The organism is Kaistia terrae (assembly GCF_026344005.1).
GTDB classification, from domain to species: Bacteria; Pseudomonadota; Alphaproteobacteria; order Rhizobiales; family Kaistiaceae; genus Kaistia; species Kaistia terrae.
Map to the genome: position 1 here is coordinate 342,361 of NZ_JAPKNH010000004.1, position 53,700 is coordinate 396,060.

Genomic DNA, 53,700 nt, shown 5'->3' on the forward strand with positions numbered 1-53,700 from the left:
GCTTCGGTATCTCCGCCAACGTGCCGCGCATCTTCCTGGAGGAAGGACGGCATGGCGACATTACCTGGGTGATCGAGCAGGGCGCGGTCGGCGGTATTCCTCTGCTTGATTTCAAGTTCGGCTGCTCGTCCAACGCCGAGGCCTTCGTCGCCTCGCCGCACCAGTTCGCCTATTTCCAGGGCGGGGGCTTCGATGCGTCGCTGCTGTCCTTCCTGCAGATAGACCGGCATGGCTCGGTCAATGTCTCGCAGCTTTCGGCCAGGCCGCATGTGACGGCGGGCGCCGGCGGCTTTGTCGACATCACCTCTCGGGCGCGAAAGATCGTCTTTTCCGGCTACTTCAACGCCGGGGCCAAATTCTCCATCCACGACGGCAAGCTGGCGATCGACAAGGAGGGCAAGGTGGCGAAGATCGTCGACGCGGTCGAGCACATCTCCTTCTCCGGCCAGCGCGCCGTGGCGCAGGGGCAGGACGTCACCTATGTCACCGAGCGCTGCGTCATGACGCTGACGCCGGAAGGGCTGATGGTGACGGAAGTGGCGCCGGGCATCGACCTCCGCAGGGACGTGTTGGAGCGCGCCGAGACGCCGCTCAAGATTGCGCCGAATCTCAAGCTGATGGATGTCGCGCTCTTCCATCCGGAGAAGGTCGGGTTGCATCCGGTCCGGGACGCCGCATGACCGGCGCGGCGGAACCTCCGGTGCGGTTCGCGCAGGATGGCGCCGTCGCCATCCTGACGCTGGCGAGGCCCGAAAGGCTGAACGCGCTCGACGAGGGGGTGATCGAAGAACTCGGCGTGCTCTGCCGGCGCATCGATCGCGACGAGACCATCCGCGTCGTCATCCTTACAGGGGAGGGGGGCAAGGCCTTTTCCGCGGGCGGCGATATCGGCGGCTGGAGCGAGAAATCGGCGCTCGAGTTCGGCCGGTTCTGGCTGCGCGAGGGTCACGTTGTGTTCGATGCGCTGGCGCGGTTGCGCCAGCCGGTCATCGCCGTGCTCAACGGCCATGCCCTTGGCGGCGGGCTGGAACTCGCAGCTTTGGCGGATCTGCGCATTGCCGAAAGCCATGCGAAGCTCGGCCTGCCGGAGACCGGGCTCGGTATCATTCCCGGCTGGTCCGGCACGCAGCGCGCGGTGCGCCGTTTTGGTGCCTCGGTCATTCGCCGGATGGCGCTGTTCGGCGAGGTCTTTCCCGCTGAAGCGGCCAGGCAGATGGGTCTGGTCGACATTGTGGTGCCGACCGGCGAAGGCATGGCGGAAGCGCGGCGTTTGGCGGGACAGGTGTGCGAGCGCGCGCCGATCGCGACCGAACTGACCAAAATGCTGATTAATGCCGCCGAGGGCGAGGAGCGCGAGCGGGTGCTCGAAGCGCTGGCCGGTATGTTCGCCGCCTCGACCGAGGATCTCGCCGAGGGTGTCGCCGCCTTCCGCGCCAAGCGCAGGCCGGACTTTTCTGGACGCTGACACTCGGTCTTAGTTCAGGTCAAAGACCCGCGCCGGAAAACGGCGCGGGTCTTTCTTTTGCGTCAGGCCGGTGTCGGCGCGTCTTCGCGCAGCAGGCCCTGCTTCTTCAGTTCCGCCCAGAACGCGGCCGGAATCTCGTGGCTGAACCAGTCTAGGTTCTTCTGCAATTGCTCGACCGTGCGGGTGCCGGCGATGAAGGACGGTATCGCCGGATGAGCGGTGACGAACTGCATCGCGGCCGCCGGCAGCGGCACGTTGTACTCGTGGCAGACCAACTCGATTTTTCGAACGCGGTCGAGGATTTCGGCCGGGGCGGCGGCATAGTTGTAGCGGGCGCCCTCGATCGCCCCGGTCGCGAGAATCCCCGAATTGAAGCCGCCGCCGATGACGACCGCCGCATTCCGCTCGACGCAGAGCGGCAGGAATTTGTCGAGCGATTCCTGCTCCAGCAGCGTGTAGCGGCCGGCGAGCAGGAAGCAGTCGAAATCGCGCTGCTGCAAGGCCTCGTAGCAGACCTCCCACTCATTGACGCCGATGCCGATCGCCTTGACGACGCCCTCGTCGCGCAGCCGGGAAAGCGCCTTCCATGCGCCGTCCATCGCCATGCGGAAAACCTCGGGCTGCTCGGCGCCGCGGGTAAACACATCGATGTCGTGGATGAAGCAGATGTCGATGCGTTCGAGCGACAGGCGCTGCAGCGAGTCTTCGAACGAGCGCATCGTGCCGTCATAGGAATAGTCGAACACCAACTCGTTGGCGGCGGCGTTGCTCCAGGGCGAAAAATCGATTTCGGAGCGCTTCTTCGGCTTCAAGAGCCGCCCGACCTTCGTCGAAAGCACGAAATCGTCGCGTTCCTTCCAGCGCAGCGAGTGGCCACAGCGCAATTCAGACAGGCCGTGGCCGTACATCGGCGCGGTGTCGTAGTAGCGGACGCCGGCATCCCAGGCGGTCTGGATCATACCGTCGGACGTCGCTTCGTCGATGGGTCGCGCAAAATTGCCGATCGGCGCCGTGCCGAAGGCGAACGGCGTCACTTCCAGATCGCTTCGGCCGAACTTGACCCGCTTGGATGGCTGCATGGACTTCCTCCCTCAAGAAAAGTAACTATTTAGTTATTTAATTCATCGGGCAATGGCAAGGCCCCGGCCGGCACTTCTCGTCGTCTTTGCGACTGTCCGGACGCTCTCGCCCGGCGGCGTCGGACAATCCGGTACGCCGGGCCGCTTGACCGGATGCAGGACCGATGATAGCCAGTAACTAGATAGTTACATTAGAGGCCAGTTCAGATGTATGTGACGGAGACGCACGAGCAGGTTCGCGACATGGCTCGCCAGTTCGCTGATGAGGTCATCCGGCCGGTCGCCGTCGATCTCGATCGCGACGAGCGCTTTCCTGGCGAGATTTTTGAGCAGATGGGCGATCTCGGCCTGTTTGGCATCGGTGTTCCCGAAGCGCTAGGCGGGCCAGGCTTCGACACGCTGGCCTACGCGCTCGTCATGGAAGAGCTTTCGCGAGGCTATGCCTCGGTCGCCGACCAGTGCGGCCTCGTCGAGTTGATCTCGACGCTTCTGGTGCGCCACGGCACGGCCGAGCAGCAGGCGCAGTGGCTGAAGCCGGTGATGTCGGCCAAAACCAAGGTCGCCTATTGCCTGACCGAGGCCGAGGCCGGCAGTGATCTTTCCGGCCTGCGCACCACGGCAGATCGTGATGGCGCCGGCTGGAAGCTCAATGGCGGCAAGATCTGGATCCACAACGCGCCGGTCGCCGATATCGGCTTCGTGCTGGCGCGCACCGACAAGAATGCCGGCCATCGCGGCATGAGCATCTTCATCGTCGATTTGAACGCCAAGGGCGTCGAGCGTGGCCCGAAGGAACACAAGATGGGCCAGCGAGCGAGCCAGGTCGGCGCGCTCAATTTCAGCGATGTGATGCTGCCGCCCGAAGCGCTGCTCGGCGAGGAGGGGCGCGGCTTCCACATGATGATGAGCGTGCTCGACAAAGGGCGCGTCGGCATCGGTTCGCTCGCCGTCGGCATCGGCCAGGCCGGGCTTGAGGCGGCGCTCGACTATGCCCAGCAGCGCAAGCAGTTCAACGCCAAGATCGCGGATTTCCAGGGCGTGCAATGGCTGCTGGCCGACATGGCCAAGGATATCGAGGCGGCGCGGCTTCTGGTCCAGAGCGCGGCGGTGAAGATCGATCGCGGCGAGAACGCCACCAAGGCCTGCTCGATGGCGAAGTGCTTTGCTGGCGACATGGCGGTGGCGCGTACCGCCGACGCCGTGCAGATCTTCGGCGGCAGCGGGTACATTCGCGGCTTCGAGGTCGAGCGGCTCTACCGCGACGCGAAGATCACGCAGATCTATGAGGGCACCAACCAGATCCAGCGCATGATCATTGCGCGCGAACTGGTCAAGCATGGAGCGCGCGGATGACCGGGGCACGACAGGCTGCGCTTGTCACCGGCGCGAGCCGTGGCATCGGCCTCGGCATCGCCAAGGCGCTCGCCGCGAGCGGGTTCGATATCGCCCTGAACGGGCTGACGGACAGCGAGGAACTAGGGAAGGCCGCGGACCTTATCGCGAAAGCCGGCGTTCGCGTCGTCAGGCTGCCGGGCGATGTCAGTGACCTTGCCGGTCACGCGGCGCTGCTGGATCGGGCCGAAACCGCCCTCGGGCCGCTCAGCACGCTGGTCAACAATGCCGGTGTCGGCGTGATCTCGCGGGGCGACCTTCTGGAGGTCACCGAGGAAAGCTATGACCGCTGCATGGCGATCAACGCCAAGGCGCATTTCTTCCTGACGCAGGCGTTTGCACGCCGGCTGCTGTCGCGCAACCGCGACGATGGCCGCTTCTACAGCATCGTCAACGTCACGTCGTCGAATGCGACGGCTGTCGCCGTCCAGCGCGGCGAATATTGCGCCTCCAAGGCCGCCGCCGCGATGATTTCAAAGGTCTTCGCCGTGCGCCTCGGCGCCGAGAACATCGCGGTCTACGACGTTCAGCCCGGCCTGATCGAGACCGACATGACGCGCGCCGTGACCGAGACCTATCAGCGTCGCATCCTGGAGGAAGGGTTGACGCTTTTGCCGCGCATGGGCCAGCCGGAGGATCTCGGTCGGGTCGTCGCAACGCTGGCGGAGGGCTCGCTGCCCTACACCACCGGCCAGGTCATTTCCGCCGATGCCGGCATGCTCGTTTCCCGCTTCTGAGGATCTTCGATGGACATCCAGCTTCCCGATCCAAACGGTCGTCTCACGGGCTACACGCTCGTCGGCAAGCCGATCGAGACCGCGTCCTTCTCGCGCGATTTCAACCGCACGGTATTTTCGGCAGCCCACGTCGTCGCCGATCCCTTTACGGCGCGAGATCCCTCTGGTCCGGCCTCGATTGACTGGGACGCGACGATGGCGTTTCGCCGTCATCTCGCCGATCTCGGGCTTGGCATTGCCGAGGCCATGGACACGGCGCAGCGCGGCATGGGGCTCGACTGGGGCGGCGCGCTCGAACTGATCCAGCGCACCAAGCGGGAAATCCCCGACGCGTTGGTTTTCAACGGCGCCGGCACCGATCATCTCGACCCGAAGGATGCGCGGAACTTGGACGATGTCCGCCGCGCCTATGCCGAGCAGATCGAGGCGATCCAGAAGGTCGATGGCCGCATCATACTGATGGCAAGCCGCGCCCTGGCCAAGGTCGCCAAGGGTCCGCAGGACTATCTCGATATCTATCGCGACACACTGGCGCTCTGCGACAAGCCGGTGATCCTGCACTGGCTCGGAGACATGTTCGATCCGGCACTCGCGGGCTATTGGGGCGCGGATTCGTTCGAGGCCGCGATGGAAACCGCGCTCGCCGTGATCGCGGAAAGCCCGGCCAAGGTGGACGGCATCAAGATCTCGCTGCTCGACAAGCAGAAGGAGATCGACATGCGTCGCCGCCTGCCAGCAGGCGTCAAGATGTATACCGGCGATGATTTCAACTATCCGGAACTGATCGAGGGCGACGCGCAAGGCTATTCGCACGCACTGCTCGGCATCTTCGATCCGCTCGGACCGGCCGCCGCCTATGCGATGTCGCGGCTGAGCGCCGGCGACACGGCCGGATTTCGCGAAGTCCTCGATCCGACGGTGCCGTTGGCTCGGCTGATTTTTCGCGCACCGACGCAATACTACAAGACCGGCGTCGTCTTCCTTGCCTGGCTGAATGGCTTTCAGAAGCATTTCGTCATGTTGAACGGCGCACAGGCAATGCGGCCCTTGCCCTATTTCACCGAGATATTCCGGCTTGCCGATCAATGCGGGCTGCTGCGCGACCCAAACCTTGCCGTAGCGCGGATGCGCTCGTTGCTTACTGTTTACGGCGTCTGAGGGCAGGATCGTGCGCGACTTCTCGCAGGACCACTCGGCATTGGCGCTGAACACGGCAACCCTTGGCCATAATGTCGAGGGGCAAGGCGCGGGCTGGTCGCCGGAGCGGACGATCGATGCCTGCGCCGAGCGCGGGTATGGCGGCATCGTATTCTGGCGGCGCGAGATCGGTTCGCGCGCCGTTGAAATCGGCGAGCGGGCGCGGGCGGCCGGACTGGCCGTTCCGGGGTTGTGCCGGACGCCCTTCCTCGTCGGCCCTCTGGCGCCAAAGCCGGAAACGGCGATGTTCGATGATCTCCATGCCTCGATCGACATGGCGGCCGATCTCGGTGCGGCGTCCTTGACCATCTGCGTCGGCGGCGTTGTCGAGGGCACGCATTCGATTAGCGAAAGCCTCAAGCGCGTCACCGAAATCGTCGCCAAAGCCGCGCCGCGCGCCGACATGGCGGGGGTGAAATTGGCGCTGGAGCCATTGCATCCGGTCTATGGCGGTAATCGGTCTTGTCTGGTGACGGTGCGCGATGCCGTCGACATGGTTGAAGCAATCGACCATCCGGCGATCGCGGTCGCCATCGACGTCTATCACGTCTGGTGGGACCTCTCGCTGGCGGCCGAGCTTCGACGGCTAGGCGGCGAACGGATCGCCGGCTTCCACCTTTGCGACTGGCTCGCCGATACCAGCGACGTCCTGCTCGATCGCGGCATGATGGGCGACGGTGTCGCCGATCTGAAGGGGCTGCGCCGCGCCGTCGAGGATGCCGGCTATGCCGGGCTTTGCGAGGTGGAGGTGTTCTCCGCCGGCAATTGGTGGAAACGCGACCCGGCCGAGGTGCTGGATGTTTGCGTGGAACGGTTCCGGACGCTCTGCTGAGCGGAGGACGAGGCGCGGGCCTTTTCGGCCCAGATCCCGAGAGGCGGTTGGCCGAAGCGGCTGCTGTCGATGAAGAGGTAACCCGATGAAAATCCTGGTCCCCGTCAAGCGGGTGGTCGACTTCAACGTCAAGATTCGCGTCAAGCCGGACGGCTCGGGCGTCGACCTTCAAAATGTGAAGATGTCGATGAACCCTTTCGACGAGATCGCCGTCGAGGAAGCCTTGCGGCTGAAGGAGGCCGGCAAGGCGGAGGAGGTCGTTGTCGTCTCGATCGGTCCGGCCAAGGCCGAGGAGACTCTGCGCACCGCGCTCGCCATGGGCGCCGATCGCGCCATTCTCGTCGAGACCGACGACGCTGTCGAACCACTCGCCATCGCCAAGATCTTGAAGGGAATCGTCGAGGCAGAAAGTCCGGGCCTCGTCATCCTCGGCAAGCAGGCGATCGACGACGATTCCAATCAGACCGGCCAAATGCTCGCCGCTCTCCTCGGCTGGGGGCAGGGCACCTTCGCCTCGAAGGTTGAACTGGCCGATGGCCAAGTCGCTGTGACACGCGAGATTGACGGCGGATTGCAGACCGTCTCGGTCCGCCTGCCGGCCGTCATCACCACGGATCTGCGCCTCAACGAACCGCGCTACGCCTCGCTGCCCAATATCATGAAGGCAAAGAAGAAGCCGCTCGAGAAGACGACGCCGGCGGATTTCGGGGTCGCCATCGCGGCGCGTCTGCGGATCCTCAAGACCGAAGAACCAGTCCGCCGCATCGCCGGCGTCAAGGTCGGCTCGGTCGCCGAACTCGTCGATAAGCTCAAGACAGAAGCCGGCGTTCTCTAGGTCTGGCGCGAAGGGATAAACTCATGGCCATTCTTCTTCTCGCAGATCACGACCATGCCGGTCTATCCGGCCAGACCGCCAAGACGCTGACGGCAGCGCTGCAGATCGGCGGTGATGTGCATATTCTGGTTGCCGGCCCGAACGCGCGTCCCGCTGCCGAGGCTGCGGCAAGGCTGGCCGGTGTCGCCAAGGTGCTCCTGACGGACAGCGGCACTTTCGAGCACGTGCTTGCCGAGCCCTTGGCCGACCTGATCGTCTCGCTGGCGCCCGGTTATGACACCATCCTTGCAGCCGCCACCTCGACGGGCAAGAACGTGATGCCGCGCGTCGCCGCGTTGCTCGATGTCGCGCAGGTCTCCGACATCATCGAGGTGCTCGCGCCCGACATTTTCAAGCGCCCGATCTATGCCGGAAATGCCATCCAGACGGTGCAGACGACGGACGCCATTCGGGTGATCACGGTGCGTACGGCCGCCTTTGCCGCCACAGCCGGGGGCGCCGCGGTGCCGATCGAGCCGGTCGCCGCCGTAGCCGAGCGCGGCCTCGCAAGCTTTGTCGACGAGACAGCGTCGATTTCGGACCGGCCGGAGCTAGCCTCTGCCCGGGTGATCATTTCCGGCGGGCGCGCGCTTGGCTCGCTGGAGAAGTTCAACGAGGTGATCCTGCCCGTCGCCGACAAGCTCGGGGCTGCCGTCGGCGCGTCGCGCGCGGCTGTCGATGCCGGCTACGCGCCGAACGACTGGCAAGTCGGCCAGACCGGCAAGATCGTCGCGCCGCAGCTCTATATCGCCGTCGGTATTTCCGGCGCGATCCAGCATCTCGCCGGTATGAAGGATTCCAAGGTCATCGTCGCCATCAACAAGGATGTGGACGCGCCAATCTTTCAGATCGCCGATTATGGCCTGGTTGCCGACCTCTTCGAGGCACTTCCGGAACTGGAAAAAGCGCTTTGACGGCGTTCCTATCTGGCGGGTCCACCGAAGAGACGCAGGAACTGGAGGTATTGGACGACCGCCTTTAGCTCAGCTGCAAAACCAAAACTCGATCTCTCACGTATCAGCATTAGCGGCTGCATCAGGCGAGAGAGATCACGGGCGTGGATAAGCAATTGAACAGGGCTTTAGGGGACAGCACGAATAGAAGTCCCTTGGCGTGGGTTACAGGTGGAGGCTCCGGGATTGGCCGCGCTCTGGCTCTCCGTCTTGCTAGCGATGGCTGGGTCGTCGCCGTGAGTGCCCGGACAGTTCGGGATCTGGAAACACTGGCTGCCGAGGCCCCCGATCGCATTCATCCATTTCCACTCGACGTGACGGATGCGGAAGCAACGCTGAACACAGTCGCCCTCATCGAGGATCGCTTGGGGCCGATCGACCTCGTTGTTCTGAACGCGGGGTCGTATAGCCGGGACGCTGCGGACCAATTCGACGCCGCGGCGTTTCGTGCAACGGTTGATGTCAATTTGATGGGTACCGTCCATTGTCTCGCGCCGCTCTTATCACGGATGCTGGCGCGTGGGGCAGGGCACATCGCCGTCGTTGCCTCTGTGGTCGGGTATGTCGGCTTGCCGGGTGCGGTTGCCTATGGCGCGACCAAGGCTGCTCTCATCAACATGTGCGAAGCGCTCTATCCCCAGCTCGCCGCCCGCAACGTGCGTTTGAGCGTGATCAATCCTGGTTTCGTCGACACGCCGCTCACGCAAAAGAACGACTTCCCAATGCCGTTCATGATTTCCGCCGAAGAAGCAGTGGATCACATCATGGCGGGATTGAAGTCCCGCCGCTTCGAGATCGCCTTCCCCTGGAAAATGGCGCTATCGCTGAAGCTGCTCGCATGGCTGCCGGCGCCACTGTTTTTCGCAGTAACCCGCCGGATGATACGTTGAGTTAATCTCAATTCAAAAAGCTAGTTCGGGCGGCGAAGAAGAAACTGGCCGACATCGATCTTGCTGTTGCGGAATCCAACTGCGCAATATTGCAGATAGTAGTGCCACATACGCTTGAACGGCGCATCGAAGCCCTGAGTTTCGATGCGGTGCCATGCGGCCGAGAAATCCTGGTCCCAGATCAGCAGCGTCTTCTCATAGTCGCGGCCGAAGAATTGCGAGCCAACGAGGTCGAGTTTTGAGGCGGAGGCCGCTGCCACGAAGGCGGTCTGCGACGGCAACATGCCACCAGGAAAGATATAGGTCTGGATGAAATCGGCTTTGCGCCGATAGTCCTCGAAGCTTGCTTCGGCGATGGTAATAACCTGCAGCATGGCGCGCCCGCCTGGCTTCAGAAACATGCGCAGGGCATCGAAATAGGTCGCCCAATTTTCCTCGCCGACCGCCTCGAACATCTCGATCGAAACGATCTTGTCGAACTGGCCGGTGCAATCGCGATAGTCCTCGAGCCGGATCTCGACCCGGTCGGCGAGCCCCGCCGCCGCGATGCGTTCGCGGGCAAATTTCTCCTGCTCGCGTGACAGCGTCAGGCAGGTGATGCGGCATCCGGTTTCGCGCGCGGCGAATTCCGCGAAGCCGCCCCAGCCGCAGCCGATCTCCAGCACATGGTCGTCGATGCCAAGGTCGAGTTCGCGCACGACACGGCCGTATTTCTCGAGCTGGGCCTCGGCAAGGGACTGCTCGGGGTGGGCGAAGATGGCTGACGAGTAGGTCATCGTCTCGTCGAGCCAGTGCCGGTAGAAATCATTGCCGAGATCGTAGTGGAAGGCGATGTTGCGCTTGCTGCCGGCGCGGGTATTGGCGCGGCGGCGATGGCGCAGATAGGCCAGAACTCGGCCAAGGCCGGGCGCTTCGAGCAGCGAATGCAGGGCCTGCTCGTTGGCAAGGCCGAGTTCCAGCAGCGCGCCTAGATCGGCTGTGTCCCAGTCGCCTTCGATGTAGCTGCGAGCGAGGCCGAGGTCGCCGCTGCTGGCGATCCGCCAAAGCAGCTTGCTGCTGCGCACCGTCAGGCTGGCGCTGGGGCCGGGAAGTGCGCCGTGGACCGTGTGGCTGGTGCCGTCGGGAAACTGGATCGTCAGCTTTCCCGCGACGATCCGGTCCGCCCAGCCGCGAAGGACACGCGACCAGAGCGGCGTGAGGAGGCCGGTCGGGACCGCTTTCACTTCAACGTGGCTCATGGGTTCTCGCATCCTCGAAGCGGGTCGTGACAATGGTGCTGGCAACAGGTCGGGCGGCGGCCTGGTGCCGATAGATCGGAACGCCCTTGCGCCAGATGCGCAGGGCCTCCCAATGGATGCCGGCCATGACCTTGAGGGTCATCAGCGGGTAGCGCAGCAGGGCGCCGAGCAGCGCGCGGTCGGTCATCGCCTGGCGCTTGCCGGCGAAGGAGGCGACGAGCACCGGACCATCGGCGTCGGACTCGTCGATTCGCACCAGGATAGCCTCGCCAGGCGGCTCGATATGGAAGCGATAGAAGCAGGCCATCGGCAGGAAGGGCGAAACGTACAGTTCCTTGGCGCAGCCATGGCGGACCGGACCGGTCTCCCCACCCTCGACGGCGATGACATAGGTGTGGCGCTCACCGAACGTGTTGCAGACTTCGTAGAGAATGGCGCGCAACGCGCCGCCGGGCGCATAGCAAAAATAGACGGTGAGCGGATTGAACGCATAGCCGAGGATGCGCGGATAGCAGAGCACGCGAAGACTCATGCCGCCCTCAAAGCACCCGGCCTCGAGTAACCTTGCCTCGATCCAGGCGCGCAGTGTTCCGGTTCTGCCATCGCCATGGTCCTTGTCCCAGAAGCTGAGCACGGCGCGGCGATTATGGCCGAACAGCCGCGACGCCGTACTGATGGCTGGCAGTTCGTCGAGATCCAGCAGCAGCGAGAACACTCGGTAATGAAGCTTGTGCCGGCGGGGCCGCAGCCGCGCATGCATTACGTCGCCGAGAAACAGGGCGGATTGACCGCTCATTCGGCTGCCTCGCTTCGCGGCGCCAGCGTGATGCGGCCGGATTCATCGCCGACATTCCAAGGGCGGCGCACATCGGCGAGATCTTCGGCGGCGGCAAGGCCCGCCTGCAGGCCGTCCTCATGGAAGCCGAAGCCGAAATAGGCCCCGCAGAACCAGGTGTTGCGCCGGCCCTGCAGTCGCCAGAGCTGCTTCTGCGCATCGAGCGCCGGCTGGTCGAACAGCGGATGGGTATACTGGAAGCTGTCGATCGTCTTGGCCGGATCGATGGCGCGGGTCGGATTGAGCGTCACGAACAGCGGATACCGGTTGTCGAGATTTTGCAGGCGGTTCATCCAGTAGGTGACGCAGAGCGGTTGCGCCCCTTCGCTCTGGCGTTCGCCGATATAGTTCCAGCTCGACCAGACGCGCCGGCGCTTCGGCATCAACCTGTCGTCCGAATGCAGAACGGCCAGATTATCGGTATAGCGGAAGGCGCCGAGCACGGATCTTTCCGTCCCATCGGCATCGCCAAGCAGGCGCAGTGCCTGGTCGGCATGGGTGGCGATGACGACATCGGTGAAGCTGTCGGTATGGCCCGAGGCATCGGTGATGAGGACGCGGCTGTCTTCGCGCGTGATCCGGGCGACCGGGGTCTTGAGGCGGATCGCATCGGCGAAATGCGCGCTGAGGCGCTGGACATATTCGCGGCTGCCCCCCTTTACGGTCCGCCATGCCGGCCGGTCGACGAGGTTGAGCAGGCCATGGCTGGCAAAGAAGCGGACGAAGGCGAGCAACGGATAGTCCCGCATTTCGCGCGCCGTCATCGACCAGATCGCAGCGCCCATCGGCAACAGATGGTCTTCGACGAAGGCCGGCGAATAGTGGTTGCGGTCGAGATAGTCGCCAAGCGTCAACCCGTCGAGATCGGTGCGCGGTAGCAGGCCGGGAGCCTCGCGGTAGAAACGCAGGATATCCCGCATCATCCGCCAGAAGCGCGGCCGCACGACATTGCCGCGCTGGCCCATCAACCCGTTGATGCCGGAGCCGGAATATTCGAGCTTGCCGCCATCGAGCGAGGCTGCGAACGACATTTCGGAGGCCGAAGTCTCGACGCCGATCTCGCGGAACAGGGCGACGAGGTTCGGGTAGTTGCGTTCGTTATAGACGATGAAGCCGGTATCGACAGGAATGGGGCCATTGGCGGTCGGCACCGTAACCGTATTGGAGTGGCCGCCGAGCCTCGCTTCGCTCTCATAGAGAGTGACGCGCATCGTCCGACTGAGCAGCCAGGCGGCGGACATGCCGGATATTCCCGAGCCGACAACAGCGACGCTGCGTTCCGTTCCCGGTTGCTTGCCCTTGGCTTCCATTCGCACGTTCTGCCTTTTCGCGCCGATGCAATTCCTGCTTGTTGATACGGAGCGAAAGTCGTTCTGGATCCATCGGCGGCGAAAAAACGTGCGCCGATGATCCGTTCGCTGTCCTGCCGCGTAGAAGCTGCATGATCGCGCTCATTCCCATCGCCGCACCCGCGTGGCAGAAACAATCCATGGTAGCGGCGCCGTGGCGCCGCGCCGGGCCGCTTCATCGCAGGTTGGGAATGGTTGAGATGCGCCGTCCGACGGAAAACGACGCAAAGCCGAACATGGCGGCGCTGCTTGTCGCGGTTGGGGCGCGACGCGATGTCGATGCGTTCGAGTTGCTGTTTCGGCACTTTGCGCCGCGCGTGAAGGCCTATATGGCGCGACTGGCCGGCGACAGTCAGGCGGCCGAAGAACTGATGCAGGAAACGATGATCGCGGTCTGGAACAAGGCGGACCGCTTCGATCCGGCCAAGGGCGCCGCCTCGACGTGGATCTTCACCATCGCCCGCAATTTGCGCGTCGACGCCTTCCGGCGCGACAAGCGCCCGGAATTCGATCCGAACGATCCAGCCTTTGTGCCCGACGATGTCGCGCCCGCCGACGAGATATTCGAGGCGCAGGAAGTGTCTGTCCAATTGCATCAGGCAATGGCGACCCTGCCGGACGAGCAGGTGGCGCTGCTGAAGCTCGCCTTCTTCGAGGACCATACGCACAGTTTCATCGCGACCAGCCTCAACATGCCGCTCGGTACGGTGAAATCGCGCCTGCGCCTTGCCTTCGTCAAGCTGCGCGCCGCGCTCGATCGGAATGGAGACGTGTCGTGACCATCCGCCATCATCTGAGCGACGACCTTCTGGTCAGCTACGCCGCCGGCAGTCTCGCCGAAGGCTGGAGCCTGGCAGTCGCCACGCATCTGGCGCTTTGCCCCGCCTGCCGGAAACGCCTGGCTCTGGCCGAGGGCATAGGCGGCGAATTGCTCGAAGCAACCGAGGTCTCGCCCGAGACAGACTCGTCCTGGGAAGCCATGCGTCGCCGCATCGCCCAATCGCCTCCGCGGCCGGTCGAGACGCCGCGCGGGGCGCCCGTCGCCCGGCGCTATGACGGCCTGCCGGAGCCGCTGCGGTCTTATGTTGGCGGCGACATCGAGACATTGCGCTGGCGGTCGCTTGGACGCGGCGCCTCCCAGATCCGCATCCAGACGGCCGATACCGAGACGCAGGTCCGCCTGCTGCGGATCCCGGCCGGCAAGCCTGTGCCGGAGCACAGCCATGGCGGGCGCGAACTGACGCTCGTGCTTTCCGGCAGCTTCGCCGACGGCAAGGATCTGTTCGCGCGCGGCGATATCGAGGACGCGGATGCGAGCCTCACGCACACGCCGACCGCGACGCCTGGCGAGGATTGCATCTGCCTTGCCGTCACCGACGCGCCGCTTCGCTTCCGCAGCTGGTTCGTGCGCGCCATCCAGCCCATCCTGGGCATCTGAGCCAAGATGTGAGCCGTAATGTCGAGAGTGCCATCATGCTGAACTTCGCCATTGCCTATGCGGGCACCGCGCTGGTGTTCTTCGGGCTCGATTTCGTCTGGCTCACCAATATGGCTTCCGGCTTCTACCGCAGCCGGATCGGCGAGTTGCTGCTGGCCCAGCCCAATCTGGGCGTCGCCGGGCTTTTCTATCTCGTCTATGTCGCCGGCCTCGTCCATTTCGCCGTACTGCCGGCCGTGCACGCCGGAAGCTGGGCCACGGCGCTGCTGAATGGGGCGCTGCTCGGCCTGGTCGCCTATGGCACCTACGACATGACCAATCTCTCGACGCTGAAGAACTGGTCCGTATCCGTCAGTATCGTCGATATGTCCTGGGGCGTAACGCTGAGCGCTGTCGCTGCCACCAGCGGCTATCTCGTCGCGACATGGATGGCGGCCCGAAGCGGGGGCTGATCAAACGCCGCTCGGGTTCCGAGCGGCGGCGTCGATGCGGGAGCGCAGCGCGATCTGCGCCTCCTGGCCGAGCGGAAAGTTCCACATGATGGCGATCGCCGCCAGTTTCGGCAGGATCGGCAGCCACGCATAAAGCAACGTCAGCGTATCGAGGGCGAAGTCCGGAACGATCGTCTTGCTTCCTGGCACGAAACCCGACCAGGCGAGAACGGGGAAGACGAGACCGACGCCGAGCGCCAGCGACAGCTTGGTCGCGAGACCCCAGGCGGCGAAATAGACGCCGGTGCGCTGTTCGCCGGAAAGTGCCGTGTCGCAATCGATGACATCCGCCTGGATCGCCGGCGGCAAAGCGAGATCGAAGCCGAGCAGAACCCCGGTCAACGCGCAGATAACCGCGAAGGCGGCGATATCGCCTGTGCCAAGAAAGCCGGAAAAGAAGAAGACGATGCAGGCAAGGATCATCGCGCCGCACCAACTGCGATGCTTGCCGGCCCTAGCTGCCACCCAGACGGCGATCGGTACTCCAACGATTCCGCAGAGGAAATAGGCGAACAGCAGCGGCCCCCGCAGCGCCTCTGCACCAAGCCGTTCCGATACGAAATAGAGGAACAAGGTCGCCGGAATCGAATTGGCGAAGCCGTTCAGAAGAAAGGCTGCGACTAGCCGGACGAAAGGCCGATTGCGCACGAGATAGCGCAGGCTGTCGAGGAGAGAGAGCCGCGATGTCGAGCGATTGGCCGGCTCCGGCACGGCGCGGACCGCGACCACCCCGAAGGCCGGAAGCGCCACGAGAATGAGCAAGGCGACGGCCGCCAACCCGTGAAAGCCGTGGATCTGGTCCATGCCAACGGCGAAGGGCAAGACGATCGCGATGAGCGTGCCGACCAGCGTCGCGCCTTCGCGAAAGGCCGATACGATCGACCGGCCGCGATAATCGGTCGAAAGTTCGGCGCCCCACGCAGTGTAGGGCAGCAGCGTCGCCGTATAGCCGATCGAAAGCAGGATACCCCAGAAGGCGAGATAGCCGGTTCCCGCCGTGCTCGGCGGCCAGAACACCATGAAGGCGGACAACGCGGTCAAGGGCAGCGACAGGAGAAAGACGGTCCGCCTTCGGCCGAATTTCGGCGCGATCCGGTCCGACAGCCAGCCGATCACGGGATCGCTCGCGGCATCGAACAGGCGGATCAGCAGCAGCACCGTGCCGATCGCCGCCAGCGAGAGGCCGAGATGGTCGGCGTAGAAGGTCGGCACGATGACATAGAGCGGCAAGGCGATCGCCGCGAGCGGCACCGCCGGCAAGGCATAGGCTGCAAGCGCCGCGCGTCCGGGCCTTCCTGCGTCCGGCTTCTTGTCGCGCGCCACTACGGCCCGATCCGGGCGGTGCCGGAAGCGCCGTCGTCGCGCAGCCAGGTAATCTTGTCGCCGCCAAGCGATGTGATCTTGAAGCAGAACTGGCGCCCTTCATACCAGGTCGGCCATTTCTGGCAGAGCGAATTGCCGGCGATCCACCAGCGCCCCTGTTCACTCGGCGCCAGCATTCGTGCCACCGAGAAGCCAGACACGTCGCCAAGCACCACGCCGTCCTTGCGATATTCGAGCGGCAGCGCGATGCCGAACGGCGTGCTCAGGCGAACTTTCTTGCCGGCGACCAGCGCCTTGATCTCGGGCCCGCTGAGTTCCGCCGCCGATACCGGCGCGGCCGCCGCGCATCCGGCCGCGATGGCGGCAAGCCACAGGGTCTTCCTGAGGGGAACTGGCATGATAAATCCTCTCCCGCTTTCCTTGGCGATGTTGACCGCGTCGACGCGTCCGCTCAGGCAGCGCGGCGGCGTGTCATCGGCTGAATTCGACTCGGGTTTTGGCGACGGGCAGCCCGAACTTTGTGATCGTGGCGTTGTTGATCAGTCGGCCATTGTCCTGCAGCGTCATCGTGTCGTGGAAACGGACGCGATTGCGCTTCCTGGCAGCATCCAGATCGACGAGATAGGTGAAGCGCGCCGTATTGCCGGTCACGGTTACCAGTGTGTCGCCGATGACATCTTCGCGGGTGCCGCGATACTGGTTTGGCGCGATTTTGCGGAAACGCCACGTCTTGCGGTCGCGTTCGCCGTCGGAATAGACGAAGTCTTCGACCAGCGTCAGGGTCTGGCCGTTCCACTTGCCCCGGAGATCAACCGTGAACTGGCGCTTCACGCCATTGATCGCGCTGAAGCTGCCAACAGCGGAGGTCTTGCCGGCAAAATAGTCTTCTAGCGAGAGATCTTTGGCACTCACCGGCGCCACCATGAGCAAGGTTAGCACCGCCACATAAACGAGGCTCGATTTTCGGCTTTCCATAACACCGCTCCAGTCCTGTTCACGCTGGTATCGGTGCTTATACGGCGTCGTCCCCGCGCTTGGATCAGCGGCCAGAGGGCATATTTCACCTCGTCCCCGCCCTAACTATGCAGCTGTTGGGTGCATGGCCGCATAGGCCTCATGGTGAATTGGATCGAAGCCTCGACCCTAGAATTTCGAGCGGATTTTCTGTACGCTTTGACCGTACGAAGCGCACAGGATTTGCATGACTACGATCGACCGGATGTCCGCTGAGCCTTATTACCTCCAACTCGGGCGCATCATTGAAGGCCGCATTCGCGGTGGCGAATATCAGCCCGGCGAAAGGCTGCCATCGGAAAGCGAATTCTGCCGCACCTTCGATCTCTCGCGTTCGACCGTGCGCGAGACGATGCGCAGTTTGCAGGAGCAGAAGCGGATCCGGATGGTGCCGCGGCGCGGTGCCTTCGTGGCGTCGCAGGCCGATTCCGGCTGGATGCTTCAAGTCACGCGCGGCTTCCTCGAGACCGAGATGGACAATAGCCGGACGGTCGAGACCCGGGTGCTGCGCAGCGGGTCGGAGTCGCTGCCTACAGATGCCGCCGATGCCCTGGCTTTGCCGGCCGGCACGGTCGGCTTCGTGCTGGAGCGCGTCCGCAGCCTGGACGGCCAGCCTGCGGTTCATTCGATCAACTTCATGCCGGCCGATGTCGGCAGCGCCCTGCAGGGCACCTTGGTGCTCGAAGGCAAGCAGTCGCTAAACCGCACGCTGCGCGAGGCCGGCCACAAGATCTACGGCGCCCGGCGCGAGGTGGCCGGGGTTGGCGCGTCGGCCGAGACGGCGAAGCTCCTGGGGCTGAAGTCTGGCGCGCCGGTGTTACTGATCCGCTCGACGTCGTGGGGGCAGGACGGCCGCTCCTTCGATTTCCACCGCTCCTTCGCGCGCAGCGATGTCGTCACCATCGCGGTCGAGGCTCAGGCCGTCGACGACGAGTGATCTATCCGCGCAGCGGCGCATAGGCGCGCGCAGCGTGCGGGTCCGGAACGATCGTTTCGACCGCGGGCCGCAAACTCCGCCCATTGCCGCGAGTGCCACCATCGGCGGCGATCAGCGCGGCGCCAAAGGCCGCCAGTTCCGGCTCGTCGAGACGATGCAGTGTCCTGTCAAGAACATCGGCTCGGAGTTGCAGCAGCGCGTCGGAACGGCTCCATCCGCCAGTGGTGAAGAGCGGTCCGTCGCTGGCGCCGGAGGCCAGGATATCGTTGAGGATGCGACCGGCAACGACGGCGCAGCCTTCGAGAACGCGCCGCGCCAGCACGAGCCGCCCCTCTGCGTCGGCGGTATCGAGCCGAGCTGCGAGTACGTCTTTTCCGATGCCTCCCGGCAGGATCACGGCGGCCGGGTCGGGCGCACCAGGAATTCTTGGGAGGGCCAGAAGGCCGCCGAGCAGCGATTTCAGCGGCGCCAACGTCGCCGTCAGCTCGAACACTTTAAGCAGAGCCTCGCCGTCGCCGACGATCGGCACGGAGCGGACGATCCCGGGCCGCGGTGCGACCGGGCCGGCCGTTTCGGCATAGATCAGCTCCGCGGTGCCGAGCGAATCGACGATCGCTGTCGGATCGACGCGAAGCGATACCGAGGCGGCGACGGGATGATCATGGCCGCCGGCGACAAGCCGGGTCGCCGTCGTGGCGGCGCCGGAACGGGTGAGGGGGCCCTTGACCAGCGTGCCAATGGTCGCGCCCGCCGGCACGACGACGGGCAGGCGCGGCGCCCCGGTTGCCTGAAGCAGGGCGGGGATCCATTTGCGGGCGCCGATATCGTAGCAGGCCGTGCGCACCGCGAGCGAACGGCTCATGAAGGGGCTCTGCGCCCAGACGGTGGCGGGGTAGTCGGTCAGCGCGATCCAAGCATGGGCGCTTTGGATGGCGGCCGGCTCATGGCGGGCGAGCCACAGCCATTTGGCGGCCGTGCGCGTCGGCTCGAACTCTATGCCGGTGCGGTCTGTACAGGCGAAATTCGCGGCGAGTTCCTCGGCTTCCGCATGGGCGCGCAGGTCGAACCACGGAATGGCGGGCCCGAGTGGACGGAGGGCGTCGTCGACGAGGATGCCATCCTAGCCGACGCCGGCAGCTGCGATCGCCTCGATCGGCTCGCTTGTGCCGAGGCCACGCCAGGCGGCGAGGATCATTGCTTCCAGCGCTGAGACGAGGGCGAGGGGATCGCCCTCGCCGCTCGCGATCCGCGGTGTCGGCCGGGTCTCGCGGGCCAGGACCTGGCCCGCGGTGTCGGTGAGCACAACCTTGATGTTGGTCGTGCCGATATCCACGCCGCAGGCGAGACCCACCATCAACCCGCTCCGTGCCTTACCAGCGTCGCGTGAAATGCTCGCGCGAGACGCGGGCCAGTTCGCGGATCATCGTCGATGCCTCGGGCTCCGGACGCTGCCAGACCTTGCGGCCGACGACGAGACCCTGCGCGCCGGCGCCAATGGCGTCTTCGGCGTCCTTGATCGTCGAGGCCATGTCGCCCGACAGCGCGCCGCCGGCGATAACGATCGGCACGTCCAACTCGGCGACGAGCTTCTTCGTGCCCTCGGCGCCGGGGAAGGTAATCTTGATGATGTCGGCGCCCAGATCATAGGCGACGCGAGCCACTTCAAGTTCTTGCTCGATGACTTCGTCGGAGCGCGGCACTGCCAGCAGAACGGGCTCGACCATCACCGGCATTTCCCAGCGCGCCGCCTCGGAAACCACCTTGCCGATCCGCTCGCAATAGAGAATTTTCTCCGCATCCGACACGTTCCATGGCAGCAGCAGCTTGACGCAGTCGACACCGAGCCGGACGGCGTCTTCCAGGCTGGCGATGATCGTCCCGGTACCCTTTTCGGGGGTCTTGGTCGACCAGAAGGCGTCGATCGCCAGCACGCGGGCGAGTTCCGGCTTGCGGGCAAGGTCGACTTCGCTGGAACGGACAATGCCCGTCGTCACCATGAAGCCGGTGATGTCCTCGGGAATGAAGCGGCGCATGACATCCATTGGCGATTCCAGTGCCGGCACGCGGCCCCAGACGACGCCGTGGTCAATCGGCACGATCAGCGAGGCGCGATCCGGCCGGAAGATACGGTTCATGCGATAGCTCGTCGAGAGCCTGTGGTTTGCCATGGGGACATCTCCTCGAAGGGCGCGAGCACAACTGCCGGAAGCAGCGGCCCTGTTTGTCGGTATTGTACGGACAAAACTCGTCTAGCGTCTTTCCGTATGCCACGTCAATACCGTCTTGACAGGCAATCCGGCTAACTCCTATCGTCAGGCTTGTACGTACAAAATGGTCACCCAGATGGCCTGTTGGCGTACCGGCTGCCGGGTTACGATTCGTCGTGCCTGCATGCCGCAGGGAGGAATGAAATGAAGAAACTGATGAACGCGACGGCGGATGTCGTCGACGACATGATCGCCGGCCTGGCGATCGCCAATCCCGGCCTCGTGCTGCTGGAAGGCGAGCGGGTTGTGCTTCGCGCTGATATCGAGGCGTTCAAGGCGAGTGGCCGCGTCGCACTGATATCGGGTGGCGGATCCGGTCACGAACCGGCGCACGCCGGCTATATTGGTGAGGGGCTCTTGACCGCCGCCGTCTGCGGCGACGTCTTCACCTCGCCGTCGACCGATGCCGTATTGGCCGCCATTCGCGCTGCGACCGGTCTGGCCGGTGCGCTCCTCATCGCCAAGAATTACACCGGAGACCGGCTGAATTTCGGCCTCGCCGCCGAGATCGCCCGCAGCGAAGGCTTCTCCGTCGATATGGTCGTTGTAGCCGACGACGTGGCGCTGGCCGAAAATTCCGAGACAGCCGGCCGACGCGGCATCGCCGGCACGGTGTTGGTGCACAAAATTGCCGGTGCGGCGGCGGCTGAAGGGCTTTCGCTCGGCGCCGTCAAGGCTGAGGCCGAGCGTGCAATTACCGCCATCGGCAGTATGGGCGTCGCGCTTTCCGCCTGCACCGTGCCGGCCGCCGGCAAGCCCGGCTTCACGCTTGGCGATGACGAGATCGAGTTGGGCCTCGGCATTCATGGCGAGGCCGGTATCAGCCGCTCGCCGATGCAGCCGGCCCATGTGCTGGTGGAGACGCTGCTCGGCCGGGTTTTCGCCGACAAACAGATAGGCAAGGGCGATCACGTCGCGCTCCTCGTCAACAATCTCGGTGCCACACCGGTGATGGAGATGCAAATCGTCGTTGCTGACGTCGCGCGCATGGCCGCGCGTCTCGGCGTCACGATCGACCGTCTATGGGTTGGAACCTTCCTGACCGCGCTGGAGATGGCCGGCTGCTCGCTTTCCGCGATGAAGGTCGATGACGCGCTTCTGGCCCGCCTCGACGCGCCAGCCTCGGCGCCGGCCTGGCCCGGTCGTGGAGCCGGCCCGATTGGCAATGGGCCGAAGGTGATCTCGCAGAAGGCGCTGGCGTGCGCCGTCCTGGAGGAGGGCGATGGCGACCCGCGCCTTGCCGCCGCCGTGCGCGCCGTCGCCGACGCGCTTATCGCCGACGAGGCGCGGCTGACGGACCTGGACCAGAAGGTCGGAGATGGCGATCTCGGGCTCAATCTTGCGCGTGGCGCCGAGGCGATCCTGCGTGAGGTAGATACCTATCAAGGCAAGAGTGCCGCCTCCGTGATGAAGGCGCTGTCGGCCAGCCTGCGCAAGACGGTCGGGGGCACGTCCGGTGCGCTCTATGCGGCGGGATTGCTGCGGGCCGCCTCCGAACTCGAGGGCAAGCAAACTCCCGGCTTCGCCGACTGGGCGAAGGCTCTCGCCGCCGGTTCCGCGGCCATCGCGCAACTGGGTGATGCCAAAATTGGCGATCGGACCATGCTCGACGCGCTGCTTCCCGCAGCCGACATGCTGTCGGCTGCGGCGAATGACGCCGCAACGGGGAGGGCCTTCGGCGATGCCATCGAGGCAGCGCGCCAGGGGGCGGCCGCCACTGCAGCCATCGCCTCGCGGCGCGGGCGCTCCAGCTATCTCGGCGAAAGGGCGGTCGGCGTGCCGGATCCCGGCGCCGAGGCCGTCGTCGTCTGGCTGCTGGCGATCCGCCGGTCGCTTGATACGCCGGGCTGAGGACGAACGGCTTCGGCCGGCTCTTGGCACGGGACATCCATCGCAGGCCCGCAGAAGGCCTGCCGATAACGACGCCTGCGCGGTCGGTGCGGCCACGTAGAGACGTCAACAAACGGAGGAAGACCGCATGAACACTCTGAAATGTCTGGCCGCGGCGACGGTTCTCGCCCTGACTGCCTCTACAGCGCTGGCGGAAGGCAATGTTGAACGCGTCGGCATCACCGTCGGCACGCTCGGTAATCCGTTCTTCGTCCCGCTTGTCGCCGGCGCCAAGGATACGATCCTCAAGGTCAATCCGAAGGCTGAGCTGACGGTTGTCGGTGCCGACTACGACCTCAACAAGCAGGCGTCGCAGATCGACAACTTCATCGCCGCGGGCGTCCAGTTGATCATGCTCAACGCGGTCGACGTCAACGCCATTGCGCCGGCCGTCGCCAAGGCCAAGGCCGCCGGCATCACCATCGGTGCCTTCGACGTGTCGGCCAAGGGCGCCGACGTCACCGTGATGACCAACAATATCCAGGCCGGCGATATTGCCTGCGAATATCTGGCCAAGCGCCTCGACGGCAAGGGCGAGGTCGTCATCATCAACGGACCGCCGGTATCGTCGATCGTCGATCGCGTCGAAGGCTGCAAGGCAGCGTTCGCCCGCCATCCGGACATCAAGATCCTGTCCGACAATCTGGACGGCAAGGGCTCGCGAGAGGGCGGCTTCGCCGCCATGCAGGGCCTGCTGACGCGCTTCCCCAATATCGACGCCGTGTTCGGCGCCAATGATCCGACCGCGCTCGGCGCCGATCTCGCCGCGAAGCAGTTGAACCGCGACGAAATGATCATCGCGGGCGTCGATGGTGCCCCGGATGTGGTCGCCGCGCTGAAGTTGGGCACGACCCGCATCGTGGCGTCGTCCTCGCAGGACCCCTATAGCATGGCCGCGCAGGCAACCGATCTCGCCCTGGGCGTGATCGCCGGCAAGACGCCTGCCGAAAGTGTCATCCTGCTCGATACGAAGCTTGTGACCAGCGACAACGTTGCCGAATATGTCGGCTGGGACGCCGTTCGCTGATCGAACAAGAAGCGAGACCGTCGCGCTTGCGAGCGCGGCGGTTTCAGCAGGGAGAGCTGGTTTGATCCAAGTCGATGACAAGATCCCCGTCGATGACAAGGTCGGCCCGACGGACGGCTCGCCCGTCCTGGACATGCGGGACATCCGAAAGACCTTCGCCCACATCGTGGCGCTCGCACGGGTGTCGCTCACGGCATATCGCGGCGAGGTGCATGCGCTGATGGGGGAGAACGGCGCCGGCAAGTCGACGCTGATGAAAGTCCTCTCCGGCGCCTACAAGGCAGACCCCGGCGGCAGTATCCAGATCGACGGCAAGCCGGTGACCATTGACGGTCCGCAGACGGCGCGGGCGCTCGGCATCGCTGTGATCTACCAGGAATTGTCGCTGGCACCGAACCTGACGGTCGCGGAGAACATCTTCCTCGGCCGCGAGCAGTCGAAGGGCGGCTTCACCGATCGCACCGCCCAGGAAGCGGCCTGCGCCGCGATCCTGAAGCGCCTGCATGTGCGTTTCCGTCCCTCCACCCGCGTCGGCACGCTGTCGCTCGGCGAGCGGCAACTGGTCGAGATCGCCCGCGCGCTGATGTCCGACGCGCGCATTCTCGTCATGGACGAGCCGACGACGTCGCTGAGTACGCGTGAGACCGAGCATCTCTTCCGCATCATTCGCGATCTCAAGGCCGAAGGGATCGCCATCCTTTATATCAGCCATCGGATGGAGGAGATCTACGAACTCTCCGACCGGGTCAGCGTGCTGCGCGACGGCGCCTATGTTGGCACGCTGATGCGTAAAGATCTCTCGGCCGAACGTCTCGTGTCGATGATGGTCGGGCGCGACCTCTCATCCTTCTACCGCAAAGCGCACACCGCCAATCTGGCGCGTGACGTGCTGCTCGAAGTGCGCGATATCGCCGATGACCAACGCGTGCATGGCTGCTCCTTCGATCTTCATGCCGGCGAGGTGCTTGGTGTGGCGGGGCTGGTCGGGGCAGGGCGGACGGAACTCGCCCGCCTGATCTATGGCGCCGACCCGAAAAGCCGGGGCACGGTCACGCTGGCGGGGCAGAAGCTGGATATTCGTGGCCCACAGGATTCGATCGACGCCGGCATTGTCTACCTGACCGAGGATCGCAAGGGACTTGGCCTGTTCCTCGACATGACGATCCGGGAGAATGTCAGCATCAATGTCGCGATGCGCGACGCCCTCGCTCTCTGCTTCACCAATTTCGCCGCCGCCAGGGCGCGTGCCGCCGCCGCCATGAAGACCTTCGCCGTCCGCGCCGGTAGCGCCAGCGTTCATGTCGGCGCGCTTTCGGGCGGTAACCAGCAGAAGGTACTGCTGGCAAGGTTGCTTGAAACCAAGCCGAGGATCCTGATCCTCGACGAGCCTACGCGCGGCATCGATGTCGGCGCCAAGTCGGAAATTTATCGCCTCATCGACCAACTTGCCGCGAGCGGCATCGGCATCGTCGTTATCTCCAGCGAATTGCCGGAGATAATCGGCATCGCCGACCGGGTGATGGTGGTGCGCGATGGGCGCATCGCCGGTTTCGTCACGGCAAGCGCGGAACGCCCGATAACGCAGGAAGACGTCATGAAGCTGTCGACGGGTACCCGTCCGGCCGAGGCGGCTTAGGGTGCTTTGGGCGAAGTGTGTACCGGTTCGCGTGAAGAAAGCGCGATCTAGCAAGGCGTTAGGGCATTGCACCGTTTCGAGGAAACGGTGACGTGCTCCAGGCGCTCGATAGAATTTAAGCTCGTCCGGCGCAGACCGGAGCACCAGGGAGGTCAGCTTGACCGAGGGCACGACAACCGCCGACGCCGAACGCCTGCGCGGCCAGCGCATCCGCCTAGCGATTCAGGTCGTCGGCATGCTGCCGATCCTGATTCTGCTCTGCATCGGCTTCGAACTGCTGAGCGGACGCTTCCTCACCTTCAATAATCTGTCGATCGTGATGCAGCAGGCGTCGATCAATACCGTTCTCGCCGCCGGCATGACCTTTGTCATCCTGACCGGCGGCATCGATCTGTCGGTTGGTTCGATCGTCGCCTTCTCGGCCATGTTCTCCGTTATCTGTTCGCTGATTCCGGGCTTCGGGCTGCTTGGCATTCCGGCAGGCCTGGCCGCCGGCCTCGTCTGCGGCCTGTTCAACGGCGTGCTGATCGCCTTTCTGAAACTGCCACCCTTCATCGTCACGCTCGGTTCGTTGACCGCTGTTCGTGGTCTCGCGCGTCTGATGGGCGGCGACACCACGATCTTCAACGCGGATCTGCCCTTTGCCTTCATCGGCAACGGCTCGTTGTTTGGTATTCCGTGGCTCGTGGTGATCGCCTTCGCCGTGGTGGTGCTGTCGTGGATCGTGCTGCGCCGCACTGTGCTCGGCACCTGGATCTACGCGATCGGCGGCAATGCCGACGCGGCGCGTCTCTCCGGCATCAAGGTCTGGGCGGTACTTTTGTTTGTCTATGCGGTCTCGGGCCTGCTGGCTGGGCTCGGCGGCGTGATGTCGACGGCGCGTCTTTACGCCGCCAACGGACTGCAACTCGGCCAGTCCTACGAGCTCGACGCAATCGCGGCGGTCATCTTAGGTGGTACCAGCTTCGTCGGCGGCGTCGGTTCTATCTGGGGGACGCTGATCGGTGCACTGATCATCGCGGTGCTCACCAACGGCCTGATCCTCGTCGGCGTCTCCGACATCTGGCAGTACATCATCAAGGGCCTGGTCATCATCGTCGCGGTCTCGCTCGACCAGTACCGCTCCAAGCAAGGTGCGCGAACCTGATCGGCGCAGTCCTGTCCAGGACTGCGCCTCACTATCCGACAAGAGCATTGGCCTGCCCCTCAGATGTGATCCAGTTTCAATGTTCGTGCATGGCGGTCTTGACGCGCTGGGGGTTGGTAGTCCGAGTCCAGCACTAGATTCCGACTTGCATAGCCCAGTTGGGGCTATGCAAAATTCTGATCCGGCAAGGTATTCAGCCGGGGGCGGATTGCAAGAACCATGTGAGGACGGCTCTCATTGTAGCCGTGTCGCCAAGCCTCGATGAATTGCCTAGTTTCAGGGATCGAGTCGAGCGAGTGGATGTTCAGATATTTGTCCCTGAACGACACCTTGAGGGTCTCGATATAGGCGTTTTCTGTGGGCTTGCCAGGACGTGATAATATACGCGCGCCCCTGGGCTCAAGACGGGTTGCCTGCCCCTTTCCAGAGGCTCAAACGAAAGCTTACTGCGGACTGAGCTATCGGGGATGGGCTGACGCTATACGGCCTCCGACGCACCGTTGCAGTCATTCCTCGTGAGGCCGGATGTCATGAGCCGACGAACGCTGACGCCTAGGCCAGAAGATGATTGAAATGGCGCGCCACTATTAAAAAGGCGCGGATCTCCAGGGGCAAAATGCGCGGCGGCGTCGCGTCATTCGATGCCAAACTGAACTGGCGGAGAACAATAAACGTCAAACCGAAATGACGAATGTGTCAAATCTCAACAGTCCCCATGGAAGGGGCATTTAAAATGTCGAATGTTCAGAAGGGCGCTTTGGTACAGTTGGCTGGGCTCGAACCAGCGACATTCGGATCCACAATCCGACTGGATCAATTGAAATCATTGAGATAATCGGTCGCATGTCGCGTCTATGTTGCGTTCATCCGAGAAGCGCGGTCTCTGCTGCGGCCAATTCTGCCGCGTCGTCGCCTCTGGGGAAGAGGTGGCCGTAGGTGTCCATCGTCATGGTGATGGTCGAATGCCCCATGCGCTCTTGCACCACTTTCGGGGGCAGGCCAAGACCGCCGTCCTCTTTCCGGTTGATGCACCAACTGGCGAAGAAGTGACGAAGCGCATGGATGCCGGGGTACTTCGGTGCGGGGATATGGTTCCCCTGTTCGTCCAAGCCCTCGGTCTCAATCGTGACCCCTGCGGCTAGAAGGGCAGGGTGCAGGCCACGGCGCACGATGTTGTTTAGTTGCTCGACTTTGCCGGCGCCGTTTGGGAAAACGAGATCGAGCACCATGATCGGCTTCCCGGATGGGTCCGTCCGCCGTGACGTTGCCCGTGGGCAAGCAAGCTTCCATTCGCGCAGTGTATTGATCACGATCGGCGGGGCAGGGACCGTGCGCTCGCTCGAGGCCGACTTGGGCTTGCCGATGGCATTGAAACGGTCGGCGCGTCGATGCACGCGGATCTCCCGCTTCTCCAGATCGACATCTTCCCAGCGCAGGCCGCGTAGCTCTGAGGCCCGAAGGCCGGTGAAGATTGCTGTAAGGAGCAAGGGACGCCATCGATTGCTCAGCGCGCCTACAAGGGCTTTCACCTCCTCGCGGGTAGGGATGTCGGCGCCGACCCTCAGCTTGCCCTTCAGCCGCTTCTCCTGACGGTTTTCGCCGCGCCCGCGCCGGCCTCGGATGTCGCGCACGGCATTCCGGGTCGTCAATCCTCGTTCCTGTGCGTCCGCGAGCAGGGAGCCCAGACTGACCATTACCTTCTTGATCATCGCAGGGGATCGGCTTGCGGCCCGCAGGTCGTCCTCGAAGGCGCGCAGCAGCGGGATGCTCAGTGCGGAGACGCGCATCTCGCCTATCAGCGGGACGATGTGCAGATCCAGATGGGACTGGTAGGAGACTATCGTCGTGCGCTCCAGCCCGGCGGCCGCAGCGGTGGCCACCCAGAGCTTGCCGGCGGTCGCGACAGTGGCGCTGGCGCTATCAGCGACATGCACACCCTCGCGCACCTCGACCTTGGCCGTCGCGGAAAAGGCATCGGCCTCCTTCTTCCGCGAGAACGTCTTCAGCCGGCGCTTGCCGCCCTGGTCGACATAGTCGACGACCCAGGCCGTCTTGTCCTCGCCGGCTGCGGTGGTCCAGGTGCGCTTGCGGATCGACATGACCTACTCCTTAGGGTCGCCCACGAATTTTGCGGTTCTGTAGGTCAGGCCGTATGCCTTCTGCTCTTCCTCATCCAGAACTGGGTCATACTCTCCGGCACTATCGGCGCGCTCTTCGTGCAGCGTGTCGAACCTGTCGCGGATCGCTTCCTTCTCTGCTGCGCTGAGACCCTTCATGCGCCCGATGACGATACCGTTGATCGTCTCTTCAACTTCGGTGGCAAAGCGATCGATCACTTCGTTCGACGCTCCCCCCTTCAGTACTTCGAGCAGCTTCGACAGCTCCGAGATGCGCGATTCAACCGACCACGGTTCCGGGTACTCGTTCTCAAGAACGCGCACGATCTCGGTGTTCATCGATCTCCCATGCTGCTCTGCATAGGCCTTGATGCGGTCTCGCAAGCCAGGCGGAAGCCGTAGCTGAAACCGCTCTGCTGCATCGCTGGGGAACTTCTCTTTTTCGCTCATGCGCTATGAGTGCGACTTGGCACCAAAAAATGCAAGAGTGCGACTTGCACCTATCGTAACGGGCTGATAGCAAGAGATGGTTAACGCGAGTCGCACTCATGAACGAACAGGGAACATAATGAGCGATAATCAATCTAACCCGCTGGACCTGATCTGGGGTGTCGAGGGCATCGGCAAGTTGATCGGCCGGACCTATCAACAGACCTATCACATGATCCGGGGCGGCCAGCTTCCGATGGTGAAGCAGGTGGGCGAGCGCTATGTCGCCAGCCGCTCGAAGCTGATCGCGTTCTTCATGGAAGACGCGGCATGAGCAGCGTCGCCATCCCGCAGCTTCAGTTGAAGCGCACCAGCCAAAAGAAAGGCCCGGCCGAGACTGCAATCTCGCCGAGCCATGGTCCCCGCGCCCTAGGAGAGCAAACGATGAACGAGCGAGACGCTAGCACGACGCCGCCGGAAATGGCAAACCGCGCCCCGATCTTCGCCCTGGAGAATCCGGCGATCGAGATGGAGCGCTATGCCTCCATCCTCGCTCACCTGTCGGAAGATCTGCTCTCCCGAGAGCGATGGGAGGAGGGGTTGATCGACGGAGACGTCCTCCTCCGCACCCGGGACAGCACGATCGAGGATGTCGAGTTCCTTGTCGGCCAGATCTATTTCGTGGCCCGGCAGATCGGCGATGCCACGACCCGAGCGCTGAACGATCACATCATCCGGGAAGAGCAAGGTGCGGTCGCCGGCGGCAAGGCCATCAATCAGCTCATCGCGCGGCTCAAGGGGAATGAGACCCCCATGCAGCTCGTGCAGGCCGCGACGGATCTGGCGCGGGGAGTGGCAGCATGAGCACCCACAAGACATCTGACATCGCGGTCGACGTGTCTACGGCCTTTCGCCTCGCCTTCGACATGGACGATTCCGTCGGCCTGATCAAAGACCTCCTGGTCGCGATCGATGCCATCGCAATAACGGACGTGGAAGCTCCCTATTCCTCGGCCATTACTCGCCTGGTGACATTCGGCGAGAAGGCGATCACCGACATCGGGGGACAGCGCGACGAAATTGCCAAGCTGCTCAATCGCTACATCCAGCCCGACAGCGTGCAGGGAGGAGCGGCGGCATGAGCAATGTCATCGACATCGCCACGCGCCGCCCGATCGTCAGCCCTGAGGCCGAGACAATCTTCCGAAGCTGCGAGCCAACGGAAGGATGGGCGATGGTCTATGGCAAGGGCATCGGCCAGCTCCTCATCGAGGACTACCCGAGCCTGTCCGACGAAGAGGGCCGACATGTTGCCCGAGCCTGCGCGGACTACGCGTTCGAGGCTTTCGTCGGCAAGGGCTGCACCGATGAGCGGGCGGACGAACTGGCCGAGATCATGTTCTGGACCATGATCGGCGCGCTGGTAGGGATGGGGGGCGCCGCATGACGAAGCAGCGCATCGACTTCTTGTCGGTCGATGCTGCCCGGTTCAACGCTCTCCGTGACCAGTGGAGGGACGTGGCCTCGGGCTGCGTCCTCCCCGTGGTCGCTCATAAGCTGGCCTCGCTACTGCCGGCCTATGTCAGCCGCGAGTATGGCTATGCCTTCCCGACTGACGAGCAGCTTGCCGAAACCATCAAGGCGACACCCCGGACCGTCGGGCGAGGGATGAACGCGCTCGACACCGCCGACTTGATAGAGCGGAAAACCGTGGTCAAGCGAGACGACAAGGGCGAGGCTATCGGCCGGCTTCGGCGCATCTTCCTGACGCTCCCGCATCAGGCAGGTGAACGGACAACAAGTGAACGGACAGAGGTGAACGGACAGGCCGAGGTGACGGACAAGATCAGGCAGGTGAACGGACAACAGTTGTCCGAATATACCCTGACAGGATTACCCCTGATAATTCGAATGGCTCTGGAACAAGAAAGTATGGAGCTATGCCCACACGCGAGGGATGTCCCATCGGCTACACCGACGATTTCGACTTCCTCGACGCGTTCGACCGGAGCGTGGTGGACATGACCGACGGCCGGGTGATCGGCGCCGGCGAGATTGGGCGGATCGTGCAGGAAGCATTCGACAAGACCACCGGCAGCAGCCCGCTCTTCATGCCGTTCTTCTGGAGCGATGTCTGCGCGCTTCGAAAGAACGACACAGAGGAATGGTTCCGGCGCCGGGCCGGCCAGTTGATCCACAGGAGGGCAGCAGCATGACCGATCGCGCCATCGCCACCATTCCCAAGAACGCCCGGGAGGCCATCCGTGTGAGCCTCCGAGACACGAAAGGGCGCCGAGCGATTGACGTCCGGATCTTCGAGGACCGCGGCAAGGGACCGGAGCAGAGCCCTAAGGGGCTTAGCATCCGCCCGGATCTCATTCGCGCGGTGATCGAGGGGCTTCAGCAGGCGGAGAGTGCTGCGGCCGAGGAAGGTCTTATTGGCCCGCCGGCGTAGCGGCCGCAGCTTGTTCCAGCGCGTCCAATACCCGGTGACCGAGTTCTTCCATGGTGGCAAAGTCGGCCAAGATCTGTGGATGCAGGACCAAGGGCGGGAGCGCGGGTTCACGGTAGGAATGGAGAAAGAGCGGCTCGAAGCGGCAAAGCGCTTTCTGCTCAGCATCTAGCCGGTCTGCCTCGTCATATTGACCTGCCATCGTGGCGGCAAAAGACAACTGCTCCAGCCGCCTGTAAACCGCCTCATTCGCTGTCGGTACGGCATATGGCGGGATGTAAAGCGATATGCGGTGTGCAAGAGCATCGCGGTAGTCGTCGTGGTATTCGAACCATCCCGCCATCTCCTCGCGGAGATAGGTGGCCAAGTTCCCAGGCATGGAGCCCAGCACTGCCATGTTCTTGGGGCGAAGGCCAACCCAGGTGGCGGGAAGGTCGGCGCCATCGGATTTCTTGATCTGCCTCTCGTTGACCCACACCCATGCGAGGTTGTCACCGCAGCCGCTGGTGTCAATCACGAACGCGTGCAGGAAGCTGGTCACATCGGCCATTCCGTCTCGGATCGGTATCTCGTCACGTTCTGGGGGGAGAGTGGAAAAGATGCGCCGGGTGCAGTGAGCCATCAGCCTCATGCGCCTCATGTAGCCTTGCGTCGCATGCTCTTTGGCGATCGGATTTGTGAACGGGAACTGGGTGATGCGCATCACGAGCGAATTCTCACGATCGTCTATGGATGCGAATGCCGCGGCCATGTCGTCAATCGCGTCCTGAGAGTAGTAGGCCAAAGCATTCTCCGGGTGTCCTGAGCTCCAGAATTCACTCGTAGCATGCCTCACCGCTTAAAACGCACGCGACGGGATAACCGGCCCTATCGCGGATAATCTTTTCATATCAGCCACTTGCAAACCCGCTACGTCCGTATCAATTGTGTACGTATTGAGGTTGCAGGGGTTCGCCATGAAATCCGCCGTCGCCTATCTCCGTGTCAGCACGCATCGTCAGGGTCGCTCGGGCTTGGGTGTCGAAGCCCAGCGGGAGGCCATCCGCCGTTTCGCCGAGGCCGAGGGTATCGAGATCCTTGGCGAGCATGTCGAGGTCGAGACGGGCAAGGGCTCGGATGCGCTCGACCGCCGGCCGATCCTTGCCCAGGCATTGGCGCAAGCCCATCAGCGGCGCTGCCCGATCATCGTGGCGAAGCTCGATCGGCTCAGCCGAGACGTCAGCTTCATTGCCGGCCTAATGGCGCAGAAGGTGCCTTTCGTGGTGGCTGAGCTGGGCACGGACGCCGATCCATTCATGCTGCACCTCTACGCCGCCCTGGCCGAGAAGGAGCGCTCCCTGATCAGCCAGCGCACCAAGGCGGCACTGGCCGCGAAGAAGGCGCAGGGCGTGAAGCTGGGCAATCCCCACTATGCCGCCTCTGTCGGGAAGGCGCGCGCGGCGATCGTGGCCAACGCCGACCAGTTCGCAACCTCCGTACTGCCGATCGTCGAGGGCATCCAGGCCTCCGGTGTCACCGCCCTCGATGGCATCGCCGGGGCTCTGAATGCCCGTGGCGTCCATACCCGGCGCGGCGGAAAGTGGCACGCCAGCACCGTCCGAAACCTGCTGCTACGAACTGCGTAGGACCGCATTCCTAGCGACACTTGAACCGCGATGGATTTTCGCATATAGGAATATTGTCCGCTGAGAGATGCGGGCATGCTCAAGGGCCTTAGGGCAGCGGGCTTTCCAATGGACAGGGAAGCCGTGCCAGTCGATGCCCAGGGCCAAAAACCCACTTGCCACACCTCGTTGCCAGATCTGCCGCCACCCTGAACGGTTGCGGATCGAGATGGCACGCCTGAGCGGCGCTAGCCTCGACAGCATCGCCAAGAAGTTCACGATCGGCCGTGATGCCATCTGGCGGCACATGGAACAGCATGTCGATGGCGACCGCCGTTCCATGCTTGTGGCCGATGTTCCCCTGAAGGAACTGGCCGATCGTGCGGCAGAGGAAGGCCTCAGCCTCATCGACTATCTCGGCATTGTGCGGACCACGGTCCTCAATCAGCTGCTCGGTGCTGCATCGGTCAATGATCGCCATGGCACGGCATCGCTGGCCGGCAGGGCAACTGACGTGCTGCGTGAGATCGGCAAGCTGACCGGCGAGATCCTGCGCTCGGCCCCGGTGTCGAACGTCACCAACAACACGATGGTGTTCATGAGCTCGCCGGCCTTCGCCAATCTGGAGCGGATGCTGATCGAACGGCTGGCCCCGCATCCGGAAGCCCTGCGGGCGGTGCTGGACGGCCTGCAGGCTCTGGAGTGCGGCGGTGCTGAGGGCGGGCCCACGATCGAGGCCATCCCCATGATCACGGAGGCGCAGGATGCACGCGCAGCGTGATGGTGCCTTCTATGCCCGACTGGCCGAGACGCTGGCGAATAGCTGGCGGCTGAAGGCCCGGCCCGAACAGTTGCCTCCGGCTGGCGGGTGGCTGACCTGGTTGATCCTGGCCGGCCGCGGCTGGGGCAAGACGCGGACGGGCGCCGAATGGATCCAGGAGCAGGTTCTGACCGGCACCGCTTCCCGCATCGCCCTGGTGGCAGCGACAGCCTCCGATGCGCGTGACGTGATCGTCGAGGGCGAGAGCGGCCTGCTGGCCATCGCCCCGCGCGGCATGCGGCCCGAATACGAACCCTCCAAGCGCCGCCTGACTTGGCCTAACGGCGCCATGGCGACGACCTTCTCCGCAGATGAGCCGGACCGGTTGCGCGGGCCGCAGTTCGATGCCGCCTGGTGCGACGAGATTGCCGCGTGGAAGTATCCCGAAAGCTGGTCGATGCTGCAGTTCGGCCTCCGCCTCGGCAAGCAGCCGCGAGTGGTGGTGACGACGACGCCGAAGCCGGTGCAGATCATTCGCGACCTACAGCGCCGGCATATGGCCGGTGACAAGACCATCGCCATCACGCGCGGGCGCACCAACGACAATCGCGACAACCTCGCCGCAACCTTCCTGGCTGAGATCGAGCGACGCTATGGCGGAACGCGCCTTGGCCGGCAGGAACTGAACGGCGAGCTTCTGGAGGACATCCCCGGTGCCCTGTGGACCCGGACGATGATCGATGCCGCGCAGGTAGATCGCCTCCCCGAAATGGCGCGCGTGGTCGTGGCGGTTGATCCCTCGGGCACCAAGGGCAGCGGGGATGACGGCGACAGCATCGGCATTGTGGTTGCTGGGAAGGGCATCGACGGGCTCGGCTACATCCTGGCCGATCGCACCTGCAAGCTCTCGCCGGATGGCTGGGGACGCCGCGCGGTCGAGGCCTATCGCGAGTTCAAGGCGGACCGGATCGTCGCTGAGCGCAACTTTGGCGGCGCCATGGTCGAGCATGTGCTCCGAACCGTCGATGCCAACATTCCCTACAAGGAAGTGACCGCCTCGCGCGGCAAGATCGCCCGGGCGGAGCCGGTGGCCGCTCTCTACGAGCAGTGCCGGGTCAAGCATCGGATCGGTTTGACCGAGCTCGAGGACCAGCTCTGCGCCATGACCGCCGACGGCTATGTCGGCGACGGGTCCCCTGACCGGGCTGATGCGGCCGTTTGGGCACTCAGCGAACTGGTCGTGACCGGCTCGACTTTCACACTCGACAACATTTGGTAGGGACCGAAAGCATGCACCTGACCGACAGATTGACGATAGACGGCACGAAACGGACGGCGGACGGCTACCTCGCTATCAATGCCCGTGCCGCCCGCTCCGGCAACGTCCAGACTTATCTCGGCGCCGAGGTCGGCCGGCCGGATCTGGCACAAGTCCGTGTCTATCGCCCCGATGAGGAAGTGTTCAGCAAAGACACGATGGCGTCGTTCGCGCATCGGCCCGTCACCATGGGCCATCCCAGCACGCCAGTCTCGGCGGCGAACTGGAACCAGTTTGCGAAGGGCTGGAGTGACGGCGAAATCGCCCGCGACGGCGAGTTCATTCGCATCAACATGCTGCTCGCCGATGCCGATGCAATCCGGGCGGTCGAGAGCGGGGTCCGTGAAATTTCCATGGGTTACGACTGCGACCTGATCTGGGGCGCAGGCACCAGCCCGTCGGGGGAAGTCTACGACGCCAGGCAGAGCAGGATCCGCGGCAACCACGTCGGAATTGTCGAGCGCGCCCGTGGCGGCTCGGAGCTGAGAATTGGAGACAGCGCCATGAATGCAAATGACGGCCTGGTGGCCGGGATGACCATCGACCAGGCGGCATCACTGCCGCGCTATCAGAAGCTTGGGCCTCAGGGGCGGCAGTATGCGGCCCGCGACCTGGCTATGCTTCAGGCCGGCACTTCAGATCGCTCGGCGCACGACGGCATGGTCCAGCGCCTGGGCGACGCCTGGCAGGGTGATCGCCAACACATCGCACTGCCGAATGACATCTTGGCCGGCCTGTCTGCCAAAGACCGATCGGTGGTCCTGCCGGCATTGGCCCGGCTGCGGGACCAGAGCGGTCCGGCCCTGCGTCACGCCATCTCCGACGCGCGTAGCATCGCGGTCCAGTTGCTCGGCCAACCTTCAGGCCGGATGATGTCGGATAGCGAGATCTCCCACGCTCAGCGGGCCGCGCAGCACGTGCTGGCGCTCTGTGACGCAGCAGGGGACGTCTGACATGGTGAAAGACCTGAAGACTCAGATCCACGACGCTCTTACCGGCGCCCTGACGCGCGATGATGTCTCGGCCGTGCTCTCGGCCAGCCGGCAGGCGCTCGACAAGGCCGAGACCGAGGTTGCGCACCTGCAGCGGGCGTCCCTCGATCCTCTGGTCGCGCCTGACAAGGCCGATGTGACCCGTGATGCATGGGAGCGGGCAAGGTTCGATCGTGACCGTATCGCCGCCGCCATCGTCGCGCTGGAGCAAAGGGTCGCGCAGCTTGCCCGGATCGATGCCGAGGCGGACAAGCGCAATGCCTATCAGGTCGCCAAGGCCGAGCGGGACGCGCTGGCGGCCGATCTGCGGGATCGTTATCCGGCGCTCGCCGAAGAGCTCGTTTCGCTGCTGGTGCGGCTGCAGGCCAGCGATGCGCGGCTCGCGACGGTCAACCGGGCAATCCCCGATGGTGAGGCATGGCTGGGGTCGGCTGAGGCCATCGCCCGGGATTGCCCGATCGACTTCCGGAGCGGAGTCAGCCTGATCTCGCGCATCACGGCGGCCAGGCTTCCGAGCTTCGGCGCAGCAGGAATCGAGTTCCTCTGGACGGAGCGCGGGTCCGGCCGATAGCGGCAGCACAGTTTCCATCCGGCGCCGGGTCATGGAGAGGGCAACGCAGCCTGCCCAACAACGGAAAGCCCTTCTCCCGCGGCGCCAAGTCTGAGCGGGCCAAGGAGGGCAAGGCCGCACTTTCTCACCCATGGAGATCTCATGTCGAAAATCGACGTCTTCTGCGATCAGCTCGGCATCGGGATTGTGCCCTATTCGACCCGGAAAGGCCGATGGGAAACGAACGCGCGCCAGTCACTCCGCTGGATCGCCAAGCACCGCGGCGAGGGGCATCTCTCGATCGTGCTGAAGGCGATCAAGGCCCGGCCCGAGAACGCTATGGAGCTATGGTCTGAGACGATCCTGGCCGTGTCGGATGTTCTCACGGCATTCCCTGAGCTGGAGGCTCGCGGCGGCGAGCTTTTGGACCAGTTCGAAGAGCTCGATCTCGCCAGCCTTCGGCAGCAGGCCAAGATGTGCACCGTCGGCGGCGTCACTACGCGACAGGCGCTGACAGTGCTGCTGGCCAGTTCCCTGGCGATGAAACTCGTGCCTGTCGTAGGCCCCTAAAGCCTCGGATGAACTGCTGCCGGTGCTAGCCTTCTACCCGGCACAAAGCCTCCTAGACATCCCGTAGGTTGTCATGCTCATCTTTCCGCTATCTGTGGGGGGGAGCATATGGGCTTGCTTGATGACGCCGTGTTGGAACGGCTTCGTTTCCAACGAATGATCTTTCACGTAGTCGGTCCAAAGGATGATGACCTCGACCTGATGGATGAGATCGACGCGACAGGCTTTGAGTCATTCTTTCTCCAACGGGTTAGAGAAACAAATATTGGAAATCGGTTTGATTTCATCGGCGAAGAGCAGGGTATCAAGCCAACACTGAATGCCATGATTTCTCGTCCCAACGATTTCGTCTCTCTCTCAAAACAGCTCGCCGAATCTTTCCACAATCAGCATAGAAATGTCGCCTCCTCGAAAGGGGCATTCATAATTGCAAGCGTAACGGGGGCCACATATCCGATTTTTGCACTCATCAAGTTCGATGACATGCAGGTCTTACGCTTTCGGCAGGAAAAAACTCCAGAAGGCCGCATAAGGGCGGTGGTATCGGAGATCGGAAATACGTTTGTTGAAGACAAGAAGGCAATGCAGAAGTCGGCGTTGATCGCGCTCAGCGACGACGGAGGATCGATTGCCGTCTATGATCGCACTAATAGGAAAGATATTGGCCAGTACTTCAAGACATTCTTGGGAGTTAAAAGGCTATACACGCCGACCGAGGCTACAACCCGCTTTAAGAAGGCACTCGAAGCAGCGTTTCGGGACAGCAAGGAGTTTGCTTCGGACGAAACGAAGCGGAGCTGGCGCCAGCGGCTGCGAACTGAAAGCGAGGCGCGAACGTCGATCGATCCTGAAACAGACCTTGAGGGGTTTGGAACGGGCGTTTTCGGCTCCCTTTGGCAAGACCAGCGGTTTAGGTCCTCCCTCGATAGGCATCTTCAGGCGCAGCGTGTCTCTGGCGAGGTAATCGAACTAGACATCACGCAAATTCCAGCGCCTCGAACGCGCCGGATTAAGACCCTCGAGGACGTCTTGATCATCTACCCGAGGAGCCTAGACGACGCTGTCAACATTGTGGATGTGCAGCGGGGCGCCGACGGTTCGGCAACCATAACGATTCGGACGCAGAGGATCCTCGACGATGAGCTCTTGGGCGAAGGCTCTGAAAGACGGCCTCCAGGCTAGAGCCGAAGGGCGCTCCTTCGTCGAAACTGTAGCGATTTTTCAGCTGGACTGCGTGTTCGCTACGGCCGCCGACTGGGCTTGGCTCGTTGAGAAGCGGACCGAAGCCGCAGCGCGCGGCTTGACTATTGGCGCCCATGATGGCGGAGAGGATACTCATGTCGACTTGATGAACGACACGGTTGACGCCTTTCCACTGCGCGCAGTGATACGGGTCGTCAAGGCGCCGATTGTCGGTGTGGTGCGCTTCTTTTCAGCCATGGCTTTGGTTGCGTCCGCTCGGTCCTCTCCAGAGGCTTTCGAGCAATCGAGGGCCATCTTAGTAGCGGACCTCGAGACCTCATCAACGACAGCGGGATTGAGCATCCAGCAATGGACCGACCTGGAACCCGAATTGGGTCCAGACTATGCCTTTCGCTCTCCTAGGAAGATGGTCTCCGACGTATCTGGGCACGGCCTGGTTCCATCGAACGCAGCGACCTGGGTCATTCCCTCAGCGACAACAGACGATCTTCTGGTGGAGCTCAAACCGACGGCGGCACGACGCCTAGCACTTTGCCTGCCCACCGATATTATCGCAAATGGCCACGGAAGCGTGCAGTGCGTTTTTCGAGGTAGCCGAAAGGTGACGACGCTGGTTCCGCCTTTGGGCAACGAACTCTGGAGTTCGGAGGCTCTCTCATCCGCCCTTCAGGAAGCATCGCATTGGGTCTATTGCGAAGCCCCCGACGCGGAGACGCGACACGCGCTTCTGGCTGCCGAGATCGCGCGAGGGTGGCCCTCTTCTAGCGACTGGAGTGAAGGAACAGGAGCGGTGGTGTCGGCGGCGCTGGAGTGTGCCAGGACGGCTTATAGACTTCATTTGCATGGCAAGGGCGTAGAAGCGCTCAAGCTGATGTCCGACCTCCGAAAGGGTTTGGCGGAAGACGCCAAGGCCGTTTCCGCCCAGACAGCAAGCCTATCTGGCAACTTGTGGCGTGATGCTGCAGTAGCGTTCGCGGCACTGGTATTGAAGCCCGCGTCCTCAGGAGGGACTTGGCTTTGGCTCCCCGCAGCAGCAGCCTTGTATCTTGCCTTCAGTTTGCTGCTTACGAGATCCATTGCAGATAAGGCCGTGGATGCTATCCGCTCCAACGAGCAGACCTTCCGTAAAAATCTCTACGCCCCCATAGTCTCTAAAGACGAGTACGACGGCCTCGCGGGGGCGGGGTACAGTGAATCCTTCTCAAGCTATCGAAAGTTCTCAAACTGGATCGCGACGGCTTACATCTTAGCGATCATGGTCCTTATGGCGCAGTTCATCTCAGAGCCGACGATGTGGGTACACTTGCAGACAATTGTCAGTCACCTCGAGACGCTGCTGTTGGTCGCCTGGGAACTTCTGGTGGAAGTGGAGGCCGCGGCGAGGACCCGCGTCTGTGACTGGCTCTCGCAATTGCAGTTGCAGCCGGCAACTACCAAGTGACAGGGCCCAGCAGCTCAGCTCCGGCTGACGTGCGTGTGCTCCCCAGGATATGCGCGCCAAGAGCTTTTCGTTGGCCTGGTCAATGCTCTCACGTTCGAAGCAGCTTACTCGGCGCCGCAAGATCCTCGCTCGGTATGAGCAACCTGCGACGTGACAGTTCAAGCCCCCGCTAGGGGCGCCGGCCGGTGAGGATTAGCCTCCCGGCCACCAAGTTTTAAGTCGGCGTGGAGCAGCCCGGTAGCTCGCCAGGTTCATACCCTGGAGGACGGCGGTTCGAATCCGCCCGCCGCAACCAAATTCAACGCTATTCGCCAACGGCCTTTAGGCCGAACAAGCCGAGATGCAGGGCAATGGGCCAGATGGCTGTAGCGACGGTCGAGACTGCAACAGTCGTGGCCAGAACCAATTCGAACCAGCGTAACGAGACGACCTGCTTGGTCATGACCTCCTTGCCGTCCCAGAAGAGCTTGCCGTCTTTGACATGCATCTTCTTGATGTCATTCCAACCCATCTCTTTGCCCTGTTGATCCATGACAGTCCTCCCAAATCCCCGTCATGAATCATTCTCTCAGGCGTTGGCCAAGGGCAAGACGGCTGATGAGGCCTATGCACAGGCCGGCTATGCGCCCAATCGCGGCAATGCCACCCGCATGAAAGCAAATGAAAGCATCCGGAAACGGGTGGATGAACTTCAGGGCCGGAGCGCCAAGCGGGTCGAGGTGACCGTCGAAAGCCTTGCCGCCGAGCTCGAAGAGGCCCGCGCGCTCGCCCTTACAGAGAAGCAAACCGGTGCCGCCGTCTCCGCCACCATGGGCGAGGCGAAGCTACTGCGTCTGGCGATGCAAATGCCGGCCTTCGACAGCGGGCCCGGGCACCGCCAGCGGTGTCACTGCGCGGCAGGTGCTGTTTGTTGGGTTGGTTGACGCCGTAATCGTGCATCCCAGCGCACCGGGCAACACTTCTTTTCCGGAAGGGAGGCCTCATGGCTAATATTCCTCGCCTGTTCGCCGGACAGCTTTCACCCGGCGATTTCCGCGCCCGTATCAGCAAGCCCGACCAGGATGCGTCTGATCCAAACCTCGGCCGCGAACATATCGACTTTGACACGGCTTGGCCGTTCGCCGGCAACATCCACGCGGTGGTGAAACAAAGGATCAACGGCATTAATGCCAACCAGACCCCGGATGCAGCTAACTTGAGCCCGAGGACCATCTATTTCTCGGCGCTGCCCTATGTTCCCTGCGTCAAGATCTTCCTGTCAGCCCCGGATGGGTCGTCGATCACTTGGCGCGAAGATGTCGGCCCGAACGCGCCGGGCGCGGGCTCACTCACCTATGAGGCGTTTAACGATCGGGTGGTGATCTACTCTCAGTCCGGGCAGTTCCGGTTCAATAATCTAGTCTGCGCCGTCGTCTTCAAGATCCCCGCTCGCGACCTCGGTATCGTCGGCAATGATCCGCATCCCCTCGCACGGATGCTGATGGGGAAGCGCGGGGACGACTATGGCCTCTACGCATCGCGGCCGGGCTTCGACGTCCGGACGTGCTCAAAAGCGCAAATGATATTTAGCTCGGACGACGAGTTTACGGTGATTAACGGGACGGACAGCAATTCCGTAAAGGGGACGGCAAAAACCGCGACCGACAATACCTTTACGACGATCCACTTCTCCTACGACTGGAAGGGTTACATCCCGATCGTGCTGTTCTTCTGCACGTTCGACGGGTCGGCCGGTCTAGGGCGAAACTATGTCCTGCCGGCGGACAGGGAGATCAACACGTGGGGCGGTGCCTATCCCGCGTCCGGGTTTATCACTTTCCCATCGCCCGGCGTGGGTATGGTCAGTCTCAGGCGGATCGGGGAACTGTCCACCATCTATTATTCGCTGATCGTGCTCGACGAGCCTCTCCCGACGGGTTGATCTGTCTCAGCCGAGCGCAAGCGAGCACCTCACAGCAAAATAGAAGAGCCGCGCCGCAGAATCCTCGCTCGATATGAGCAAGCCGCCGGCTGAGATTTCGACCGGCGTGCATCCAAGTTGTCCGGTCCGCGTTGCCCTCCGCAACCTAGGAGGACAAAATGGTCGATGCATCTCAGATTCAGGAACACGCGGAAGTCATCGGAGCGGACGGTGCCCATATCGGAACCGTGGACGGCGTCGAAGGTGACCGCATCAAGTTGACCAAGTCGGACAGCGGCGTGGGCGCCCACGAGGGCCATCACCATTTCATCCCCTTGTCCCTGGTCGCCGACGTCGAGGGCACCCAAGTGCGACTGTCGGCCAATGCCGACGTTGCCGTGACCTATGAACAGGAACAGGGCGGGGAACCGACGGAATAGACCCCGCTCGTCAGTCCAATTTTGGGCGGCCGGTGAGGATGAACTCGCTGGCCGCTTTTATGATCTGGGTCTTGCGCTTAATGCCCTGCAACGGCACTTTGTGCCGGAATGAAATGAGGGGCAGATGCTCAACACGTTGTACGCGGCGCTTATCGCTGCATGCTTATACTTAGGCTATGTGCAGTTTGCGCTTTGGGTGTTGGTGCCTCTCGGGGCGCTGGCGGTTTTGCTATTCTTCTTCAGCAATCGTGCAGCGTTCGAAGTCGGCATGCGCGAGCGTGGCCCGATTTACTTCCTCATCATTTTGACCGGCAACATCATTCTGTGCGGCGCCGCTTTCGCCATAGGCTGGGTCGCATCGACGTTCTTATCGTGAACTGAGCCGCGCTAGGGTGCCTTTTTGATCCAGCTGAATTCGGTAACGTGACCGAAATCTGCATGGCATTTAGGGCAGACCTTGGGCCGTCCGGAACGGTTGGCGGAGACCAGCCGACTGAACTGCCCTTTCTCAAGGCAGAGTGGGCAGAATGGCAACCCAACCTTGTCTCCGTCCGCGCTCAGCTCATAGGTGTATCCTCTATAGTGTTCCGTCCTGTCTGTTTTAAAAGCGATGGCGTCCTGTAAACGCGCTATCTCTTTCTCACCAGCATGAAGCTCATCAGCGACGTCAACGAGACCCAGCTTTGCGTCGGCGAGTGCTGTCGTTAACTCAGCAACTTTGAGCTTCAGCGAAGCCTGGTCGACCTGAATATCGACGTTGTTCAGCTCCCTGGCGAACCCAATCGCAGCGGTCACCGCAGAAATAGCCCCACCGATATCCATGCCTGTTCTCCCCAATCCCCGTCATGAGAGCTTCACCCAGGCGCTGGTCAAGGGCAAGACAGCTGATGACGCCTACGCACAGGCCGGCTATATGCCCGATCGGGGCAACGCGTCGCGCATTAAAGCAAATGAAAGCATCCGGAAGCGGGTGGACGAATTGCAGGGGCGGAGCGCGAAGCGGGTCGAGGTGACTGTCGAAAGCCTCGCCGCCGAGTTGGGAGAGGCTCGGGCTCTCGCCCTTACAGAGAAGCAAACCGGTGCCGCCGTCTCCGCCACCATGGGCGAGGCGAAGCTACTGCGTCTGGCGATGCAAATGCCGGCCTTCGACAGCGGGCCCGGGCACCGCCAGCGGTGTCACTGCGCGGCAGGTGCTGTTTGTTGGGTTGGTCGTTTCCCTGGTTTCAGAGCTTCTGAAGGGGCTTAGTCCCCCAGCGCTCCGCACGAGGTCGAGCCTGGCTGGCGGCCCAGTTGGTGAAGCTCACCGACAAGGTCGACAACCAGGCCAGCCAGATCGCGGCGCTCACCGCAACGATAGAAGCTATCAAGCCTCGTCGGTAGCTGGAGGCGGCCTGAAGGCGACTAGATCATTGGCCGCAAAGCTGCCCTTGCCCGAGGTGAAGAAGAAGCGGAGGGGCAAGGACGCTTAGCTAGTCTTGACGAGGGACCGGCATTGGAGTGCAGGGACGAGCCCCCTCTACGCCGACGTCGTTGACAAAGGCCGAATGTTGCACGTCTGGCCTCTTCTGCTCGATACTCGCAAGATGAGATATCCGGCAATCCCTGATGCTGCGGATCCGAAGAGAATGCCAAGCTTGACGCGGTCCTGCAGGACAGGGTCGTCAAACGCGAGAAGGTCTATAAACAGGCTCATCGTAAAGCCGATACCACACAGAAAGGCTACACCGAGCATTTGGCCCCAGCTGGCAGCCGGCGGTAATTTGGCCACGCCGATCCCAACCAGGATTACTGCGGCCCCAAATACACCGATTAGCTTCCCCAAGAAGAGGCCACTGGCGACGCCGAGCGAAAGAGGCTCGAGCATAGAGGAGAGCGTAACGCCAGCGAAGGACACGCCAGCATTGGCGAAGCCGAAAATGGGGACGATGAGGAACGCAACTGGACGGTGGAGAGCCTGTTCGAGGCGATGGAGCGGGGACTCCTCGGGCGCAGCCTCTGGGGTTCCGGGTGTCAGCTTGATCGGAACGGTGAGGGCTAACAGGACACCGGCGATCGTCGCATGGACGCCGGACCGATAGGTGAAGAACCACAGAAGAACGCCGAACGCCATATAGGGGCTCAGTTGCATTACCTTGGCCCGGTTCATCCCGATCAAGACGACAAGGATTGCAGTGGCTGCCAGTAGATCCGGAACCGAGATGCCTTTGCTGTAGAAAACCGCGATAATGATCACCGCGCCAAGGTCATCGAGGATGGCTAGGGCCGCCAGAAAGACTTTGAGCGAAGCAGGGACGCGCGGACCCAGTAGCGAGAGCACGGCCAGAGCGAAAGCTATGTCGGTAGCCGAGGGGATGGCCCAACCGTGGATGGCTTCGTGGTCGTGGTAATTGAGTGCAACGAAGATAAGGGCGGGGGCGATCATGCCTCCAGCCGCTGCGGCACCCGGTAGCAATCGTCGGGACCAAGACGATAGGTGGCCGTCCGTCATCTCTCGTTTGATTTCCAGCCCAACCATCAGAAAAAAGACGGCCATGAGAGCATCGTTGACCCAGTGCTGGACGCTGAGTGGGCCGAGGTAGTTCTGTAGCGCCGAAAAATAGATCGGCGCGACTGGAGAGTTGGCGACAACCAGGGCAAGGCTAGCTACGGCCATCAGCACCAGTCCCCCCGATGTCTCGCTATCCAGGAAACGTCGGAGAGTGGCGTTGATGCGACCGAATGAGAGTTCGGGGGCGAATGGCTTGGGCATGCTTCAGCGTCCTTCGGGAGGGGTTGAGACCATCCTCCGTATTGAGCCTAAGCTCGACGCACGCAGCACACGTCACCTATTGGCCAATATAGGGATCATGATCTGTATGTCCACCGCTCCGGTGGCGAATGGCGACCCGCTGGCGGCTCGGCGAGCTTTCGTTGAGGCCGCGCACGAGGCTGGCCTTCTATCCGAAGAATGATCGCCGTGAGCAGTCATTTGGCATGTGGCGGATGTCAGCGCAGGCTTCGGCAACGCCGGCCATACGTGGGGCAATTTCTACCCTCCCGAGCGGGATCCGGTCGCTATAACGTTTTCCACATCTTCGCCTGCTGAGCGCATGCGAGCGCGAAACTCGAAGGAACGGCCGCGCCGGAAGTTTATCGCAATGGGCGCTTTGACGAGGCCCTGGAGTGGCGCGAAGTAGAATGAGATCGACATCTCACCTGGACGCGATACCGTTGCCGCCACAGGCCCGACTGCGGTGCTAGTGAGCCTCTTTTTGGTGAACTGGGCGATAGCTGCCTGGCACGTGTCGGCAACGACGGGATTATAAGAGACGCCAGGAGAACAGCCGAGCCCGTTGGGAAGATAGGTTGTCACATAAAAGTGGGTCATTCCAATCCTCTTTTCCATCGGCCATGGCTGAATGTCGCGTCTACCCGAGCTTGGCCCGAGCTAGCATGGCGTTTAACCGCTGCAAAACGACGGCTGATCGATGGAGAGCGGCGGCTCCCTCGCTAAGCGGAGTCTCTACGCCTTCTTCAATCCGTACAGGAGGCGGGACAGGCTGAACCATGCCTGCATATGCCGCCTTTATTTCGGGGAAGTATAGCGCCTGTCGACTGAGCCGGCTCCATGTCGCGTGGATTTGCAGCGGTGCTAGGGGCGCTCTGAATTCTTGCTGCAGAGAAGCCTGCTCGCAGGTGCTCTACAAATTCCGGAAAGGGACACCGCCTCGCATCCTTACCGGCCCGATCTTCGACTACGTGTTCGGGGTGGCGGCTTAGGCGCGTACTGGAACGTATGACCGGAGGCTGGCGGGAGCTCTTTGGAAGGCGTTGCTGTTTTCCAGCATCGTACCGAAAGTGCTCCGGCTGAAGAACGCGAAGTCGGATTCGAAAAACGTCCCGTAAATGTCGCTGTATCTAACAGTTCCGACTAAGAGGAACACATACCCGTCGAGGCCAACTGCCATCTGTGAGACCAAATCGTTGTCTCCAACCTCGGCGGGCGCTATCGAGACCGTCGTCGGCTTGCTTGATGGACCAAGAGAGTTCCATCCCTTGAGGCCAAAGTTAGAGACGGGCAGAGCGCGCTCGATGGTCTCTCCGATCTCTCCCACTTTTGCTTTAATGACTTTTGCTGCGACGTTGAAATTTGGTGCGGGGGTAGCTCCCACGTTCTCCAGATGGATGACAAGTTTGTATCCGTTGCCCACGTAATGTTCAGCAGTGGTTGCGTGAACATAGGCTCGGGTTTCGGCGTGAGCCAAAGCCTTCGTGGTCGTTAGTGCCTCGCGGGTTTGCTTGAGCGACGTCCACAAGGACAAAAGGGCTACTGCGCTCAACACCAGACTGACGCAGGTCACCCAAAACATCCAGCGCGCCCAATAGGCCATTTCTTGCTGAGCGGCCAAGTCCAAGCTGTCGCGGGTCATTGCGACAAAATCTGCAACTGTCATATTCCCCTCCCGTCCCCACCGCAGAGAAGCAGGGCCAGGTCGGAATGTCGAGGTATAGGGGGAGATATGGACGCGCAGCGAGTGCAGGTTCTGATGCTGATCTTGGCGGTGGTCCCGCTGGTCGTCGGCGGAGGTGCCATCCTATATCCGGTCAGCACCATGCTCATATGCGGCGTCCTGGCGGTCTATGCCGGCGGTGCGCTGTTCCTGCCCAGCTCGGGGCTCGCAGCCATTCCCGCCGCTTCAATCCTCATCGTTGGCGGGATCGGCCTCTGCGGTCTGGCCGGCGCTATCCATGCTGTGCGCCAGATGGACCCTCGGCCGAAACCCCCGAAGAAAAACCCCTACGACTGACGCTCCATGTCGCATTCCATGTTGCGTCGGGCTGCCGCACGTCAGGCAAAACTGAGGAAAACCCACAATTGTGGATGCAACACGAACGCGACATGGTCGGCCCTTTTCAGGGGGCGAGGCCATCGTCAAGTCGTTGATTTTTAAGGAGAATGCTTTGGTACAGTTGGCTGGGCTCGAACCAGCGACATTCGGATCCACAATCCGACGCTCTAACCAACTGAGCTACAACTGCGTGCCAAAAGCGAGCGGAACTTAGAATCAAAGTTCGCGGGTTTCAAGTGCGGAATCAGAGTTATCCGCAGAAGCTTGGCTGCCATGCAAAACGGCCCGAAATGGCTTCGGGCCGTTTGCTATTCTGGCGGATTTCCGCGGGAAAAAGCCGAAAGGATCAGCCCGGCTGGAAGCCCTTGAGCGCCTTCTCGAAGCCCTGCTTGACCGGGCGCGAAGCGTCGGTTGCGAACTTTTGCGAGAATTCGTGAATCTCGCGGGTCTGCGCTGTCAGCGTCTCGAACTGCTTGCGCGCGAACGAGGCCTGCAACTCCATCGCTTCCGCGAACGACTTGACGCCCATGAAATCGCGGGCGAACGCGAAGGTCGCATCCGCATGGGTCTTGGCGTTGTCGAGCGACTTGCTGCCGAGGGCGAGGAAACCGCTGCGAGTGGTCTCGTAGCTGTCCTCAAGCGCTTCGGTTGCCTCTTCGGTGGCGCTCTTCAGCTTGGCGTAGGCGTCCTTGCTGTCGGCGACGGCCTTGTCGGCGAAGTCACGGAACACAGCCGGAACTTCGACATTCGGAACGGCAAAGCTGAAGGCTTCGAACGGCGCGTCGAAACCCTTGCTCGTCTTGGCAGTGGACTTGGCGTTTTTGGGAGCGGCGGAAGCGGTGTCGGACATGAACTGAAAGTCTCCATCGGGCTCTAGGGCCGTCGCGGAGCTTGATCCCGGATCCGTTACCCGGACCCTTTGCAACTCCGATCGACTTGAGCGCGAACTTACACTAAGTCATGTTGCAATGCAATATTATGTTGCGACGCACAATTTCAGAATTATTTCAATCCTTTAGCGTCGAATGACGCTAAAGCCCTGTCGATATCCTGCAAGGCAACCGGCCGCCGGCGCCTTGCCGATTGTTTTGAGACCTACTTCTTGCCTGGCTGCTGGACGCTGCTGGCGGCCTTTCCGATGGCTTCCGCCATGTCCTTGCTCTGGCTCTGAGCTGTCTCTACCTGCGACTTCAGGTACTCCTGCTGGATCTGGCCGAGTTCCTCAACGGTTCGGGCGCGGACCAGCTTCTGGGCGAAGTCAAAGGAAGCGGCCACATTGGCTTCCAGGAAAGCCAGCGCCTGGCGGTTGACGTCGCGCGCACTGGATTGCAGCGTCTTGGCCGATGTCTCCGACTTCTCAACCGCCTTCACCGTGGCGCCCATGAACTCGTCAAAAGCCTTCTTGGCCTGATCGACGCTCTTGTCGGCAAGCGCGCGCATCTGCTCCGGAATTTCGAACGCCGTTTTGTCAGCCATCGCGATCTCCCATGTTGAGGACAAGACAACAATAGCTCTCGGGGGCAGAGACGCAAGGCGAGGCCGCGCCGAATGCTTTCGGGATCGGTTGCTTTTGAACCGCGGCGCAAGCAACACATTAACCAAGGGAGGCAAGAGATAAGGGGTTGCGGCGCTGTGGCGTGGACCGGCGAGGTTCCTCCCTATATTAGCTTATCTCTATGGAATGGTTGTCCTTCGTGGGACGGTCGTTCGCCGGCAGGTCAAGCCGGAATGGGGACGCAGGCCAAACTCGGTCGATGCGAGCGCCGATAGCCAGCACGCCGGAATGGCGGGAAAAGTGGCAACCGTATGAGTGGACGCAACCTTGCCTATCTCGACCTGTCGGCCCTGCCGACCGTCGGACCGGCATTGCTGTCTGCCCGCCCGACTTTCGTCTGGGCGGCGGACGGGCGACGCGTCCTTTGGGCCAACGCCGCCGGCGCCGCCTTTTTCGGTGTCGCGGAACTGGACCGTCTGCTGGATCGCCGTTTCTCCGACACACTTCCCTCGACCACCCAGATTGCCCGCTTTGCCCGGGCGCTGCCGAAGGGGGCCACTCGTGTCGAACGGATCAGCTTCGCAACGGGCGGTCGGCTGCAGATGCTCGCCGCACATTGCACCCGCATCGCGCTGGCCGATGATACCAGTGCCGTCCTGATCGCGCTCGATGCGCCGCGCGGACAATCTGCCTCGCTCGTTGAACGCGCCGAGCGCCTGGCCGATGCCGTCGTCGCCGAGGATTGCCTGGTCGCGATTCTGGATGCGTCCGGCGAGGTCGTCGCCGCATCGGGCGGGCTTGACGCGCTGACGGCGGCCGAAAGTGCCATCGAGGCGTTGGTCGCCGGCATCGATCGCAGCGACGAGCGCCTCTTGAAGCGCGTCATCCGGATCGACGATGCGCGCCGCCCGGCCGGCGTCGCCCGCTTCGAGCAGGAGGGGCGCCGCTTCCATCTGCTGGTCGTCGGCCCGGCGGAACGCGTCGCTATCGAGCCGGCTCCCGTCGTCACCGCGCCGCTGCCGGAAGTCGTTGCTGCGACCCAGCCCGCCGAGACTGTTCCGCTTGAGACGCCAGCCCTGGTGCCCTCGGCAGAGCCGGAGACGGACGAGGCTGCACCGGAGCCGGTGGCGGTCCCGCTAGACGAACTCGCGGTCGAGCCGGAGCCCGTCGCGGTCGTTGCCCCTTCGGACGAGGAGATTCCCGTCGTCCAGCCTTTGGCCGAGGTTGAGCGCGTGCCGAAGTCGATGGCAGATATCGTCGAGGCCGTGAGCGATGGCGTCGTCGCGAATGCTGTCGTTGCGGAAGAGCCGGTCGAAGCTCCCGTGTCGGAGCCCTCGCCGCCGACCGCTGCCGAGACGCTGGCAGAGCCTTCGGTCGAGGCGCCGTCCGATGCTGCCGATCACAACGAGCCCGAATTCCAGTTCGAAGCTCCGACCGGCCCCATCCGCTTCGTCTTCCAGATGGATGCCGAGAGCCGGTTCAGCTTCGTCTCGCCGGAGTTCGCCGCCGTCGTCGGTCCGCATTCGGCTTCTATCGTTGGCGTGGCCTGGTCCGAGGTTGCTTCTGCGCGGGGGCTGGACGCGAAAGGGACCATCGCAGCCCTGATCGCCCGCCGCGACACGTGGAGCGGCGCAACGTTGAGCTGGCCGGTCGATGGTTCGGACCAGCGCGTCTCGGTCGATCTCGCGGCGCTGCCCGCCTTTTCGCGCGATCGTGCGTTCGAGGGCTATCGCGGTTTTGGTGTGCTCCGTCCGACTGAGCTGCGCCGCGAGCCGCCCGTTGCTGCGCCGAAGCCGGTTGTCGTGCCTCCGACGCGCCCGCCGGTGGTGCAGCCGTCGAATGTCGTGCATTTGCCGCGCCCGGCCGTCACGCCCGGTGATGCCGAGCGCCTGAGCATGCCCGAGCAGGACGCCTTCCGGCGCATTGCCGTGGCGCTTGGCGCAAAGGTCGAGGACGCGGCGAAGGAAGCCGAAACGCAGGCGACACCCGTCGCGCAACCTCCTGCCGTCGAGCCGGACGCGCCCTTGGCGCAAGAGCCTGTCGTCGAAGCGCCAGTTTCCGAACCTGTCGTGGCAGCGTCCGAAGCTGTCGAGCCGGAGGCGGAGATCGCCCCGGCGGGCTTGGCGCAGGGCCAGCCTGTTAGTGCGCCGGAGCTGGCCGAGCCGGTCGTACCCGCCGCCGCCGCGCCCGAGCCCGAAACGCTTCCGTCTGTGGCGGAGACCCCGCCTGCCGCCCCCGCGCCAGACCGTCAGCTTGTCGAAGATCTGGCTGCCGCGGGCCACAAGATTGCCGAGCTCGAGGCGATCCTCGATACCGCCACTGATGGCGTTGCCGTGGTTGACGCCAATGGCTGCATCGTGCGGATCAACCGCAGCGCCGAAGCACTGTTCGGGGTCGATTCCGTTGATGTTGCCGGACTGCCCTTCACCCATCTGCTGGCCGAGGAAAGCCGGAAGTCGGCGCTCGATTATCTGGAGGGCCTGGCCCAGAACGGCGTCGCCAGCGTGCTGAACGATGGCCGTGAAGTGATCGGCCGGGTGCCGCAGGGCGGGCTCATTCCGCTGTTCATGACGATGGGCCGGCTCGGCGAGACGGGTAAATTCTGCGCTGTGCTGCGCGACATCACGCAGTGGAAGAATGCCGAGGAAGAGCTGATCAACGCCCGCCGCGCGGCCGAGACCGCCTCGATGCAGAAGTCGGACTTTCTGGCCCGGGTCAGCCACGAAATCCGCACGCCGCTCAACGCCATTATCGGCTTCTCCGAAGTGATGATGGAGGAGCGTTTCGGGCCGATCGGCACCGAGCGCTACAAGGAATATCTGCGCGATATCAATGTGTCGGGTGCGCATCTGATGAGCCTGCTCAACGACCTCCTCGACCTTTCCAAGATCGAGGCGGGCAAGCTCGATCTGAATTTCGAGGCGGTGGCCTTGAACGAGATCGTCATGGAATGCGTCGCCATGATGCAGCCGCAGGCCAATCGCGAGCGCATCATCATCCGCACCAGCCTGTCGAGCCAGGTGCCGAGCATCGTTGCCGATCCGCGCTCGATCCGTCAGATCGTGCTGAACCTCGTTTCGAACGCTGTGAAGTTCACGCTGGCCGGCGGCCAGGTGATCGTCTCGACGGCGTTGGAGGAGCGCGGCGAGGTCACGCTGCGCATTCGCGATACCGGCATTGGCATGTCGGAGAAGGATGTCGAGACGGCGCTGATGCCGTTCCGCCAGGTCGCGAGCGCCACCAAGCATCGCAGCGACGGCACGGGTCTCGGCCTGCCGCTGACCAAGGCGCTGGTTGAGGCCAACCGCGCCGCCTTCCTGATCGACAGCGCGGTCGGGCAGGGCACGCTGATCCGTGTCACCTTCCCGTCGACGCGGGTTCTGGCCGGGTAGGGAAGACCGAATCCGACGCAAGCAGATCTTCACCTCTCCCTGAGGGAGAGGTCGGAGCGAAGCTCCGGGTGAGGGTTAGGGAACTATCCGGGTGAGGCCGTAAACCCTCACCCGCCGTCCTTCGGCCGTCGACCTCTCCCTCAGGGAGAGGTGAAGCAAGATAGCGGCTCACCCCGTCGCAGGCCTTACCCCAAGACTGGTGAAGAACCGCAGCAAATAGCCGTCGGGGTCGGCGACGACGAACTGGTGATGGCCGAGTTCCTCGTTCTCTCGCCGATACCAGCGCGTCTCATAGGGCAGCGAGATCGGCGCCGCATCGCGCATCCGTTCCCAGAGCGCATCGACGTCGTCGACCTGAATTTGAAAATTGACGCCGCGGCCGAACGGGCGTTCGAGGACCGACTTGTGGAAGCGGCGTCCGGGGCCTTCCGCCTCTTCCAGCATCAGATGCACGCCGTCGCGGTCGAGGAAAACGAAACCCTCTTCCGGGCGGCCGTAGAGGACGCGAAAGCCGGCCAGTTCTACATAGAAGCGCAGTGAGTCTTCGAGGCTGGAAACCTCCAGTTCGGGCACCAGCTTCGGCTGCATCGGGTCGCTTTCTATGCCGCTACTCGGCGGCGATCTGCATGGAGAGGTTGTCGAGCGACGACACGATGTGTTCGGCCAGCGCATCGACGATCGGCGTGGTCGGCTTGTTCCAGGCGCGCACCAGCCCGATCTCGCAGGGCGCGAGCTTCGGAAAACCGTCCGCCTCGCCGAGCACGCGCATACCCGGTCGCAGCGCCGATTCCGGCTGCACCGAAATGGCGAGGCCGGCCAGCACGGCGGCGGCGAGCGCCGTCGAATTATTGCTGGAATAGAGGATGCGATAGCGCCGGCCGATCGGAGCCAGCGCTTCGATCGCCGTCTTGCGCCAGCAGCAGGTGTCGCGGCCAAGCGCCAGCGGCAGCACGTCTTCCTGTTCCAACTGGTGATGGTTCGAGACCACCCAGAGCAGGGGCTCTTGCCGGACCACCTCGGTCATCGGCGTGCCCTTGATGTTGGTGATGATGCCGAGGTCGAGTTCGCCGGCGCGCAGGCAGTCCAGCAGCTGCAGCGTCGGTTCGCAGACCACCGTCACCTCGACGCGCGGATTGGAGCGTGAGAAGCGCGCCAGGATCTCTGGCAGGAAACGGTCGGCATAGTCGTCCGGCGTGCCGAGGCGGACACGGCCGGAGAGTTCGTCGTCGTCGAAGGCGGCCATCGTCTCGTCAGACAGCCGCACCATGCGGCGGGCGTATCCGAGCAGCCGCTCACCGTCCTCGGTCAATTTCGCGCTGCGCCCGTCACGGCCGAAAATCGGCTTGCCGAGCCGCTCTTCGAGCCGGCGCATCTGCATCGAAACGGCGGATTGCGTCTTGTGAACGGTCTCGGCGGCCCGCGTGAAGCTGCCGGAATCCGAGATGGCGACAAAGGTTCGCAACTGGTCGAGATCGAGCATGGAGGCCATGGTCAGTTCCCTCGCTGGATGCAGCAACCGTTCCGGGCAGGCCACAAAATCCGACATTTCGTCCGCGAACGAAGCATCGGCGTTTCGGCTGGAACGGTCTGCCGGGGGCGTGCAACAAGCAGGTGCGCCCCGACGATATGCATCATCAAATCCGATGGCTGATATTAGAAACATTCGTTGGAATGATCAATCGGGACGGAGCATCTTACCAATCGTACCCAACACGCGTGACCGGGCAGCCCCTTCGAACCAGTCGAAGGAACCCTTCGCGCTCGCCGCTGGAGGCCGATATGACCACATTCGAAACGTTCACCCCGGAAGCTCGCCCCTCGCGTGGCCGCACGATCCTCATGGTCGGCGCCAATCTCCTGGTGGCAGTTGTGACGCGCGTTCGCGTATGGAAAAATCGTCGCGAAGTCGCGCGTCTCCTGCAATGGGACGCCCACATGCTTGGCGACATCGGCCTGACGCAGGGCGACGTCTATTCGGCGCTGGCAACGCGCGCCGACGAGGACGCGTCGGTGCAGCTATCGATGCGCTCGCTCGAGCGCCGCTATGCCAGCCATGCCCAGGCGAGGGATCGTCTCGCGCATGCTGCCGAATTGCGCGGCCCCGCCGCCCGTTACGAGCGCAAGGCATAGCGACCGTAAGGTCGTCGAAATCCTTGCCTCAACACCGCAGCTGGAACCCCTAGATCCCCTGGTGGTT

61 protein-coding genes, 1 tRNA gene and 1 pseudogene (1 of these 63 only partly in view) are annotated in these 53,700 nt (G+C 62.9%); 40 read left to right on the forward strand and 23 right to left on the reverse strand.

All coding sequences use genetic code 11. The features are described from left to right. On the forward strand, positions 1–680 hold the final stretch of the coding sequence (locus tag OSH12_RS14070) for an acyl CoA:acetate/3-ketoacid CoA transferase (RefSeq protein ID WP_266344407.1). It extends 907 nt beyond the left edge of the window; 680 of the gene's 1,587 nt are visible here — the last part of the coding sequence; the start codon falls outside the window, past its left edge; its stop codon occupies positions 678–680. After that, entirely contained in the window at positions 677–1,465 is a 789-nt protein-coding gene (locus OSH12_RS14075) for an enoyl-CoA hydratase/isomerase family protein (RefSeq protein ID WP_266344197.1), read from the forward strand. Before OSH12_RS14070 ends, OSH12_RS14075 begins: the two co-directional genes overlap by 4 nt. 62 nt (positions 1,466–1,527) lie before the next feature. On the opposite strand, the gene OSH12_RS14080 is transcribed toward OSH12_RS14075, so the two are convergent. Further along, positions 1,528–2,544: an aldo/keto reductase gene (locus OSH12_RS14080; protein ID WP_266344198.1), complete on the reverse strand. Its 1,017-nt coding sequence runs from the start codon at positions 2,542–2,544 to the stop codon at positions 1,528–1,530. 207 nt (positions 2,545–2,751) lie between these two features. On the opposite strand from OSH12_RS14080, the gene OSH12_RS14085 reads away from it, so the two are divergent. The 7 genes from OSH12_RS14085 to OSH12_RS14115 all read left to right on the forward strand — a co-directional run bounded on the left by OSH12_RS14085 (position 2,752) and on the right by OSH12_RS14115 (position 9,419). Then, positions 2,752–3,897, forward strand: coding sequence for an acyl-CoA dehydrogenase family protein (locus OSH12_RS14085; RefSeq protein WP_266344199.1), 1,146 nt, complete (start codon positions 2,752–2,754; stop codon positions 3,895–3,897). Then, a complete protein-coding gene (locus OSH12_RS14090; protein ID WP_266344200.1) occupies positions 3,894–4,673 on the forward strand; it encodes a 3-ketoacyl-ACP reductase in 780 nt (259 codons plus the stop codon). The genes OSH12_RS14085 and OSH12_RS14090 overlap by 4 nt, the downstream gene beginning before the upstream one ends. Positions 4,674–4,682: 9 nt before the next feature. Next, a complete protein-coding gene (locus OSH12_RS14095) occupies positions 4,683–5,831 on the forward strand; it encodes a dihydrodipicolinate synthase family protein (RefSeq protein ID WP_266344201.1) in 1,149 nt (382 codons plus the stop codon). Between the two features lie 10 nt (positions 5,832–5,841). Next, a complete protein-coding gene (locus OSH12_RS14100) occupies positions 5,842–6,702 on the forward strand; it encodes a sugar phosphate isomerase/epimerase family protein (protein ID WP_266344202.1) in 861 nt (286 codons plus the stop codon). Positions 6,703–6,787: 85 nt separating this feature from the next. Beyond that, a complete protein-coding gene (locus OSH12_RS14105) occupies positions 6,788–7,537 on the forward strand; it encodes an electron transfer flavoprotein subunit beta/FixA family protein (protein WP_266344203.1) in 750 nt (249 codons plus the stop codon). A 23-nt stretch (positions 7,538–7,560) separates the two neighbouring features. After that, on the forward strand, positions 7,561–8,490 hold the full coding sequence (locus tag OSH12_RS14110; protein ID WP_266344204.1) for an electron transfer flavoprotein subunit alpha/FixB family protein: 930 nt from the start codon (positions 7,561–7,563) through the stop codon (positions 8,488–8,490). Between the two features lie 143 nt (positions 8,491–8,633). After that, on the forward strand, positions 8,634–9,419 hold the full coding sequence (locus tag OSH12_RS14115; protein WP_323180654.1) for an SDR family NAD(P)-dependent oxidoreductase: 786 nt from the start codon (positions 8,634–8,636) through the stop codon (positions 9,417–9,419). A 20-nt stretch (positions 9,420–9,439) separates the two neighbouring features. Here OSH12_RS14115 and OSH12_RS14120 read toward each other — a convergent pair whose 3' ends face one another. Genes OSH12_RS14120 through OSH12_RS14130 form a run of 3 tightly spaced genes read right to left on the reverse strand, consistent with a single transcriptional unit; the run spans position 9,440 to position 12,802 of the window. After that, positions 9,440–10,657 carry an SAM-dependent methyltransferase gene (locus OSH12_RS14120; protein WP_266344205.1) on the reverse strand — a complete coding sequence of 406 codons (1,218 nt, stop codon included), beginning with the start codon at positions 10,655–10,657 and terminating at the stop codon, positions 9,440–9,442. Then, positions 10,644–11,453 (reverse strand): DUF1365 domain-containing protein, encoded by an 810-nt coding sequence (locus OSH12_RS14125; RefSeq protein ID WP_266344206.1) that lies wholly within the window; start codon positions 11,451–11,453, stop codon positions 10,644–10,646. Before OSH12_RS14125 ends, OSH12_RS14120 begins: the two co-directional genes overlap by 14 nt. Continuing rightward, entirely contained in the window at positions 11,450–12,802 is a 1,353-nt protein-coding gene (locus OSH12_RS14130; protein ID WP_266344207.1) for an NAD(P)/FAD-dependent oxidoreductase, read from the reverse strand. The genes OSH12_RS14125 and OSH12_RS14130 overlap by 4 nt, the downstream gene beginning before the upstream one ends. 239 nt (positions 12,803–13,041) lie before the next feature. Between OSH12_RS14130 and OSH12_RS14135 the strand changes: the two genes are divergently transcribed. From OSH12_RS14135 to OSH12_RS14145, 3 genes are read left to right on the forward strand one after another with little or no spacing between them, the layout of a single operon-like run. Further along, positions 13,042–13,620, forward strand: coding sequence for a sigma-70 family RNA polymerase sigma factor (locus OSH12_RS14135; RefSeq protein ID WP_266344208.1), 579 nt, complete (start codon positions 13,042–13,044; stop codon positions 13,618–13,620). After that, positions 13,617–14,279, forward strand: coding sequence for a ChrR family anti-sigma-E factor (locus tag OSH12_RS14140; RefSeq protein WP_266344209.1), 663 nt, complete (start codon positions 13,617–13,619; stop codon positions 14,277–14,279). The genes OSH12_RS14135 and OSH12_RS14140 overlap by 4 nt, the downstream gene beginning before the upstream one ends. A gap of 35 nt (positions 14,280–14,314) precedes the next feature. Further along, positions 14,315–14,731, forward strand: coding sequence for a DUF2177 family protein (locus OSH12_RS14145; RefSeq protein WP_266344409.1), 417 nt, complete (start codon positions 14,315–14,317; stop codon positions 14,729–14,731). Here OSH12_RS14145 and OSH12_RS14150 read toward each other — a convergent pair whose 3' ends face one another. From OSH12_RS14150 to OSH12_RS14160, 3 genes are all read right to left on the reverse strand, one after another. After that, entirely contained in the window at positions 14,732–16,093 is a 1,362-nt protein-coding gene (locus OSH12_RS14150; protein WP_266344210.1) for an MFS transporter, read from the reverse strand. Beyond that, positions 16,093–16,491 (reverse strand): hypothetical protein, encoded by a 399-nt coding sequence (locus OSH12_RS14155; protein WP_266344211.1) that lies wholly within the window; start codon positions 16,489–16,491, stop codon positions 16,093–16,095. The genes OSH12_RS14150 and OSH12_RS14155 overlap by 1 nt, the downstream gene beginning before the upstream one ends. 73 nt (positions 16,492–16,564) lie before the next feature. After that, a complete protein-coding gene (locus OSH12_RS14160; protein WP_266344212.1) occupies positions 16,565–17,068 on the reverse strand; it encodes a DUF3833 family protein in 504 nt (167 codons plus the stop codon). A 226-nt stretch (positions 17,069–17,294) separates the two neighbouring features. Here OSH12_RS14160 and OSH12_RS14165 point away from each other — a divergent pair, with 226 nt between their 5' ends. Continuing rightward, on the forward strand, positions 17,295–18,044 hold the full coding sequence (locus OSH12_RS14165; protein ID WP_266344213.1) for a GntR family transcriptional regulator: 750 nt from the start codon (positions 17,295–17,297) through the stop codon (positions 18,042–18,044). Position 18,045: 1 nt separating this feature from the next. Here the strand turns inward: OSH12_RS14165 and OSH12_RS14170 are convergent, their stop codons facing one another. The 3 genes from OSH12_RS14170 to OSH12_RS14180 are packed head-to-tail and all read right to left on the reverse strand — an operon-like array spanning position 18,046 to position 20,212. Continuing rightward, positions 18,046–19,158 carry an FGGY family carbohydrate kinase gene (locus OSH12_RS14170; protein ID WP_266344410.1) on the reverse strand — a complete coding sequence of 371 codons (1,113 nt, stop codon included), beginning with the start codon at positions 19,156–19,158 and terminating at the stop codon, positions 18,046–18,048. A 6-nt stretch (positions 19,159–19,164) separates the two neighbouring features. Next, a complete protein-coding gene (locus tag OSH12_RS14175; protein ID WP_266344214.1) occupies positions 19,165–19,398 on the reverse strand; it encodes a hypothetical protein in 234 nt (77 codons plus the stop codon). 16 nt (positions 19,399–19,414) lie between these two features. Next, positions 19,415–20,212: a class I fructose-bisphosphate aldolase gene (locus OSH12_RS14180; protein WP_266344215.1), complete on the reverse strand. Its 798-nt coding sequence runs from the start codon at positions 20,210–20,212 to the stop codon at positions 19,415–19,417. Positions 20,213–20,455: 243 nt separating this feature from the next. Here OSH12_RS14180 and dhaL point away from each other — a divergent pair, with 243 nt between their 5' ends. From dhaL to OSH12_RS14200, 4 genes are all read left to right on the forward strand, one after another. Then, entirely contained in the window at positions 20,456–22,162 is a 1,707-nt protein-coding gene (dhaL, locus tag OSH12_RS14185) for a dihydroxyacetone kinase subunit DhaL (protein WP_266344216.1), read from the forward strand. A gap of 127 nt (positions 22,163–22,289) precedes the next feature. Continuing rightward, positions 22,290–23,228, forward strand: coding sequence for an ABC transporter substrate-binding protein (locus tag OSH12_RS14190; RefSeq protein WP_266344217.1), 939 nt, complete (start codon positions 22,290–22,292; stop codon positions 23,226–23,228). 133 nt (positions 23,229–23,361) lie between these two features. After that, entirely contained in the window at positions 23,362–24,864 is a 1,503-nt protein-coding gene (locus OSH12_RS14195) for a sugar ABC transporter ATP-binding protein (RefSeq protein WP_266344411.1), read from the forward strand. 157 nt (positions 24,865–25,021) lie between these two features. Continuing rightward, the gene (locus OSH12_RS14200; RefSeq protein ID WP_266344218.1) at positions 25,022–26,011 is read left to right on the forward strand and encodes an ABC transporter permease subunit; all 990 of its coding nucleotides are present in this window, start codon (positions 25,022–25,024) and stop codon (positions 26,009–26,011) included. A gap of 212 nt (positions 26,012–26,223) precedes the next feature. On the opposite strand, the pseudogene OSH12_RS14205 reads toward OSH12_RS14200, so the two are convergent. The 3 genes and pseudogenes from OSH12_RS14205 to OSH12_RS14215 all read right to left on the reverse strand — a co-directional run. Next, a pseudogene (locus tag OSH12_RS14205) lies at positions 26,224–26,388 on the reverse strand (integrase core domain-containing protein); the annotation flags it as partial. A 486-nt stretch (positions 26,389–26,874) separates the two neighbouring features. Then, entirely contained in the window at positions 26,875–28,110 is a 1,236-nt protein-coding gene (locus tag OSH12_RS14210; RefSeq protein ID WP_266344219.1) for a tyrosine-type recombinase/integrase, read from the reverse strand. A 3-nt stretch (positions 28,111–28,113) separates the two neighbouring features. Continuing rightward, positions 28,114–28,578, reverse strand: a complete 465-nt coding sequence (locus tag OSH12_RS14215; RefSeq protein ID WP_266344220.1) for an Arc family DNA-binding protein — start codon at positions 28,576–28,578, stop codon at positions 28,114–28,116. Between the two features lie 118 nt (positions 28,579–28,696). Here OSH12_RS14215 and OSH12_RS14220 point away from each other — a divergent pair, with 118 nt between their 5' ends. Genes OSH12_RS14220 through OSH12_RS14250 form a run of 7 tightly spaced genes read left to right on the forward strand, consistent with a single transcriptional unit; the run spans position 28,697 to position 31,012 of the window. Then, complete coding sequence (locus OSH12_RS14220; protein WP_266344221.1) at positions 28,697–28,891, forward strand: phospholipase D-like domain-containing protein; 195 nt, start codon at positions 28,697–28,699, stop codon at positions 28,889–28,891. Continuing rightward, positions 28,888–29,421, forward strand: coding sequence for a hypothetical protein (locus OSH12_RS14225; RefSeq protein WP_266344222.1), 534 nt, complete (start codon positions 28,888–28,890; stop codon positions 29,419–29,421). Before OSH12_RS14220 ends, OSH12_RS14225 begins: the two co-directional genes overlap by 4 nt. Beyond that, the gene (locus OSH12_RS14230) at positions 29,418–29,699 is read left to right on the forward strand and encodes a hypothetical protein (RefSeq protein ID WP_266344223.1); all 282 of its coding nucleotides are present in this window, start codon (positions 29,418–29,420) and stop codon (positions 29,697–29,699) included. The genes OSH12_RS14225 and OSH12_RS14230 overlap by 4 nt, the downstream gene beginning before the upstream one ends. Next, entirely contained in the window at positions 29,696–30,004 is a 309-nt protein-coding gene (locus OSH12_RS14235) for a hypothetical protein (protein WP_266344224.1), read from the forward strand. The genes OSH12_RS14230 and OSH12_RS14235 overlap by 4 nt, the downstream gene beginning before the upstream one ends. Further along, positions 30,001–30,582: a hypothetical protein gene (locus OSH12_RS14240; protein ID WP_266344225.1), complete on the forward strand. Its 582-nt coding sequence runs from the start codon at positions 30,001–30,003 to the stop codon at positions 30,580–30,582. The genes OSH12_RS14235 and OSH12_RS14240 overlap by 4 nt, the downstream gene beginning before the upstream one ends. Then, positions 30,579–30,773, forward strand: a complete 195-nt coding sequence (locus tag OSH12_RS14245; protein ID WP_266344226.1) for a hypothetical protein — start codon at positions 30,579–30,581, stop codon at positions 30,771–30,773. The genes OSH12_RS14240 and OSH12_RS14245 overlap by 4 nt, the downstream gene beginning before the upstream one ends. Beyond that, positions 30,770–31,012, forward strand: a complete 243-nt coding sequence (locus OSH12_RS14250) for a hypothetical protein (protein WP_266344227.1) — start codon at positions 30,770–30,772, stop codon at positions 31,010–31,012. The genes OSH12_RS14245 and OSH12_RS14250 overlap by 4 nt, the downstream gene beginning before the upstream one ends. Here OSH12_RS14250 and OSH12_RS14255 read toward each other — a convergent pair. After that, the gene (locus tag OSH12_RS14255; protein WP_266344228.1) at positions 30,993–31,793 is read right to left on the reverse strand and encodes a hypothetical protein; all 801 of its coding nucleotides are present in this window, start codon (positions 31,791–31,793) and stop codon (positions 30,993–30,995) included. The genes OSH12_RS14250 and OSH12_RS14255 overlap by 20 nt on opposite strands. A gap of 172 nt (positions 31,794–31,965) precedes the next feature. Between OSH12_RS14255 and OSH12_RS14260 the strand changes: the two genes are divergently transcribed. The 8 genes from OSH12_RS14260 (at position 31,966) to OSH12_RS14295 (ending at position 39,447) form a co-directional block, all read left to right on the forward strand. Further along, positions 31,966–32,634 (forward strand): recombinase family protein, encoded by a 669-nt coding sequence (locus OSH12_RS14260; RefSeq protein ID WP_266344229.1) that lies wholly within the window; start codon positions 31,966–31,968, stop codon positions 32,632–32,634. A 208-nt stretch (positions 32,635–32,842) separates the two neighbouring features. Then, complete coding sequence (locus tag OSH12_RS14265; RefSeq protein ID WP_266344230.1) at positions 32,843–33,394, forward strand: hypothetical protein; 552 nt, start codon at positions 32,843–32,845, stop codon at positions 33,392–33,394. After that, on the forward strand, positions 33,378–34,652 hold the full coding sequence (locus OSH12_RS14270; RefSeq protein WP_266344231.1) for a DNA-packaging protein: 1,275 nt from the start codon (positions 33,378–33,380) through the stop codon (positions 34,650–34,652). Before OSH12_RS14265 ends, OSH12_RS14270 begins: the two co-directional genes overlap by 17 nt. Before the next feature lie 11 nt (positions 34,653–34,663). Beyond that, entirely contained in the window at positions 34,664–35,644 is a 981-nt protein-coding gene (locus OSH12_RS14275; RefSeq protein WP_266344232.1) for a DUF2213 domain-containing protein, read from the forward strand. A gap of 1 nt (position 35,645) precedes the next feature. Then, positions 35,646–36,254, forward strand: coding sequence for a hypothetical protein (locus OSH12_RS14280; RefSeq protein ID WP_266344233.1), 609 nt, complete (start codon positions 35,646–35,648; stop codon positions 36,252–36,254). 141 nt (positions 36,255–36,395) lie between these two features. Beyond that, complete coding sequence (locus OSH12_RS14285) at positions 36,396–36,803, forward strand: hypothetical protein (RefSeq protein WP_266344234.1); 408 nt, start codon at positions 36,396–36,398, stop codon at positions 36,801–36,803. Positions 36,804–36,917: 114 nt separating this feature from the next. Next, positions 36,918–37,985 (forward strand): nucleoid-associated protein, encoded by a 1,068-nt coding sequence (locus tag OSH12_RS14290; protein ID WP_266344235.1) that lies wholly within the window; start codon positions 36,918–36,920, stop codon positions 37,983–37,985. Then, positions 37,942–39,447 carry a hypothetical protein gene (locus OSH12_RS14295; protein WP_266344236.1) on the forward strand — a complete coding sequence of 502 codons (1,506 nt, stop codon included), beginning with the start codon at positions 37,942–37,944 and terminating at the stop codon, positions 39,445–39,447. Before OSH12_RS14290 ends, OSH12_RS14295 begins: the two co-directional genes overlap by 44 nt. A gap of 304 nt (positions 39,448–39,751) precedes the next feature. Here OSH12_RS14295 and OSH12_RS14300 read toward each other — a convergent pair whose 3' ends face one another. Next, positions 39,752–39,979, reverse strand: a complete 228-nt coding sequence (locus OSH12_RS14300; RefSeq protein ID WP_266344237.1) for a hypothetical protein — start codon at positions 39,977–39,979, stop codon at positions 39,752–39,754. 43 nt (positions 39,980–40,022) lie between these two features. On the opposite strand from OSH12_RS14300, the gene OSH12_RS14305 reads away from it, so the two are divergent. From OSH12_RS14305 to OSH12_RS14320, 4 genes are all read left to right on the forward strand, one after another. Next, a complete protein-coding gene (locus OSH12_RS14305) occupies positions 40,023–40,370 on the forward strand; it encodes a terminase small subunit (RefSeq protein WP_266344238.1) in 348 nt (115 codons plus the stop codon). Positions 40,371–40,429: 59 nt separating this feature from the next. After that, the gene (locus tag OSH12_RS14310; RefSeq protein ID WP_266344239.1) at positions 40,430–41,368 is read left to right on the forward strand and encodes a hypothetical protein; all 939 of its coding nucleotides are present in this window, start codon (positions 40,430–40,432) and stop codon (positions 41,366–41,368) included. Positions 41,369–41,526: 158 nt separating this feature from the next. Then, entirely contained in the window at positions 41,527–41,787 is a 261-nt protein-coding gene (locus tag OSH12_RS14315; RefSeq protein WP_266344240.1) for a DUF2171 domain-containing protein, read from the forward strand. Between the two features lie 124 nt (positions 41,788–41,911). Further along, positions 41,912–42,163: a hypothetical protein gene (locus tag OSH12_RS14320; protein WP_266344241.1), complete on the forward strand. Its 252-nt coding sequence runs from the start codon at positions 41,912–41,914 to the stop codon at positions 42,161–42,163. 11 nt (positions 42,164–42,174) lie between these two features. On the opposite strand, the gene OSH12_RS14325 is transcribed toward OSH12_RS14320, so the two are convergent. After that, the gene (locus tag OSH12_RS14325; protein ID WP_266344242.1) at positions 42,175–42,609 is read right to left on the reverse strand and encodes a hypothetical protein; all 435 of its coding nucleotides are present in this window, start codon (positions 42,607–42,609) and stop codon (positions 42,175–42,177) included. Between OSH12_RS14325 and OSH12_RS14330 the strand changes: the two genes are divergently transcribed. Then, a complete protein-coding gene (locus tag OSH12_RS14330; protein WP_266344243.1) occupies positions 42,608–43,033 on the forward strand; it encodes a hypothetical protein in 426 nt (141 codons plus the stop codon). The two genes, OSH12_RS14325 and OSH12_RS14330, sit on opposite strands and share 2 nt — an antisense overlap. 270 nt (positions 43,034–43,303) lie before the next feature. On the opposite strand, the gene nhaA is transcribed toward OSH12_RS14330, so the two are convergent. Both nhaA and OSH12_RS14340 read right to left on the reverse strand, forming a co-directional pair. Next, positions 43,304–44,536 carry a Na+/H+ antiporter NhaA gene (gene nhaA / locus OSH12_RS14335; RefSeq protein WP_266344244.1) on the reverse strand — a complete coding sequence of 411 codons (1,233 nt, stop codon included), beginning with the start codon at positions 44,534–44,536 and terminating at the stop codon, positions 43,304–43,306. Between the two features lie 1,006 nt (positions 44,537–45,542). Further along, positions 45,543–46,220 carry a hypothetical protein gene (locus OSH12_RS14340; RefSeq protein ID WP_266344245.1) on the reverse strand — a complete coding sequence of 226 codons (678 nt, stop codon included), beginning with the start codon at positions 46,218–46,220 and terminating at the stop codon, positions 45,543–45,545. A gap of 81 nt (positions 46,221–46,301) precedes the next feature. Here OSH12_RS14340 and OSH12_RS14345 point away from each other — a divergent pair, with 81 nt between their 5' ends. Next, the gene (locus OSH12_RS14345) at positions 46,302–46,574 is read left to right on the forward strand and encodes a hypothetical protein (protein WP_266344246.1); all 273 of its coding nucleotides are present in this window, start codon (positions 46,302–46,304) and stop codon (positions 46,572–46,574) included. 155 nt (positions 46,575–46,729) lie between these two features. On the opposite strand, the gene OSH12_RS14350 is transcribed toward OSH12_RS14345, so the two are convergent. From OSH12_RS14350 to OSH12_RS14360, 3 genes are all read right to left on the reverse strand, one after another. Then, a tRNA-His gene (locus OSH12_RS14350) sits at positions 46,730–46,806 on the reverse strand. 156 nt (positions 46,807–46,962) lie between these two features. Next, complete coding sequence (locus OSH12_RS14355) at positions 46,963–47,466, reverse strand: phasin (protein ID WP_266344247.1); 504 nt, start codon at positions 47,464–47,466, stop codon at positions 46,963–46,965. Between the two features lie 245 nt (positions 47,467–47,711). Then, entirely contained in the window at positions 47,712–48,092 is a 381-nt protein-coding gene (locus tag OSH12_RS14360; RefSeq protein WP_266344248.1) for a phasin, read from the reverse strand. A 330-nt stretch (positions 48,093–48,422) separates the two neighbouring features. Here OSH12_RS14360 and OSH12_RS14365 point away from each other — a divergent pair, with 330 nt between their 5' ends. Beyond that, positions 48,423–51,503 (forward strand): ATP-binding protein, encoded by a 3,081-nt coding sequence (locus OSH12_RS14365; protein ID WP_266344249.1) that lies wholly within the window; start codon positions 48,423–48,425, stop codon positions 51,501–51,503. Positions 51,504–51,671: 168 nt separating this feature from the next. Here the strand turns inward: OSH12_RS14365 and OSH12_RS14370 are convergent, their stop codons facing one another. After that, positions 51,672–52,091: a bleomycin resistance protein gene (locus OSH12_RS14370; RefSeq protein ID WP_266344250.1), complete on the reverse strand. Its 420-nt coding sequence runs from the start codon at positions 52,089–52,091 to the stop codon at positions 51,672–51,674. A 19-nt stretch (positions 52,092–52,110) separates the two neighbouring features. After that, positions 52,111–52,992: a LysR substrate-binding domain-containing protein gene (locus OSH12_RS14375; protein ID WP_266344251.1), complete on the reverse strand. Its 882-nt coding sequence runs from the start codon at positions 52,990–52,992 to the stop codon at positions 52,111–52,113. 290 nt (positions 52,993–53,282) lie between these two features. Here OSH12_RS14375 and OSH12_RS14380 point away from each other — a divergent pair, with 290 nt between their 5' ends. Continuing rightward, a complete protein-coding gene (locus tag OSH12_RS14380; RefSeq protein WP_266344252.1) occupies positions 53,283–53,633 on the forward strand; it encodes a DUF1127 domain-containing protein in 351 nt (116 codons plus the stop codon). The last annotated feature ends 67 nt before the right edge of the window (positions 53,634–53,700 follow it).

What these genes read in the sequence shown, in the direction of transcription:
- OSH12_RS14310 (WP_266344239.1), top strand. Translation starts at nt 40,430, where the DNA reads ATGGCTAATATTCCTCGCCTGTTCGCCGGACAGCTTTCACCCGGCGAT.
- OSH12_RS14160 (WP_266344212.1), bottom strand. Translation starts at nt 17,068, where the DNA reads ATGGAAAGCCGAAAATCGAGCCTCGTTTATGTGGCGGTGCTAACCTTG.
- OSH12_RS14330 (WP_266344243.1), top strand. Translation starts at nt 42,608, where the DNA reads ATGCCTGTTCTCCCCAATCCCCGTCATGAGAGCTTCACCCAGGCGCTG.
- OSH12_RS14360 (WP_266344248.1), bottom strand. Translation starts at nt 48,092, where the DNA reads ATGGCTGACAAAACGGCGTTCGAAATTCCGGAGCAGATGCGCGCGCTT.
- OSH12_RS14340 (WP_266344245.1), bottom strand. Translation starts at nt 46,220, where the DNA reads ATGACAGTTGCAGATTTTGTCGCAATGACCCGCGACAGCTTGGACTTG.
- OSH12_RS14180 (WP_266344215.1), bottom strand. Translation starts at nt 20,212, where the DNA reads ATGGCAAACCACAGGCTCTCGACGAGCTATCGCATGAACCGTATCTTC.
- OSH12_RS14125 (WP_266344206.1), bottom strand. Translation starts at nt 11,453, where the DNA reads ATGAGCGGTCAATCCGCCCTGTTTCTCGGCGACGTAATGCATGCGCGG.
- OSH12_RS14235 (WP_266344224.1), top strand. Translation starts at nt 29,696, where the DNA reads ATGAGCAATGTCATCGACATCGCCACGCGCCGCCCGATCGTCAGCCCT.
- OSH12_RS14195 (WP_266344411.1), top strand. Translation starts at nt 23,362, where the DNA reads ATGCGGGACATCCGAAAGACCTTCGCCCACATCGTGGCGCTCGCACGG.
- OSH12_RS14320 (WP_266344241.1), top strand. Translation starts at nt 41,912, where the DNA reads ATGCTCAACACGTTGTACGCGGCGCTTATCGCTGCATGCTTATACTTA.
- OSH12_RS14365 (WP_266344249.1), top strand. Translation starts at nt 48,423, where the DNA reads ATGAGTGGACGCAACCTTGCCTATCTCGACCTGTCGGCCCTGCCGACC.
- OSH12_RS14265 (WP_266344230.1), top strand. Translation starts at nt 32,843, where the DNA reads ATGGCACGCCTGAGCGGCGCTAGCCTCGACAGCATCGCCAAGAAGTTC.
- OSH12_RS14250 (WP_266344227.1), top strand. Translation starts at nt 30,770, where the DNA reads ATGACCGATCGCGCCATCGCCACCATTCCCAAGAACGCCCGGGAGGCC.
- OSH12_RS14300 (WP_266344237.1), bottom strand. Translation starts at nt 39,979, where the DNA reads ATGGATCAACAGGGCAAAGAGATGGGTTGGAATGACATCAAGAAGATG.
- OSH12_RS14285 (WP_266344234.1), top strand. Translation starts at nt 36,396, where the DNA reads ATGTCGAAAATCGACGTCTTCTGCGATCAGCTCGGCATCGGGATTGTG.
- OSH12_RS14225 (WP_266344222.1), top strand. Translation starts at nt 28,888, where the DNA reads ATGAGCAGCGTCGCCATCCCGCAGCTTCAGTTGAAGCGCACCAGCCAA.
- OSH12_RS14210 (WP_266344219.1), bottom strand. Translation starts at nt 28,110, where the DNA reads ATGTCGATCCGCAAGCGCACCTGGACCACCGCAGCCGGCGAGGACAAG.
- OSH12_RS14175 (WP_266344214.1), bottom strand. Translation starts at nt 19,398, where the DNA reads ATGGTGGGTCTCGCCTGCGGCGTGGATATCGGCACGACCAACATCAAG.
- OSH12_RS14370 (WP_266344250.1), bottom strand. Translation starts at nt 52,091, where the DNA reads ATGCAGCCGAAGCTGGTGCCCGAACTGGAGGTTTCCAGCCTCGAAGAC.
- OSH12_RS14215 (WP_266344220.1), bottom strand. Translation starts at nt 28,578, where the DNA reads ATGAGCGAAAAAGAGAAGTTCCCCAGCGATGCAGCAGAGCGGTTTCAG.
- OSH12_RS14165 (WP_266344213.1), top strand. Translation starts at nt 17,295, where the DNA reads ATGACTACGATCGACCGGATGTCCGCTGAGCCTTATTACCTCCAACTC.
- OSH12_RS14155 (WP_266344211.1), bottom strand. Translation starts at nt 16,491, where the DNA reads ATGCCAGTTCCCCTCAGGAAGACCCTGTGGCTTGCCGCCATCGCGGCC.
- OSH12_RS14085 (WP_266344199.1), top strand. Translation starts at nt 2,752, where the DNA reads ATGTATGTGACGGAGACGCACGAGCAGGTTCGCGACATGGCTCGCCAG.
- OSH12_RS14325 (WP_266344242.1), bottom strand. Translation starts at nt 42,609, where the DNA reads ATGGATATCGGTGGGGCTATTTCTGCGGTGACCGCTGCGATTGGGTTC.
- OSH12_RS14095 (WP_266344201.1), top strand. Translation starts at nt 4,683, where the DNA reads ATGGACATCCAGCTTCCCGATCCAAACGGTCGTCTCACGGGCTACACG.
- OSH12_RS14190 (WP_266344217.1), top strand. Translation starts at nt 22,290, where the DNA reads ATGAACACTCTGAAATGTCTGGCCGCGGCGACGGTTCTCGCCCTGACT.
- OSH12_RS14275 (WP_266344232.1), top strand. Translation starts at nt 34,664, where the DNA reads ATGCACCTGACCGACAGATTGACGATAGACGGCACGAAACGGACGGCG.
- OSH12_RS14080 (WP_266344198.1), bottom strand. Translation starts at nt 2,544, where the DNA reads ATGCAGCCATCCAAGCGGGTCAAGTTCGGCCGAAGCGATCTGGAAGTG.
- OSH12_RS14270 (WP_266344231.1), top strand. Translation starts at nt 33,378, where the DNA reads ATGCACGCGCAGCGTGATGGTGCCTTCTATGCCCGACTGGCCGAGACG.
- OSH12_RS14295 (WP_266344236.1), top strand. Translation starts at nt 37,942, where the DNA reads ATGAGCTCTTGGGCGAAGGCTCTGAAAGACGGCCTCCAGGCTAGAGCC.
- OSH12_RS14230 (WP_266344223.1), top strand. Translation starts at nt 29,418, where the DNA reads ATGAGCACCCACAAGACATCTGACATCGCGGTCGACGTGTCTACGGCC.
- OSH12_RS14260 (WP_266344229.1), top strand. Translation starts at nt 31,966, where the DNA reads ATGAAATCCGCCGTCGCCTATCTCCGTGTCAGCACGCATCGTCAGGGT.
- OSH12_RS14120 (WP_266344205.1), bottom strand. Translation starts at nt 10,657, where the DNA reads ATGAGCCACGTTGAAGTGAAAGCGGTCCCGACCGGCCTCCTCACGCCG.
- OSH12_RS14130 (WP_266344207.1), bottom strand. Translation starts at nt 12,802, where the DNA reads ATGGAAGCCAAGGGCAAGCAACCGGGAACGGAACGCAGCGTCGCTGTT.
- OSH12_RS14220 (WP_266344221.1), top strand. Translation starts at nt 28,697, where the DNA reads ATGAGCGATAATCAATCTAACCCGCTGGACCTGATCTGGGGTGTCGAG.
- OSH12_RS14145 (WP_266344409.1), top strand. Translation starts at nt 14,315, where the DNA reads ATGCTGAACTTCGCCATTGCCTATGCGGGCACCGCGCTGGTGTTCTTC.
- OSH12_RS14280 (WP_266344233.1), top strand. Translation starts at nt 35,646, where the DNA reads ATGGTGAAAGACCTGAAGACTCAGATCCACGACGCTCTTACCGGCGCC.
- OSH12_RS14110 (WP_266344204.1), top strand. Translation starts at nt 7,561, where the DNA reads ATGGCCATTCTTCTTCTCGCAGATCACGACCATGCCGGTCTATCCGGC.
- OSH12_RS14375 (WP_266344251.1), bottom strand. Translation starts at nt 52,992, where the DNA reads ATGGCCTCCATGCTCGATCTCGACCAGTTGCGAACCTTTGTCGCCATC.
- nhaA (WP_266344244.1), bottom strand. Translation starts at nt 44,536, where the DNA reads ATGCCCAAGCCATTCGCCCCCGAACTCTCATTCGGTCGCATCAACGCC.
- dhaL (WP_266344216.1), top strand. Translation starts at nt 20,456, where the DNA reads ATGAAGAAACTGATGAACGCGACGGCGGATGTCGTCGACGACATGATC.
- OSH12_RS14090 (WP_266344200.1), top strand. Translation starts at nt 3,894, where the DNA reads ATGACCGGGGCACGACAGGCTGCGCTTGTCACCGGCGCGAGCCGTGGC.
- OSH12_RS14240 (WP_266344225.1), top strand. Translation starts at nt 30,001, where the DNA reads ATGACGAAGCAGCGCATCGACTTCTTGTCGGTCGATGCTGCCCGGTTC.
- OSH12_RS14380 (WP_266344252.1), top strand. Translation starts at nt 53,283, where the DNA reads ATGACCACATTCGAAACGTTCACCCCGGAAGCTCGCCCCTCGCGTGGC.
- OSH12_RS14245 (WP_266344226.1), top strand. Translation starts at nt 30,579, where the DNA reads ATGACCGACGGCCGGGTGATCGGCGCCGGCGAGATTGGGCGGATCGTG.
- OSH12_RS14355 (WP_266344247.1), bottom strand. Translation starts at nt 47,466, where the DNA reads ATGTCCGACACCGCTTCCGCCGCTCCCAAAAACGCCAAGTCCACTGCC.
- OSH12_RS14135 (WP_266344208.1), top strand. Translation starts at nt 13,042, where the DNA reads ATGCGCCGTCCGACGGAAAACGACGCAAAGCCGAACATGGCGGCGCTG.
- OSH12_RS14315 (WP_266344240.1), top strand. Translation starts at nt 41,527, where the DNA reads ATGGTCGATGCATCTCAGATTCAGGAACACGCGGAAGTCATCGGAGCG.
- OSH12_RS14105 (WP_266344203.1), top strand. Translation starts at nt 6,788, where the DNA reads ATGAAAATCCTGGTCCCCGTCAAGCGGGTGGTCGACTTCAACGTCAAG.
- OSH12_RS14075 (WP_266344197.1), top strand. Translation starts at nt 677, where the DNA reads ATGACCGGCGCGGCGGAACCTCCGGTGCGGTTCGCGCAGGATGGCGCC.